This window comes from Streptomyces sp. NPDC003456, assembly GCF_042878735.1.
GTDB lineage: Bacteria > Actinomycetota > Actinomycetes > Streptomycetales > Streptomycetaceae > Streptomyces.
This window is the reverse complement of the sequence record NZ_JBIAOK010000006.1, coordinates 112889-168564: the sequence shown is the minus strand read 5'-3', so window position 1 is coordinate 168564 and position 55676 is coordinate 112889. Positions and strand designations below refer to the sequence as shown.

At 72.3% G+C, this 55676-nt stretch carries 50 protein-coding genes, 1 tRNA gene and 2 pseudogenes (2 of these 53 running past the window's edge); 32 read left to right on the top strand and 21 right to left on the bottom strand.

What is annotated here, in order from left to right; translation table 11 throughout:
* The 3 genes from ACFYWG_RS25055 to ACFYWG_RS25045 all read left to right on the top strand — a co-directional run.
* On the top strand, nt 1–95 hold the final stretch of the coding sequence (locus ACFYWG_RS25055; RefSeq protein ID WP_376328167.1) for a YbaB/EbfC family nucleoid-associated protein. Its footprint begins 247 nt before the window's first position; 95 of the gene's 342 nt are visible here — the last part of the coding sequence; its start codon lies beyond the left edge, outside the window; its stop codon occupies nt 93–95.
* A gap of 94 nt (nt 96–189) precedes the next feature.
* Nucleotides 190–789 carry a recombination mediator RecR gene (gene recR / locus ACFYWG_RS25050; protein ID WP_376328165.1) on the top strand — a complete coding sequence of 200 codons (600 nt, stop codon included), beginning with the start codon at nt 190–192 and terminating at the stop codon, nt 787–789.
* Nucleotides 782–1441 (top strand): DUF5063 domain-containing protein, encoded by a 660-nt coding sequence (locus ACFYWG_RS25045; protein WP_376328163.1) that lies wholly within the window; start codon nt 782–784, stop codon nt 1439–1441. Before recR ends, ACFYWG_RS25045 begins: the two co-directional genes overlap by 8 nt.
* Before the next feature lie 74 nt (nt 1442–1515).
* Here the strand turns inward: ACFYWG_RS25045 and ACFYWG_RS25040 are convergent, their stop codons facing one another.
* The gene (locus tag ACFYWG_RS25040; RefSeq protein ID WP_389203689.1) at nt 1516–2361 is read right to left on the bottom strand and encodes a PhzF family phenazine biosynthesis protein; all 846 of its coding nucleotides are present in this window, start codon (nt 2359–2361) and stop codon (nt 1516–1518) included.
* 266 nt (nt 2362–2627) lie between these two features.
* On the opposite strand from ACFYWG_RS25040, the gene ACFYWG_RS25035 reads away from it, so the two are divergent.
* The 4 genes from ACFYWG_RS25035 (at nt 2628) to ACFYWG_RS25020 (ending at nt 7237) form a co-directional block, all read left to right on the top strand.
* Entirely contained in the window at nt 2628–3905 is a 1278-nt protein-coding gene (locus ACFYWG_RS25035; RefSeq protein ID WP_376328160.1) for an aspartate kinase, read from the top strand.
* On the top strand, nt 3905–4981 hold the full coding sequence (locus ACFYWG_RS25030) for an aspartate-semialdehyde dehydrogenase (RefSeq protein ID WP_385412000.1): 1077 nt from the start codon (nt 3905–3907) through the stop codon (nt 4979–4981). The genes ACFYWG_RS25035 and ACFYWG_RS25030 overlap by 1 nt, the downstream gene beginning before the upstream one ends.
* 523 nt (nt 4982–5504) lie before the next feature.
* Nucleotides 5505–6080 carry a SigE family RNA polymerase sigma factor gene (locus tag ACFYWG_RS25025; RefSeq protein ID WP_376328156.1) on the top strand — a complete coding sequence of 192 codons (576 nt, stop codon included), beginning with the start codon at nt 5505–5507 and terminating at the stop codon, nt 6078–6080.
* A 116-nt stretch (nt 6081–6196) separates the two neighbouring features.
* Nucleotides 6197–7237 carry a hypothetical protein gene (locus tag ACFYWG_RS25020; RefSeq protein WP_376328155.1) on the top strand — a complete coding sequence of 347 codons (1041 nt, stop codon included), beginning with the start codon at nt 6197–6199 and terminating at the stop codon, nt 7235–7237.
* A gap of 198 nt (nt 7238–7435) precedes the next feature.
* On the opposite strand, the gene ACFYWG_RS25015 is transcribed toward ACFYWG_RS25020, so the two are convergent.
* The gene (locus tag ACFYWG_RS25015) at nt 7436–8230 is read right to left on the bottom strand and encodes an SURF1 family protein (RefSeq protein ID WP_389203686.1); all 795 of its coding nucleotides are present in this window, start codon (nt 8228–8230) and stop codon (nt 7436–7438) included.
* A 181-nt stretch (nt 8231–8411) separates the two neighbouring features.
* Between ACFYWG_RS25015 and ACFYWG_RS25010 the strand changes: the two genes are divergently transcribed.
* The gene (locus ACFYWG_RS25010; protein WP_389203684.1) at nt 8412–10280 is read left to right on the top strand and encodes a prolyl oligopeptidase family serine peptidase; all 1869 of its coding nucleotides are present in this window, start codon (nt 8412–8414) and stop codon (nt 10278–10280) included.
* Nucleotides 10281–10368: 88 nt separating this feature from the next.
* On the opposite strand, the gene ACFYWG_RS25005 is transcribed toward ACFYWG_RS25010, so the two are convergent.
* Nucleotides 10369–12273, bottom strand: coding sequence for a potassium channel family protein (locus tag ACFYWG_RS25005; protein WP_385412147.1), 1905 nt, complete (start codon nt 12271–12273; stop codon nt 10369–10371).
* A gap of 361 nt (nt 12274–12634) precedes the next feature.
* Here ACFYWG_RS25005 and ACFYWG_RS25000 point away from each other — a divergent pair, with 361 nt between their 5' ends.
* The 4 genes from ACFYWG_RS25000 (at nt 12635) to ACFYWG_RS24985 (ending at nt 15500) form a co-directional block, all read left to right on the top strand.
* Complete coding sequence (locus ACFYWG_RS25000; protein WP_376328150.1) at nt 12635–13666, top strand: permease; 1032 nt, start codon at nt 12635–12637, stop codon at nt 13664–13666.
* Nucleotides 13663–14367, top strand: a complete 705-nt coding sequence (locus tag ACFYWG_RS24995) for a TIGR03943 family putative permease subunit (RefSeq protein WP_383509841.1) — start codon at nt 13663–13665, stop codon at nt 14365–14367. Before ACFYWG_RS25000 ends, ACFYWG_RS24995 begins: the two co-directional genes overlap by 4 nt.
* Nucleotides 14368–14430: 63 nt before the next feature.
* A complete protein-coding gene (locus tag ACFYWG_RS24990; protein ID WP_385412013.1) occupies nt 14431–14838 on the top strand; it encodes a hypothetical protein in 408 nt (135 codons plus the stop codon).
* A 275-nt stretch (nt 14839–15113) separates the two neighbouring features.
* The gene (locus ACFYWG_RS24985) at nt 15114–15500 is read left to right on the top strand and encodes a TraR/DksA family transcriptional regulator (protein ID WP_389203681.1); all 387 of its coding nucleotides are present in this window, start codon (nt 15114–15116) and stop codon (nt 15498–15500) included.
* A 456-nt stretch (nt 15501–15956) separates the two neighbouring features.
* On the opposite strand, the gene ACFYWG_RS24980 is transcribed toward ACFYWG_RS24985, so the two are convergent.
* Nucleotides 15957–16637 (bottom strand): hypothetical protein, encoded by a 681-nt coding sequence (locus ACFYWG_RS24980; RefSeq protein ID WP_389203679.1) that lies wholly within the window; start codon nt 16635–16637, stop codon nt 15957–15959.
* A 238-nt stretch (nt 16638–16875) separates the two neighbouring features.
* Here ACFYWG_RS24980 and ACFYWG_RS24975 point away from each other — a divergent pair, with 238 nt between their 5' ends.
* Nucleotides 16876–17259: a hypothetical protein gene (locus ACFYWG_RS24975; RefSeq protein WP_389203677.1), complete on the top strand. Its 384-nt coding sequence runs from the start codon at nt 16876–16878 to the stop codon at nt 17257–17259.
* Between the two features lie 813 nt (nt 17260–18072).
* Here ACFYWG_RS24975 and ACFYWG_RS24970 read toward each other — a convergent pair.
* Entirely contained in the window at nt 18073–18735 is a 663-nt protein-coding gene (locus ACFYWG_RS24970) for a hypothetical protein (protein WP_389203675.1), read from the bottom strand.
* A gap of 402 nt (nt 18736–19137) precedes the next feature.
* Nucleotides 19138–19836, bottom strand: a complete 699-nt coding sequence (locus ACFYWG_RS24965) for a hypothetical protein (protein ID WP_389203673.1) — start codon at nt 19834–19836, stop codon at nt 19138–19140.
* Between the two features lie 93 nt (nt 19837–19929).
* Here ACFYWG_RS24965 and ACFYWG_RS24960 point away from each other — a divergent pair.
* Nucleotides 19930–20349: pseudogene (locus ACFYWG_RS24960) on the top strand (tyrosine-type recombinase/integrase); the annotation flags it as partial.
* A 97-nt stretch (nt 20350–20446) separates the two neighbouring features.
* Here the strand turns inward: ACFYWG_RS24960 and ACFYWG_RS24955 are convergent.
* The 3 genes from ACFYWG_RS24955 to ACFYWG_RS24945 all read right to left on the bottom strand — a co-directional run bounded on the left by ACFYWG_RS24955 (nt 20447) and on the right by ACFYWG_RS24945 (nt 22378).
* A tRNA-Pro gene (locus tag ACFYWG_RS24955) sits at nt 20447–20520 on the bottom strand.
* A gap of 47 nt (nt 20521–20567) precedes the next feature.
* Nucleotides 20568–21341 carry a Pr6Pr family membrane protein gene (locus ACFYWG_RS24950; RefSeq protein WP_383509817.1) on the bottom strand — a complete coding sequence of 258 codons (774 nt, stop codon included), beginning with the start codon at nt 21339–21341 and terminating at the stop codon, nt 20568–20570.
* A 98-nt stretch (nt 21342–21439) separates the two neighbouring features.
* Nucleotides 21440–22378, bottom strand: a complete 939-nt coding sequence (locus ACFYWG_RS24945) for a metallophosphoesterase (RefSeq protein ID WP_385412037.1) — start codon at nt 22376–22378, stop codon at nt 21440–21442.
* A gap of 156 nt (nt 22379–22534) precedes the next feature.
* On the opposite strand from ACFYWG_RS24945, the gene ACFYWG_RS24940 reads away from it, so the two are divergent.
* Nucleotides 22535–22999, top strand: coding sequence for a GatB/YqeY domain-containing protein (locus ACFYWG_RS24940; protein ID WP_376328139.1), 465 nt, complete (start codon nt 22535–22537; stop codon nt 22997–22999).
* 298 nt (nt 23000–23297) lie between these two features.
* Here the strand turns inward: ACFYWG_RS24940 and ACFYWG_RS24935 are convergent, their stop codons facing one another.
* Nucleotides 23298–25589, bottom strand: a complete 2292-nt coding sequence (locus ACFYWG_RS24935) for a transglycosylase domain-containing protein (protein ID WP_389203670.1) — start codon at nt 25587–25589, stop codon at nt 23298–23300.
* A 407-nt stretch (nt 25590–25996) separates the two neighbouring features.
* Here ACFYWG_RS24935 and wblA point away from each other — a divergent pair, with 407 nt between their 5' ends.
* On the top strand, nt 25997–26335 hold the full coding sequence (wblA, locus tag ACFYWG_RS24930; RefSeq protein WP_333932195.1) for a transcriptional regulator WblA: 339 nt from the start codon (nt 25997–25999) through the stop codon (nt 26333–26335).
* Nucleotides 26336–26506: 171 nt separating this feature from the next.
* On the opposite strand, the gene ACFYWG_RS24925 is transcribed toward wblA, so the two are convergent.
* Entirely contained in the window at nt 26507–27958 is a 1452-nt protein-coding gene (locus tag ACFYWG_RS24925; RefSeq protein WP_389203667.1) for an ArsA family ATPase, read from the bottom strand.
* Between the two features lie 63 nt (nt 27959–28021).
* The gene (locus ACFYWG_RS24920) at nt 28022–28999 is read right to left on the bottom strand and encodes an ArsA family ATPase (RefSeq protein ID WP_389203665.1); all 978 of its coding nucleotides are present in this window, start codon (nt 28997–28999) and stop codon (nt 28022–28024) included.
* Nucleotides 29000–29116: 117 nt separating this feature from the next.
* Between ACFYWG_RS24920 and ACFYWG_RS24915 the strand changes: the two genes are divergently transcribed.
* The 4 genes from ACFYWG_RS24915 (at nt 29117) to ACFYWG_RS24900 (ending at nt 31536) form a co-directional block, all read left to right on the top strand.
* Entirely contained in the window at nt 29117–29275 is a 159-nt protein-coding gene (locus tag ACFYWG_RS24915) for a DUF4177 domain-containing protein (protein ID WP_003991873.1), read from the top strand.
* The gene (locus tag ACFYWG_RS24910) at nt 29275–29736 is read left to right on the top strand and encodes a RidA family protein (protein ID WP_376328131.1); all 462 of its coding nucleotides are present in this window, start codon (nt 29275–29277) and stop codon (nt 29734–29736) included. Before ACFYWG_RS24915 ends, ACFYWG_RS24910 begins: the two co-directional genes overlap by 1 nt.
* Nucleotides 29737–29818: 82 nt before the next feature.
* Nucleotides 29819–30697 carry an NUDIX hydrolase gene (locus ACFYWG_RS24905; protein ID WP_376328130.1) on the top strand — a complete coding sequence of 293 codons (879 nt, stop codon included), beginning with the start codon at nt 29819–29821 and terminating at the stop codon, nt 30695–30697.
* Entirely contained in the window at nt 30694–31536 is an 843-nt protein-coding gene (locus ACFYWG_RS24900) for an MBL fold metallo-hydrolase (protein WP_383509801.1), read from the top strand. Before ACFYWG_RS24905 ends, ACFYWG_RS24900 begins: the two co-directional genes overlap by 4 nt.
* A 250-nt stretch (nt 31537–31786) precedes the next feature.
* Here ACFYWG_RS24900 and ACFYWG_RS24895 read toward each other — a convergent pair whose 3' ends face one another.
* Nucleotides 31787–32461 carry a Crp/Fnr family transcriptional regulator gene (locus tag ACFYWG_RS24895; protein ID WP_010031945.1) on the bottom strand — a complete coding sequence of 225 codons (675 nt, stop codon included), beginning with the start codon at nt 32459–32461 and terminating at the stop codon, nt 31787–31789.
* A 335-nt stretch (nt 32462–32796) separates the two neighbouring features.
* On the opposite strand from ACFYWG_RS24895, the gene nth reads away from it, so the two are divergent.
* The 3 genes from nth (at nt 32797) to ACFYWG_RS24880 (ending at nt 36008) form a co-directional block, all read left to right on the top strand.
* Complete coding sequence (nth, locus tag ACFYWG_RS24890) at nt 32797–33975, top strand: endonuclease III (RefSeq protein ID WP_389203661.1); 1179 nt, start codon at nt 32797–32799, stop codon at nt 33973–33975.
* 124 nt (nt 33976–34099) lie between these two features.
* A complete protein-coding gene (locus ACFYWG_RS24885; protein ID WP_385412056.1) occupies nt 34100–34795 on the top strand; it encodes an NUDIX hydrolase in 696 nt (231 codons plus the stop codon).
* 13 nt (nt 34796–34808) lie between these two features.
* Nucleotides 34809–36008 (top strand): MarP family serine protease, encoded by a 1200-nt coding sequence (locus ACFYWG_RS24880; RefSeq protein WP_376328123.1) that lies wholly within the window; start codon nt 34809–34811, stop codon nt 36006–36008.
* A 50-nt stretch (nt 36009–36058) separates the two neighbouring features.
* Here ACFYWG_RS24880 and ACFYWG_RS24875 read toward each other — a convergent pair whose 3' ends face one another.
* The 6 genes from ACFYWG_RS24875 to ACFYWG_RS24850 all read right to left on the bottom strand — a co-directional run bounded on the left by ACFYWG_RS24875 (nt 36059) and on the right by ACFYWG_RS24850 (nt 44177).
* Nucleotides 36059–36241, bottom strand: a complete 183-nt coding sequence (locus ACFYWG_RS24875) for a hypothetical protein (RefSeq protein WP_383511229.1) — start codon at nt 36239–36241, stop codon at nt 36059–36061.
* Nucleotides 36242–36370: 129 nt separating this feature from the next.
* Entirely contained in the window at nt 36371–37309 is a 939-nt protein-coding gene (locus ACFYWG_RS24870; protein WP_376328120.1) for an alpha/beta fold hydrolase, read from the bottom strand.
* Nucleotides 37306–37794 (bottom strand): phage holin family protein, encoded by a 489-nt coding sequence (locus tag ACFYWG_RS24865; RefSeq protein WP_376328119.1) that lies wholly within the window; start codon nt 37792–37794, stop codon nt 37306–37308. The genes ACFYWG_RS24870 and ACFYWG_RS24865 overlap by 4 nt, the downstream gene beginning before the upstream one ends.
* Before the next feature lie 120 nt (nt 37795–37914).
* On the bottom strand, nt 37915–39351 hold the full coding sequence (nhaA, locus tag ACFYWG_RS24860) for a Na+/H+ antiporter NhaA (RefSeq protein WP_383511232.1): 1437 nt from the start codon (nt 39349–39351) through the stop codon (nt 37915–37917).
* A 197-nt stretch (nt 39352–39548) separates the two neighbouring features.
* Nucleotides 39549–41504 (bottom strand): acetate--CoA ligase, encoded by a 1956-nt coding sequence (gene acs, locus ACFYWG_RS24855; protein ID WP_376328116.1) that lies wholly within the window; start codon nt 41502–41504, stop codon nt 39549–39551.
* Between the two features lie 288 nt (nt 41505–41792).
* Nucleotides 41793–44177 carry a bifunctional SulP family inorganic anion transporter/carbonic anhydrase gene (locus tag ACFYWG_RS24850; protein WP_389203656.1) on the bottom strand — a complete coding sequence of 795 codons (2385 nt, stop codon included), beginning with the start codon at nt 44175–44177 and terminating at the stop codon, nt 41793–41795.
* Between the two features lie 293 nt (nt 44178–44470).
* Between ACFYWG_RS24850 and ACFYWG_RS24845 the strand changes: the two genes are divergently transcribed.
* Together ACFYWG_RS24845 and ACFYWG_RS24840 are read left to right on the top strand one after the other, a co-directional pair.
* Nucleotides 44471–45736 (top strand): hypothetical protein, encoded by a 1266-nt coding sequence (locus ACFYWG_RS24845; RefSeq protein WP_376328113.1) that lies wholly within the window; start codon nt 44471–44473, stop codon nt 45734–45736.
* A gap of 90 nt (nt 45737–45826) precedes the next feature.
* Nucleotides 45827–46648, top strand: a complete 822-nt coding sequence (locus tag ACFYWG_RS24840) for an oxidoreductase (protein ID WP_383503358.1) — start codon at nt 45827–45829, stop codon at nt 46646–46648.
* A 330-nt stretch (nt 46649–46978) separates the two neighbouring features.
* Here ACFYWG_RS24840 and ACFYWG_RS24835 read toward each other — a convergent pair whose 3' ends face one another.
* Complete coding sequence (locus ACFYWG_RS24835) at nt 46979–47812, bottom strand: HAD family hydrolase (protein ID WP_376328109.1); 834 nt, start codon at nt 47810–47812, stop codon at nt 46979–46981.
* Nucleotides 47813–48385: 573 nt separating this feature from the next.
* Between ACFYWG_RS24835 and ssd the strand changes: the two genes are divergently transcribed.
* The 7 genes and pseudogenes from ssd to ACFYWG_RS24800 all read left to right on the top strand — a co-directional run bounded on the left by ssd (nt 48386) and on the right by ACFYWG_RS24800 (nt 53816).
* Complete coding sequence (gene ssd, locus ACFYWG_RS24830; RefSeq protein WP_389203653.1) at nt 48386–49495, top strand: septum site-determining protein Ssd; 1110 nt, start codon at nt 48386–48388, stop codon at nt 49493–49495.
* Nucleotides 49492–50652, top strand: a pseudogene (locus ACFYWG_RS24825) (TadA family conjugal transfer-associated ATPase); the annotation flags it as partial. The gene ssd and the pseudogene ACFYWG_RS24825, both read left to right, overlap by 4 nt.
* A gap of 358 nt (nt 50653–51010) precedes the next feature.
* Entirely contained in the window at nt 51011–51874 is an 864-nt protein-coding gene (locus tag ACFYWG_RS24820) for a type II secretion system F family protein (RefSeq protein ID WP_389203651.1), read from the top strand.
* Nucleotides 51871–52665, top strand: a complete 795-nt coding sequence (locus ACFYWG_RS24815; protein ID WP_389203649.1) for a type II secretion system F family protein — start codon at nt 51871–51873, stop codon at nt 52663–52665. The genes ACFYWG_RS24820 and ACFYWG_RS24815 overlap by 4 nt, the downstream gene beginning before the upstream one ends.
* A 92-nt stretch (nt 52666–52757) precedes the next feature.
* Entirely contained in the window at nt 52758–52967 is a 210-nt protein-coding gene (locus ACFYWG_RS24810; RefSeq protein WP_383503370.1) for a DUF4244 domain-containing protein, read from the top strand.
* Nucleotides 52954–53313 (top strand): TadE family type IV pilus minor pilin, encoded by a 360-nt coding sequence (locus tag ACFYWG_RS24805; RefSeq protein WP_376328100.1) that lies wholly within the window; start codon nt 52954–52956, stop codon nt 53311–53313. Before ACFYWG_RS24810 ends, ACFYWG_RS24805 begins: the two co-directional genes overlap by 14 nt.
* The gene (locus ACFYWG_RS24800; RefSeq protein ID WP_389203647.1) at nt 53310–53816 is read left to right on the top strand and encodes an Rv3654c family TadE-like protein; all 507 of its coding nucleotides are present in this window, start codon (nt 53310–53312) and stop codon (nt 53814–53816) included. Before ACFYWG_RS24805 ends, ACFYWG_RS24800 begins: the two co-directional genes overlap by 4 nt.
* A 212-nt stretch (nt 53817–54028) precedes the next feature.
* On the opposite strand, the gene ACFYWG_RS24795 is transcribed toward ACFYWG_RS24800, so the two are convergent.
* On the bottom strand, nt 54029–55676 hold the 3' portion of the coding sequence (locus ACFYWG_RS24795; protein WP_389203645.1) for a DEAD/DEAH box helicase. Its footprint extends 875 nt past the window's final position; only the last 1648 of its 2523 coding nucleotides appear in the window; its start codon lies off the right edge, out of view; the stop codon is at nt 54029–54031.

Genomic DNA, 55676 nt, shown 5'->3' with positions numbered 1-55676 from the left:
CGGCCAACGAGAACGCGCAGACCCTCCAGCAGCAGAAGCTCGGCCCCCTCGCCCAGGGCCTCGGCGGCGGCGGGATCCCCGGCCTGCCGTTCTGACCCGGCGCACCGCCTTCCTCGGGAGGGCGGCTGACAACTACGGTACGTACGGGTGGGTGCGTACCGACCCCGAAGACCCAGGAAGGGCAGTCCGTTGTACGAAGGCGTGGTCCAGGACCTGATCGACGAGCTGGGGCGGCTGCCCGGCGTCGGTCCCAAGAGCGCCCAGCGGATCGCCTTCCACATCCTCCAGGCGGAGCCGGCGGACGTGCGGCGGCTCGCGCAGGCCCTGATGGAGGTCAAGGCGAAGGTCCGCTTCTGCGCGACCTGCGGCAACGTCGCGCAGGAGGAGCTGTGCAACATCTGCCGCGACACCCGCCGCGACCCGGCCGTCATCTGCGTGGTCGAGGAGCCCAAGGACGTCGTCGCGATCGAGCGCACCCGTGAGTTCCGCGGCCGCTACCACGTCCTGGGCGGCGCCATCAGCCCGATCGACGGGGTGGGCCCGGACGACCTGCGCATCAGGGAGCTCCTGGCCCGTCTCGCCGACGGCGCGGTCACCGAGCTGATCCTCGCCACCGACCCGAACCTGGAGGGCGAGGCGACAGCGACGTACCTCGCCCGCATGATCAAGCCCATGGGCCTGAAGGTCACCCGCCTGGCCAGCGGCCTCCCGGTGGGTGGCGACCTGGAATACGCGGACGAGGTCACCCTCGGACGCGCCTTCGAGGGGAGACGACTCCTAGATGTCTGACGCCACGCTGCACGCCACCGACCAGAACCCGGACGACTTCGCGGTCCAGATCGCGGACCAGATCGAGAGCTTCCTGGTCGCCGTCACCGAGGTGGCCAAGGGCGACGAGCCGGAGTCGGCCGTCCCCTTCCTCCTCCTGGAGGTCTCCCAGCTCCTGCTCGCCGGAGGCCGCCTCGGCGCGCACGAGGACATCGTGCCCGACGAGCGCTACGAGCCCGACTCGGGCCCCGAGGCGGACGTCGACGAACTGCGCGAGAACCTGGCGCGGATGCTCGACCCCATCGACATCTACTCCGAGGTCTTCGACCCCTACGAGCCCCGCAAGGCCCCCGTCCCGGCCCGGATCTCCGACGACCTGGCCGACGTCATGGCCGACCTGCGCCACGGCATGTCCCACTACCGCGCGGGCCGCACCACCGAGGCCCTGTGGTGGTGGCAGTTCTCCTACTTCTCCAACTGGGGCTCCACCGCGTCGGCCACCCTGCGCGCCCTGCAGTCGGTCCTCGCCCACGTCCGCCTCAATCAGCCCCTGGCCGAACTCGACGGGCTGGACACGGACCAGGGCATGGGCGACGACACGCTGGAGTTCGAGGCGGGCCGCGTGATGGTGGAGGAGATCGCCCGCCCCCTGGGACTGCGGCAGACCAAGTGACGCTCCGTCAGGTCACCGCCCGGCGGTCGCCGCGCCGGTGAGCCGGTGTCCCGCCGGGGGAGCGCCCGGGTCCGTCACACCCCCCGGATCCGGACGGCCGTGCCCGTCACGGCGATTCCCTCCCGCGGGCCGGGCGGCACCGAGACGGTGATGGTGCTGGGCCGTCCCATGTCCTCGCCCTGGCGGATCGTCAGCGTCGCCGGGGGAGCCACGAGTCCGAGTTCCCTCAGGTAGCCGCCGAACGCGGCCGCCGCCGCGCCCGTGGCCGGGTCCTCGACGACACCCCCGGGCGGGAACGGGTTGCGGGCGTGGAACAGCGTGGGCGACTCCCGGTGCACCAGGTCGATCGTCGTCCAGTCCCTGCGGGCCATCAGGCCGGCGAGCGCGGCCATGTCGTAGTCCAGGCGGGCCAGCCGCTCCCGGCGCGCGGCGGCGATCACGGGGTGCCAGGCCCCGGCGTAGGCCACGCGGGGCGGCAGCTGCGGGTCCAGGTCCCCCGCGGACCAGCCGAGGAGCGACAGCAGTGCGTCCAGGTCCGGCTGGGCGAGCGGTGCCGTGCGCGGTGCCACGCTCACCAGCGTCGCCACCAGGCCGCCGTCCGCCGCCCGGTCCGTGGTGACCGGGACCTGCCCGGCCGCCGTGTCCAGCACCAGCCGGCCGGGGCCGTGCCGCTCCGCGTGGGCCACGGCCGTGGCGATCGTCGCGTGCCCGCAGAAGGGCACCTCGGCGAGCGGGCTGAAGTAGCGCACGGCCAGGGAGCCGTCGCGGGCCTCCGTCACGAACGCCGTCTCCGAGTAGCCGACCTCGGCGGCCGCCGCCAGCATCGCCGCCTCGCCGGCCCCCGCGGCGTCCAGCACCACCCCCGCGGGGTTGCCGCCCTCGGGATCCCCGCTGAACGCCACGTAGCGCAGTATCTCCATGCCCGCACGGTAGCGCCCGGCCCCGGCCGTACGGCGTGATCAGGGGTTTCCCGTACGCCCGGTGCGGCACCCGGACCGGTCGGGCGCGTTGTGACACCGGGCACTTTCCGCGTGGCCCGTGCCGAGATGGGCATGAGCCCCTCTGGCGGGCGCCGGGGTCTCACCATGCGATATCGCGGAGGGGATTTTCGGACGCTCGTTAGACTGAGCCGACCGCGGTACGAATGCGTATGAGCGGACAGAGACGGATTGAGCGAGGAGCGCACGTGGGCCTTGTCGTGCAGAAGTACGGAGGCTCCTCCGTAGCCGATGCCGAGGGCATCAAGCGCGTCGCCAAGCGGATCGTGGAAGCGAAGCAGAGCGGCAACCAGGTGGTTGCCGTCGTTTCCGCGATGGGCGACACGACGGACGAGCTGATCGATCTCGCCGAGCAGGTTTCCCCGATGCCTGCCGGGCGCGAGCTCGACATGCTGCTGACCGCCGGAGAGCGGATCTCCATGGCCCTGCTGGCGATGGCGATCAAGAAACTGGGTCACGAGGCCCAGTCGTTCACCGGCAGCCAGGCAGGTGTCATCACCGACTCGGTCCACAACAAAGCCCGGATCATCGACGTCACGCCGGGCCGGATCAAGACCTCGGTGGACGAGGGCAACATCGCGATCGTCGCCGGTTTCCAGGGCGTCAGCCAGGACACCAAGGACATCACCACCCTCGGCCGCGGCGGCTCCGACACCACGGCGGTGGCCCTCGCGGCCGCGCTCGACGCCGACGTCTGCGAGATCTACACCGACGTGGACGGCGTGTTCACCGCCGACCCGCGCGTGGTGAAGAAGGCGAAGAAGATCGAGTGGATCTCCTTCGAGGACATGCTCGAACTGGCGGCGTCCGGATCCAAGGTCCTCCTCCACCGCTGCGTGGAGTACGCCCGCCGGTACAACATCCCGATCCACGTCCGGTCCAGCTTCAGCGGACTGCAGGGCACGTGGGTCAGCAGTGAGCCGATCGATCAAGGGGACAAGCAGGTGGAGCAGGCTCTCATCTCCGGTGTCGCGCACGACACCTCCGAGGCCAAGGTCACGGTCGTCGGCGTGCCGGACAAGCCGGGCGAGGCGGCCTCGATCTTCCGCACGATCGCCGACGCCGAGATCAACATCGACATGGTCGTGCAGAACGTGTCCGCCGCCTCCACGGGCCTGACGGACATCTCCTTCACGCTGCCGAAGACCGAGGGCCGCAAGGCCATCGACGCGCTCGAGAAGAACAAGGCCGGCATCGGCTTCGACTCGCTGCGCTACGACGACCAGATCGGCAAGATCTCCCTCGTCGGCGCCGGCATGAAGACCAACCCGGGCGTCACGGCCGACTTCTTCACGGCCCTGTCCCAGGCGGGCGTGAACATCGAGCTGATCTCGACCTCCGAGATCCGCATCTCGGTCGTCACCCGCGCCGACGACGTCCCCGAGGCCGTCCGCGCCGTGCACACGGCCTTCGGTCTCGACTCCGACAGCGACGAGGCCGTCGTCTACGGAGGCACCGGCCGCTGATGGCCGACCTCCGAGGGACCGGCCGGTCCGGCCGGCCCACCCTCGCCGTGGTGGGAGCGACCGGCGCCGTGGGCACGGTCATGCTGGGGATCCTGTCCCAGCGTGCCGACGTCTGGGGTGAGATACGGCTCGTCGCCTCCCCGCGCTCGGCCGGCCGCAAGCTGGCCGTGCGCGGCGAGGAGACCGAGGTCGTGGCGCTCACCGAGGAGGCCTTCGACGGGGTCGACGTCGCGTTGTTCGACGTGCCCGACGAGGTCGCCGAGGAGTGGGCGCCCGTCGCCGTCGCCAAGGGCGCGGTGGTCGTCGACAACTCCGGCACGTTCCGGATGGACCCGGACGTGCCGCTCGTCGTGCCCGAGGTCAACCCGCACGCCGTGCGCATGCGCCGGCGGGGCATCATCGCCAACCCCAGCTGCACGACCCTCTCCATGATCGTGGCGCTGGGCGCGCTGCACGCCGAGTTCGGGCTGCGCGAGCTGGTCGCCTCCTCGTACCAGGCCGTCAGCGGCGCCGGGCGCGAGGGCGTGGCGACCCTGCGCCGCCAGCTCTCCCTGGTCGCCGGCACCGAGCTGGGCACCAGTCCCGGGGACGTGCGGCGCGCCCTCGGGGACCGCACCGGGCCCTTCCCGGAGCCGGTCGCGCTGAACGTCGTGCCGTGGACCGGCACGGCCTGCGAGGACGGCTGGTCCTCGGACGAGCTGAAGGTGCGGGGCGAGACCCGCAAGATCCTCGGGTTGCCCGAGCTGCCGGTCGCCGTCACCTGCGTGCGCGTCCCGGTGATCACCACCCACTCCCTCACGGTGCACGCCCGCTTCGAGGGCGAGGTCACCGTCGACAAGGCCCGCGAGATCCTCGCCACGGCGCCCGGGGTCGTCCTGTTCGACAACCCGGCCGCGGGGGAGTTCCCGACCCCCGCCGACGTCGTGGGCACCGATCCGACCTGGGTCGGGCGGGTGCGCCGGGCCCTGGACGACCCGACCGCGCTGGAACTCTTCGTGTGCGGGGACAACCTGCGCAAGGGCTCCGCGCTCAACACCGCCCAGATCGCCGAACTGGTGGCCCGGGAGCTCGCCTGAGGGTGCCCGCCCCGCCCCCGTGACCGCCCGCCGGCCCGGAAACTCCCGGGCCGATGTCGGTGCCGGTTTGTAGGATCGGTGCACCTCGCATGTGATCCGGTCGATGATCCGGACCACTTGTGGCCTGGGGCTTTGCCGTCGGAGGATTTATCTCCCCGCTCTCCGCAACCGCGCGGAGGGCGGGGAGCGTCTTTGCCGTCGCCCTTCGGGCCGTGGGAGCGCTTGTCAGGCGTGGGGACGCCTGGAACCGGACGTGGGGACGCCCGGTCACATCGGGACATAGGGGAAGAGCGGGACGCATGAGGGCATGTGATGCACCATCTGTTGTGCTGCCTGACGCGGGTAGACCGTCGGTGGCGGCGGTCGGCGCGAAAGTGACGCCCGGCACGTACAACCCTCACCGGGATGAGCGTGTCCAACAAGCGTGGCAGAGGTACTCGACTTCAGCGCGGCACGCGGCACGGTCCTCAGACCGCCCCGTCCGGCGGCTCTCCGACCCCGCATGCCCGGCACGCCCGGTGGCATGCCGGTGATCGCGCCCGTGCCCGCAGCGCGGCCGGCCCGCATCCCCAGTCAGCGTGACGGCGCCGAGGACTCGGTCGCGGCCGGGACGACCGTCGATCACCTCACCGAGACCTACCGCGCGCACTACCGCTCGCTGCTGGGTCTCGCCGCCCTCCTCCTCGACGACACGGCCTCCTGCGAGGACGTCGTCCAGGAGGCGTTCATCCGTGTCCACTCCGCCCGCAAGCGGGTGCGCGACCCCGAGAAGACCCTGGCGTACCTGCGCCAGACCGTCGTGAACCTCTCGCGTTCGGCGCTGCGCCGCCGCATCCTCGGCCTGAAGCTGCTGTCCAAGCCGATGCCGGACATGGCCAGCGCCGAGGAAGGCGCCTACGACCAGCTGGAGCGGGACTCCCTCATCAAGGCGATGAAGGGCCTGCAGCGCCGCCAGCGCGAGGTGCTGGTGCTGCGCTACTTCGCGGACATGACCGAGGCGCAGGTCGCCGAGACGCTCGGCATATCCCTGGGCTCGGTCAAGGCGTACGGCTCGCGCGGGATCGCGGCGCTCCGGGTCGCCATGGAGGCGCCGGTATGAGCGACGGGGACGGCGCGCCCCGCGGCGGGCGCGACCGGCACGAGCCCTTCGAGTGGCACGAGCCGACACGGCTGCACGGGCAAGATCCGAAGCAATCGCACGCTGGGAACGGAACTGTGAACCACGGCCCCGACGACCAGAGCCCCGACCGGCTCGACTCGGACGAGCTGGACCTGCGCACGATGCTGCACCAGGCGGTGCACGACGTGGCACCGCGCGACGGCACCCTGGACCACCTGCGGAAGGCGGTCCCGCAGCGGCGCGCCCGCAAGCGCCAGGCCCTCGTGGGCATGGCGGCGGCCGCGCTGTTCGTCGGCACCGCCGTCCCCGCCCTGGTGCACGTCTCCAACGCCACCGGCTCCGACGCCAACCCCTCCGCCATCGGCCACGCCTCCGCCACGCCCGGCGAGTCGGGCGGGGGCAAGGACCCGGACGGCGGTGAGCACTCCTCGGACAAGCCCTCCGACAAGGTCGAGGAGAAGGAGAAGGACGGCAAGAAGGACAAGGACAAGGGCAAGGGCTCCGGCGCCTCCAAGGGCACCTCCGCCGGCGGCACCGGCCCCTCCTCCACCACCAGTGCCGGCATCGCCGCCTGCACCGCCGCCCAGCTCGGCCCCGCGTCCGGCAGCAGCGGCGCCCCGGGATCCACCGGCGCGGTCTCCGGCTCCTTCCGCGTCGTCAACGTCTCCGGTGCGGCCTGCACGGTCGCCGGCCCCGGCTCGGTGTACGCCTCGGCGCAGGGCGGGGCCGACCCGGCGAAGGTCACCTCGGCCCGGCACACCGCGGGTGACGCGGCGGCCGGTCTGCTGCCCGACCCGTCCATGGAGGCGGCCGGGCTGGTGCTCCAGCCGGGCGCCGGTTACGACGTGAGGTTCGCCTGGGTCCCCTCGGAGACCTGCGGTACCCCCGGTGGCGGCGTCGGCGGTCCCGACCCGAGCCCCGACCCGACCCCGTCGGACGACCCGGCGGCCACGGCGGGCACCTCCACCGGTGGCGACACGGGCACCGGCACGCAGCTCGTCCGGGAGGACGGCACGGTCGACGGCAGTGTGGCGGTGACGTACACCCCGGCCACGGGCTCGGGCGCGGGCTCGGTGACGGTACCGAACGCGTGCGCGGGGACGGTGTACTGGACGGGAGTGCTGGCGGGGGCGTGACCCCTGCCGGGGCGCTGTCGGCGGGGATGCGATCTCCCTGCCGTGGCTCTGCGGGCGGGGTGTGAGTCCTGCCGAGGCCCTGGGGGTGGGGACGCGAGCCCTGCCGAGGCCCGGGGGGTGGGGACGCGAGCGAGCCCTGCCGGGGTGGTGCGGTGGCGGCGGGGGATCGCGCCGGGGCCCTTCGGCCGCCCGGCGGAGCTACTTGGCGGCGGTCTCCACGGCGACCGGTTCCTCGTCCGGTACCAGCCCCAGCTCCAGGTCGCGCGCGAGTTCGGTCTCGCGGCGCAGCAACCGGAACCACATGAAGATGACGAACCCGACGAAGGCGAACCACTCGGCGGTGTAACCGAGGTTCTGGAACGCCTTCAGGTCGAGCCCGGAGTCCGGCGGCGCGGCGGCCGGAACGGCCGTCATCCCCGCGTCGGCCTCGGCCAGCGTCACCCACGCGTCGTACACGTCGTAGGAGACCAGGTTCACCAGCGACGCCGCGCTGATCGCCGCGGTCTGCCCGGCGGGCAGCCCGCCCCGCGCGCTGACCCCGTTGTCGCCCGGGGTCTCGGACGCCTGGAGCGCCCCGGTGACGGTGACCTCGCCGCGCGGCGGCGCGGGGGCCTTCGCCGCGTCGGCCGTGCCGGGCAGCCAGCCGCGGACCACCGGCAGGACCTTGCCCGAGCCGGTCCGCAGCAGCGTCAGCACGTAGAAGCCCTGCCGGTCGTCGAGCTTGCGGTCCGGGACCAGCAGCTGCTCGCCGTAGCGTCCGGTCGCGGTGACGGGCTTGCCGGACGTCGCCTTGGTCACCGGCAGCATCTCGCCGAGCGGCCGCGGCGCCTCGCGCCCCGCCTCGGAGACCTGTTCGGTCGCGGTGCGGTGGTCCTGCACACGGTCCTCGAACCGGCCCAGCTGCCAGGACCCCATGAAGATGCAGAAGGGGATGGACAGCAGCACGAAGACGTTGATCCCCCACCATCGGGGCGTCAGCAGAAACCGGTACACACCCCCACGGTACGGGGCCTGCGGACGTCCCCGGCCCGCGGGGTGGGCAACGGCGGTCGCCTCGCGGGACCGCTCCGGCGGCCCTCCTCGCCGGCCTGCGGCGGAGGGGGACCGGTGCGGGTTTTCCACAGGCTGGGGACCTCGGCAGCGAACAGTCGGCCCGGGCGTGCACTATGGGGCCATGACTGAGAGCAACGGGTCCGAAGCGCGCGATCAGCGGGACCAGCAGCGAGGGGCGGCACCGGATCAGCAGGAGCGGATGCCGGACTGGGAGAAGCGCTTCCGGGCACCCCGGGTGTCCCTGCCCGACTGGGCGCTGGACGCGCCCGACCGCTCCCTGTTCGTGTCCAACGCGACGGGGACCTACGAGCTGTACGCCTGGGACCGGTCGACCGGTGAGCAGCGCCAGGTGACGGACCGGCCGAACGGCACGACGGACGGCGTGCTGACGCCCGACGGCGCCTTCATCTGGTGGTTCGACGACAAGGACGGCGACGAATTCGGCATCTGGCGCCGCCAGCCCTTCGAGGGCGGCCCCGACGAACCGGCCGCCGACGGCCTGGAGCCCTCCTACCCGGCGGGCCTCGCCCTCGGCCGCGACGGCCGGACGGCGGTCGTCGGCCGCTCGACCGACGAGGACGGGACGACGATCCACCTCGTGCGCACCGGCGAGACGCCGGTGGAGATCTACCGCCACCGTGAGTCCGCCGGCGTCGGCGACCTCTCCCACGACGGCTCCCTCATCGCCGTCGAACACACCGAGCACGGCGACGCGATGCACTCCGCGCTGCGGGTGCTGCGCCCCGACGGCCGGCCGGTCGCCGAGCTCGACGACACCGAGGGCGGCACCCGGGAGCTGGGCCTGGAGGTCCTCGGCTTCGCGCCCGTCGACGGTGACACGCGTCTGCTCATCGGCCACCAGCGCCGCGGCCGCTGGGAACCCCTCGTGTGGGACGTGGCCACCGGCGAGCAGACGGACCTGGCGCTGGAGCTGCCGGGCGACGTCAGCGCCGAGTGGTACCCGGACGGCAGCGGCCTGCTGATCGTCCACAGCTTCGAGGCGCGCAGCGAGCTGTTCCGCTACGACCTCCAGGGCCGCGCCCTCACCGAGATCCCGACCCCGCCCGGCACGGTGTCCGGGGCGACCGCCCGCCCCGACGGCAGCGTCGAGTACCTGTGGTCCTCCGCGGCCGAGCCGCCGGCGGTGCGCTCCACCGGCGGCGGTGTGGTGCTCGACCCGCCCGGCATGAAGTCGCCCGGCTCGGTGCCGGTGCGCGACGTGTGGGTGGAGGGCCCCGGCGGCCGCATCCACGCCCTGGTGCAGAAGCCGGAGGGCGCCACCGGCCCGCTCCCCACCGTCTTCGACATCCACGGCGGCCCCACCTGGCACGACAGCGACTCCTTCGCCGCGGCCCCGGCGGCCTGGGTCGACCACGGGTACGCGGTCGTCCGGGTCAACTACCGCGGCTCCACGGGCTACGGCCGCGCCTGGACGGACGCCCTGAAGCACCGCGTGGGGCTCATCGAGCTGGAGGACATCGCCGCGGTCCGCGACTGGGCCGTCGAGACCGGCCTGTCCGACCCCGACCGCCTCATCCTGACCGGCGGCTCCTGGGGCGGCTACCTCACCCTCCTCGGCCTCGGCGTGCAGCCCGACGCGTGGGCCCTCGGCATCGCCGCGGTCCCCGTCGCCGACTACGTCACGGCGTACCACGACGAGATGGAGGCGCTGAAGGCGATGGACCGCACGCTCCTCGGCGGCACCCCCGAGGAGGTCCCCGACCGCTTCGAGGCGTCCTCGCCCCTGACCTACGTCGACAAGGTCACGGCCCCCGTCTACATCTCGGCCGGCGTCAACGACCCGCGCTGCCCGATCCGCCAGATCGAGAACTACGTCAAGCGCCTGGAGGCGAGGGGCGCGGTCCACGAGGTGTACCGCTACGACGCGGGCCACGGCTCGCTGGTCGTGGACGAGCGGATCAAGCAGGTCCGGCTGGAGCTGGAGTTCGCCGAGCGGCACCTCGGGGTGGGGGTGGCGGGGGCCCGGTAGGCCGACCGGCGGGGGCGGTCCGGCGGCTGCGGGCGGCGGCGGCCGATCGCGCGGGTGCCTCGCGCCCCCCGGGGCGCGAGGCACCCCGTCACGCCCCCGCCCGCTCCCGCCGCCTGCGTCCCAGCAGTTCCGCGAGGCCCCGCCGTGTCGCTGCCAGCACCACCCGGTCCCCGGCCCCCAGCACGTACGAAGGAGGCAGATCCCACACCAGCCCCGACGTCGCCGCGCCGTCGTCCTCGGCGGCCTCCCTGTCGCCCCGCCGGCCCCCGGAGGGCGCCGTGTTGAGCGCCAGCACCCGCCAGGCCCCCGGCCGGAACGCCTCCCCGACCGTGCGCCCCTCCAGTTGCGGGTGCCCGCCCACCTCGATCTCCGCGAACAGCAGCACCCGCCGCTCCACCGGGATCGCCCCGAGGATCTGCCGCCCCATCATCGCCCCGGCGAAGGCGGGTGCGGCCAGATGGGACACGCTGCGGCTGCGCGTCAGGGCGGAGGGGTGCGCGGCGCGCAGCGTCCGGTAGACGGCGGTGGCGAAGTCGTCGTCGTACAGCCGCAGGACGACCCGCAGGTCGGGCCGGAGGGACCGGGCGTACAGGGACGCCTCCAGGTTCGTCGTGTCGGCGCTGGTCAGCGCCAGCAGGGCGTGCGCCCGGTGGATCTTCGCCGCCTCCAGCACGCCCTCCTGCGTGACGTCGCCGAGCACCACCGGCACCCGCAGCCGCCGGGCGGTGGCCAAGCCGCGCGCCTCCGGGTCGGATTCCACGCACACCACGGGGATGTGCAGCTCGCGCAGCCGCGTCAGCACCCGGGTGCCGATCTTCCCGAGCCCGAGCAGCACCACGTGCCCGCTCAGTCCCCGCGGGGGCTTGCGCAGCGCCGACGCGGTGCGGAAGGTGCCCAGCGCCTCCAGGACGGCGGCCAGCAGCACCGGCAGCAGCAGCAAGCCCACCAGCCCGGACAGCAGTTGCAGCACCTGCTGCCCGGTCGGCTGGTGGAACGCGGGGTCGTTGATGCCGAACAGGTCGAGCAGGGTGACGTAGGTGGCGTACAGGGGGTGCTCGCCGGTGACGAGGGTCAGGGCGACCGCGAGGGCCAGCACGCACCCGACCAGCCCGGCCAGCGACCACCGCAGCCGCCGCGAGAACAGCGAACCCAACGGCGGCACACCGCCCCGCCCATGGGGCAGGGACGGGCCGGAGTACGACACCTGCTCCAGGACGACGGTCCCGCGCCCCGTCGCCGACGCCACCGCCGCCTCGTCGGGCAGCAGCCGCGGCCCGTGCTCCCCGCTGCCCTCGGAGCCGTCGGCGCCGGCCGGGTCGTTGCTCGTCGCGGACAGCAGGGCCAGCGTGCACAGCCCCGGGTCGGCCACCTCGCCCGGCCCGGGCGGCTGCCGTTCGACGGCGCGCAGCACGAGCCCTTCGGTCTGCACGACCTTGCTGGTGCCGATCAGGGCGGTCGCGGCCAGCGCGGGTGCGGCCGTGTCGGCGTCCGACAGCACGGTCGTCGACGCGTCGAAGCCCCGGGTGCCGCCTCCATCCGAGCCTGAGGCCAACGCGGCCGTCTGGTCGAGCAGTTCCTCGATGTGCTGCCCGAGTCGGCGGTTGTACAGCCGCAGCACCAGCCGCAGCCGGGGGTTGAGGCGGCGGGCGGTGAGCGCGGCGCGGATGTTGGTCTCGTCGTCGTCGTACACGAGCGCCAGGGCCGCCGCGCGGTCGGCCCCGGCCTCGCCGAGCACGGCCTCGGTGACCTCGGCGGCCTCCACGACCTGCTCGTTGCCGGCCGGTTCGCCGCCGGGGGCGCCCGCACCCGCCCGGTTGACGGCGGCGCTGACCCGGTCGAGCAGCGCCGCCGAGGCGGCGCGGGCCCGTCCGACCACCGGCTGCCGCACGCGGCGCCCGGAGGGCGGCACGACGAGGGTGACCTGTTCGCCGTACACCCCGCGCAGTTCGGCGGCGAGCCGGTGCGCGAGACCGTCGTCCCCGCACACGATCATGTGCGTGGCCGGATCACCTGGCTGCCCTTGGTTCGGAACGCTCCCCACGGGGAGAAGACTGCCCCACCCGGACCGCCGGTTCCAGACGGGCCACCGGGGTGAACTCCCCGGTGACGGCGGCAGGTTCCGGAAGCCGCCGCCCGGGCGAACGCCCGGTCCGGGCCTCCGGTCGCGGAACGGACGGCCGGGGCGAACGCCCGGTCCGGGCCGCGGGTGCCGTAAGGGACCGCCGGTGCGAACGCCCGCTCCCGGCCGCGGGTCCCGGAAGGGACCGCCGGGGGTGAACGCCAGGCCCCGGCGGCACGTACGCACGGGGAGGGAACGGGGAACGCCCCCGCGCACGACCGGAGGTACCGGACCCGTGGCCATCACGAAGACCGCCCCGCGCGACGGCGGCGAGCGCGCGGACACCGCACCGGACGACGACCGCACCCCGCCGGCGACGCGGCGGCTCGACTCCCCGCTCCTGCTGACCCTGCTGCTGCTCACGGCGGTGATGTTCCAGGACCCGGTCCGCGGGGCGCTGGCCGCGCCGGTGATGCAGAGCTGGATGACGGTGTTCGTCGCGGTCATGGTGCAGGCCCTGCCGTTCCTGGTGCTGGGCGTGCTGCTGTCCGCGGCGATCGCGGTGTTCGTGCCGGCGTCCTTCTTCGCCCGCGCCCTGCCCGCGCACCCGCTCCTCGCGGTGCCGGTGGCGGGCGCGGCGGGCGCGGTGCTGCCCGGCTGCGAGTGCGCGTCCGTGCCGGTGGCCGGGGCCCTCGTCCGCCGCGGGGTCACGCCGGCGGCGGCCCTGGCCTTCCTCCTCTCGGCACCCGCCATCAACCCGGTCGTCCTGACGGCGACGGCCGTGGCGTTCCCCGGCAACCCCGAGATGGTCCTGGCGCGTTTCGTCGCCGGGCTGCTCGTGGCCTGCGCCATGGGCTGGCTGTGGCACCGGCTCGGCCGCACGGACTGGCTGCGGCTCCCGGCCCGGGCCTCCTACGAGGGCCAGGGCAAGGGGGCGGCCTTCTGGGGCTCGGTCCGCCACGACGTGACGCACGCGGGCGGCTTCCTCGTCGTCGGCGCGATGGCCGCGGCGACGCTGAAAGCGGTGGTGCCGGCGCACTGGCTGGGCGCGGCGGCCGGTCACCCGGTCCTGTCGGTCCTGGTCCTCGCGGCCCTGGCCGTGGTGCTGTCCCTGTGCTCGGAGGCGGACGCGTTCGTCGCCGCGTCCCTCACCCAGTTCTCCCTGACGGCCCGGCTGACCTTCCTGGTCGTCGGCCCCGTGATCGACCTCAAGCTCTTCGCGATGCAGGCGGGCACCTTCGGCCGTGCCTTCGCCCTGCGCTTCGCCCCCGCGACCTTCGCCCTGGCCGTCCTCGTCGCGGCCCTGACCGGAACGGTCCTGCTGTGAACCGCCTCGCCCAGTCGGCCCTCCTGTTCCTGCTCGGCGCGACCCTCCTGCACGCCGGCACGACCGACCTCTACCTGCGCTACGTCAAGGAGGGCCTGCGCCCCCTGGTGCTGCTGGCGGGCGCGGTGCTGATCGCCACGGCGGCGGCGACCCTCTGGTACGACCGCCGCGGCCCCGCACCGGGCCACGGGCACCACGAACCCCGCGTCTCCTGGCTCCTCGTCCTGCCCGTCTTCGCCCTGATCCTGGTCGCGCCCCCGGCCCTCGGCTCCTACAGCGCGACCCACACCGGCACGGCCCTGACCGAACCGCTCGGCTTCCCGCCCCTGCCCCCCGGCGACCCCCTCCGCCTCGCCGTGGCGGACTACGCCGGCCGGGCCGTGTACGACGACGGCCGCTCCCTGCGCGACCGCGAGGTGAGGATCACCGGCTTCGTCGCCCTCGACCGCGCGGGCACGCCGTACCTGGTCCGCATGGGCCTCAACTGCTGCGCGGCGGACGCCCAGCCGGTCAAGATCGCCCTGACCGGCGACATCCCCCCGGTGCTGCGCCCGGACACCTGGCTGGAGATCACCGGCCACTACACCCCGCGCCGCACGAAGGACCCGGTCAACGACGGCCCGATCCCGTACGTCGAGGTCACGGGCTCCCGCCCGGTACCGGCCCCGCAGGACCCGTACGACGAGACCCTGAACGGCTGAACTGCGGTGTGACGGGCCGCATATGGGGTACTCGGGTCTGCCGCTGTCCAGCGAGGGGGGCTGATGACCACACTCGAGACCCGGCGAGCCGGAGGGCGCACAGGCACGGCCGAACGGACGAGAAGGCACGCGCCGAAGGGAAGAGGAGCGAGGCCGTCGGCGAGCCGGGAGCGGGCGAAGGCCGACGACCGGGCGAACCTGACCCTGGCGACCCTGGGCGCGGTGCTGACCGCCCTCCTCACGGCGATCACCACCGGCGTCCTGACCCCGGCCCAGTACGCCGTGCTCCCCCAACTCCTCCTGTGGACCGGCTGCGCGGCCTGCGCCCCGTCCCTGTTCCTGCTGAGCCTGGCCGCGGGCCCCCGCCCGACCGTCACGGTGAAGCACCGCCGCACACGGCACGCGATGCTCTGGGGCGCGGCCTTCCTCGCCCTCACGGCGGCGGGGACGCTGACCGGCACGCTGACGTAGGGACCGGTGCGCGGACGGCCGCGGGTGGCCGCCTGCACCCCGCCGGGTGGGCGGCGTCCGCCCGGGCCGGCAAGCCGGAACCGCAAAGTCCAGTCGCCGCCTGATCAGGGCACCGGAGCAGGCCGACCAGCTCCTCGCGGGTACCGCTCGGCCGACGCGATCACGCTCGCGCGAGAACCGCTGCGCAACCCGATCCGGCCGCCCATGTCATCGCTGACGCCGTCGTCGCCCGAGCACCGGGGAATGCGGCACAGGACGATGAGGTTTCCTCCCATATGACCGATCAATCCACCAATGCCGGTTTCGCCGCCCCCCAGAGCGGGTCGATGCGGGCGCTGCTCGAGGCCGACCGTGCCGGCACGCTGCAGCAGATATCCGCCCTCAATCGCGAATTCGAAGGGATCGTCGAGGCGAACGCACTGGTGGCCATTGACGACGAGCACGACCCGGAGGGCGCGAGCACGGCCTTCGAGCGGGCGCACGTCGCCGCCCTGCTGTCCCAGGCGCGCGAGCATCTGAACGATCTCGACCGGGCCCTGGAACGGCTGGAGAGAGGCGGCTACGGGCGCTGCGAACAGTGCGGTGAGCCGATCCCGGCGGAGCGCCTCGAAGTCCGCCCGGCGGCGAAGACCTGCGTACGCTGCGCGTCCGCGGCTCGTTGAAGGCGACTGTCGGGGTGGCGGGATTTGAACCCACGACCTCTTCGTCCCGAAGCAACTTGGGCGGAGGATCTGCCTTGGCATGATGTGCCTCTCACCTGCGCTGATGGTCCGCAGACGTTCGCGCTCGTCCGCCAATGTTCGCTGGCGTTGTCACGCAGTTAGACACTCACCGCTCGACGGTCGATCGCCGGCGAGTCGGTTGTCAGTGCTTGCGCCCATGGCCTCAAGCGCGCCGGCGGCTTCCGGGGGTTCCAGCTCTGTAAGGAATGGTTGCATCCCCGGCCTGTCTGGGGGCGGCCCGGAGAATCGTCCGGGACCTAACCGACAGTCGGGCTTTGTCGATGGCCAGCGGATGACCTGCCGGAGCCGACCGTGCACCCCCTTCCGTGTAGGCAGGCGCACGCTTTCTAACCGCGGTGACGGTGCCGGGGGCCGCGGCTGGGGCCGTTAACCTGATCAGCGCAACAGCGGCAGTGGCGGACGCCGTTCCGCGGAGAGCCCCGACCGCTCAGGCTCTGGCCACTCGGGAAGGTCGGCAGAGTCCCCACCGTAGGCGAGCACGGTCTGCGAGGCGAGGTCGCAGCACGCTTGGATGAAGCCTTCAGCGCCCATGAGGCGCATGGAGTGCCCGCCGCTCTTCAGGGGCCACAACGCTCCGGAGCGGTTCGACACCGTGTATGGGTCCCCGCCGTGGCTCAGGATGTCGCGGAGGCTCTTCATGTCGGCGAGGTACGACTGCACCTCTTGGGTGCCGACGTAGGCCTTCCAACGCGATCGGTTGCCGGGGGCGTTGCCCAGAATTCTCGTACGGACTCCCCAGTCGTTGGTGAAGAGCCGGACTGCGTGCTGCTGTCCAATATGGCGGATCTTGTCCGGGTTGAGCGGCAGATGTCGCGTCCGGGACGGTTCGAGGGCAAGGACGTCGTTGAAGAAGGCTTCGACGGCCGCGTAGGACATCGTGAAGATTCCCCATCGCAGAGCGTATTGCTTCGTCGAGCGCCCGAGCGACTTGCCGTCCTTCCCGATCAAGCCGTCGATGTCGCGGTGAAGGCCCACCAGCAGCGAGGGGTTTCGTAGCCCGGCGGATAAGGCGTTGGCGGCGTCGATGACAGTGGGAAGGCGAGAGTGTGGAGGCATACGCGAGATCGTAATTGCTTGCCATCGGCGTCTTCTATCCCAGCGAGGGTTGCCGATCTGGCTCAAGGAACCGCCAAGTAGTGTCCACCATGTGCTGGCGCTCTTCGATGTCGACAACACTCTGATTGACCGACAGGGGGGCGGGGGTCCGCTACACGATCGGGTGACAATTGGTGGACACGCCGATGGCCACCTTCCATAGGATTGACGCTGGTGCGCGGCCAACGAGGAGGCACGGGTGGGCAATCTGGGGGGATACCAGACGATGACGACGCTGGCGAAGAAGGTGGGCGGCCCTGGGACGCTGGCCGTCGTCATTGCCGTGAGCGGGTGGGCCATCGGCCGAGGTGCTGAAGCCGGCAGGAAAGCCGTCAAGGCTGCGGCCAAGAAGCGGAATGCCCCGTGCTCGACGAAGGGCCAGGTCTTCGACGTTGTGTCCGACGGCGAGGACGGCAAGAGCCTCGTGCTCCGGGCCGGTGACCAGTACCGGGTCATGGAGTGCGACGGGGAAGCGATCCTCATCGAGGTGCTCGGTGGTACCAACAATCCCTACTTCACGTCTGCACAGTTCCTGGCGTCGGTGTCGGCCTTCCCCATGGCAGAGAAGCCCAATGCCGAGTAGCTTGACTGCGGGTGTGAGTTCCCGAGTCAGCATCTGACTCCCGCGTTGCTGGCTGTTCGGGCTTGATTAGTGGCAGTCCGGAGATATCCGGCAGTGAACTTCCCTCGCAGGTCGGGGGCGATGCTCGACGTTCGTGGACGAGTACAGAGCACGCCAAACCCCACAGCAACCGAAATTGACCTCAGCCATCGCCTGGATGCCTGGCGGGCCGGTATCTTGACCTGCGAACCGTACGAGAGAGTGCTGCGGGGATGAGGCTGGCCCCATCTGTCACTGTCGGTCGCTGACGAGTGGCGTCGGGGAACCTCGGACGGCCTAGGGATTAACCATCACGGTCCGGCAGGCTGACCGACTGCGGGCGCCTTCGACGTAGGTCTCCTGAACCTCAGCCGACGACAGCCAGCCACGACGCCGGGCGCGCCGACCGACCACGCGCGCGTGTGCCTCGCCGCACCCCCACCGGCCTCAGCCACGCTGCCATGCCGTCGACCAGAGCAAGCAGCGTCGGCTGAGCCGTGACGACGCTGCCTGAGCTATCAGCTCGGGAAGCTGTGGCGCTCTGCGCTTCCTACGGCGTTGAGCTGCGCATACAACTGGCGCGTCCTTCGTCGGGCTCGATCGTTCTCACCGCTACTCCCCGCTGTTCCCGCTCGATCTGGTTGCGCTTGTGGTGCGGTGCTCACACGAATGAGTGCGCAGGAGGCCCCCTAATCGACGCATACCTCACGCTCGCCTCGCCTGTGCTGGCAGGTACTGACAGCACGACAGGGCCCCCGACTCCTGGTTGAGGGGTGGAGGCCCGATGGTGGCTGGTCAGGTCAGGTCGACGAGGGTGGGTGTCACTTCGTTCTCAAGGTCGTACTCGGAGAACTCCCATGTTGTGACCACCGCGTCCTTTGGGACGCGATAGACGAACTGCATCTCGTCGTCAAAGCCGGGTTGCAACTGCGCGTTGCATTCTGGGTTGCCGGCGACGTCGTAAAGATCTTCGATCGTGTCGAAGCGCCGACCCTGGTCGTCGATGAGCGCATTGACGATGGGCAGCGAGCACGTCAGGTCCATGCTGGCCTTTCCCTCGTTGCTGACGACGGTCTTGAGGACGACGTATTTGGCGTCGGCGCCTGCGGATTTGCGGGCTCCGGCGAGCACGATGGTGTCGGCCTCTGCCACCTTGGTGACCTTGACGACGGCTCCGTCGTTCCGAGCCTGCTCGCCGACCTTGGCGTCTGTGCTCTGGTCGGTTGCTGCTGCGGTGTCCTCTTCGACTGCGGCCTCGGGCTCGACGGTTTCCGTCACGGTGACGGTGGGCTGTGGCTTTGCTGTGTCGTCGCTGCGGCCAGAGATGGCGATCCCTGTGGCGACGACGGCGGCGGCAATGATGGCCGCGCCGCCGATGATGTAGGCGTTGGTGTGGCTCTTCTTGCCGGGCTGCGGCGGCTGAGCCGGCATCGGCGGCGGCGTGATGTTGGTACTCATGATCCCCCCTGGGATGGTGCTGTTGTGAGACGCATCATCCTCTGTGAACGGCTGCACTGACAGCAGTTGGGGCCACAGGGGCGGCAAGCTGATGGCGGCCACTTCAGGATGCAGCCGCTTTGGCTGTTGTAGTCGCGCGGCTGGTGGGGTGCGTGGAACTGGCTGACTTCGATGGCTCGGCGGCGGATCTCTCGGCGCCGGTTTCGATGATCGTGACGACGTCGGCCTTGCCGAAGCGCGACACCCGCTTTAGGAGTTCGATCCGGGCCCGCTTTGACTGCGGTGGGCGACTGGTGCGGCGGCCGGACAGAGTCGCTGGGTGTACGTCCCCGTCCGACGTCGTTGATGTCAGCGATGGATGTCAGAAGCCATCTGATCCGTAGCTCTACAGAGATCGGTCGGTCAGGGCCTGAACAGCCAGCGTTCGATCTCGTCGATGCCGATGCGGCGCCCGAGCTGCCTGCTCTCCTCGTGGGCCCAGCGGTCCAAGAGCGCGCAGTACCGGACGTAGGTGCTGGTGGGCCATCCGTCCTCACCGAGTGAGTCCCACTTGCAGATGTCCCTGAGCGTGGCGGCTACCTGGGAGTCGAGGATCACGCACGGGTGGTCGAGAGCGCCACTGCCGGCGAAATACAAGACCTTGGTCGAGAACGCCGGGCCCAGATACGCAATGGCGTTGCGACCTCCCGGGCGCAGAGCTTCGTACGCGTGGGCCGGATCTTCGCGAGCCACCTGCAGAGCCTGGCGCAGAGCCGCCACGACTGAGGACAGGTTATTCGCCACCGCTCGGATGCGCTGGCGGTTGAGGCGGAGCCTCATGCCGCTGCCCCAGGCGAGGACTCGCCACAGAAATCGCAGCAGCTCCTCTTCCCGGCCCGCATCAAGGGTGGCCGCATCCCTGAATAGGTCACCGCGACTGAGCTGCGTGACATCTCGTCCGGTCACGGGCGCACCAGGCAGGTGAGCGGCGGCTATCTCGGCATTCCACCAGTCGGTGGCGATGGGGATGGTGTGACCGTCGATCCGCTCTGATCGCTGCTTGACAAGAGCCTCACGGCACGCGCGCGGCAACTGCAGGCGAGACAGGTCGGTGGGTGCCATGACTCCATCGTGCCCCGTAGGGAGAAGGCGGGAGGCCAACTCCGGTGTTCAGGCTTGCCGATACTGGCGAACAACGACGCTCGGCCAACGATGCGGCACAGTCTTCGACGGCTTCGGCAACCAACATGGCTCCGGAGGCCGCTTGGCGTCTGGAGAAAAGATCAGGGGTGGGATCGGCTGGCGGCCGGCGACAAGTGGGAGGAACACGGGCTCGTCTTCTCCTCGGCCGTGGGTAAGCCGCTCGACGCCGCCAACTTCCGCCGCGCCTTCCGCCAGGCGCTCAAGGGCATCGACGGGATCAACGCGGAGGAGTGGACACCCCGGGAGCTCCGGCACAGCTTCGTGTCCCTGCTGTCCGATCGTGGCGTCCCGCTGGAAGTGATCTCCCGGCTCGTCGGGCACTCCGGAACGGCCGTGACCGAGGAGGTTTACCGGAAGCAGATCCGGCCCGTGATCCAGACCGGCGCCGTGGTCAAGGACGGGATCTTCGGCGCTGATCCGCAGCGGCCGTAGACACGCGGGAACCGGTAGTCACGCAGATAGACACGCACACGAAAACAGGTGAGGTACCTAGGAGCTTTCCTAGGTACCTCACCTGCTGCTTCGGCTGTCGGGGTGGCGGGATTTGAACCCACGACCTCTTCGTCCCGAACGAAGCGCGCTGCCAAGCTGCGCTACACCCCGATGTCGCTGCTGTCGCGGCGACGTCGTTTACTTTAGCCCACCGGTGGCTAGAGACGAAATCCGGTTTTGCCGCGGTGGCGCATGAGGTTCGGGCGGGCGTGGTCCAGCCCCACCAGCAGCAGCGCCAGGGCGTAGAAGGCCAGGCCCAGCAGCAGGGCGTTGCCGAGGACCTTCTTGTAGCCGTCCTGGCCGACGTCCAGGAAGGGGTAGAGGTACTGGTCGGTGGAACCGGGCAGGAGCAGCTCGCCTCTGCCCAGGCTGAAGGCCAGGTAGGCCAGGGGGTAGAGCAGCCACGTGCTGGCCTGGCGCAGGTGCAGCCGGCCGGGGGTCGTGAGCAGGAGCCAGTCCAGTACCGCCGCGACGGGCGTCACGGTGTGCAGGACGGCCTGGGAGAGCGCCCGCCAGCCGGTCGGCTCGGCCGCCGCCTCGCCGGTGAGGGCGAAGGGGCTCGCGTCGTTCGCCAGGAGCAGGTGGTGCACCGCCGCCGCGATCACCACGTAGAGCAGCGTCGCGCCCAGGAGGGCGCCCGGCAGCGGGCGGCTGGCCGTCCAGGCGCGGCGGGCCGACAGGAGCATGACGACTGCGAGCAGGATGTTGCTCTGAACGGCGAAGTAGCCGAGGGCCCGGGACGCGTCGCCGAGGACCAGCTCCAGCGTCACCGCCCCGGCCGCCGCGGCGGCGACCAGCAGGCGGAACACCGTGGCCGCGGGGCGGCGGACCGGGGTGACGACGGCCGTGGCCGGCACGGGCGTCGGCTTCAGCGCGGGCTTGCCCGGAATCGCGGGGAGGTCCGGTATGTCCCTGGGTATCGGGGCTGTCATGCCCCCACGCTGGCAGAACCGGACATAGGGGGCGATGCGGGCGGAGCCGAGTGGGTGATCCAGGCCCCGCTCCACCCGCCCCCGTCACGCCCGGCTCGCTAGCGTCGCCCCTGGTCCCGGTCCACCAGCGTCAGCAGCGTCGCCTCCGGCGGGCACGCGAAGCGGACCGGGGTGTAGCGGTTCGTGCCGCAGCCCGCCGAGACGTGCAGGTAGGAGGTGTGCCCCTCGGCCGTGTGCGTGGACAGGCCCTTCACCCGGTCCGTGTCCAGGTCGCAGTTGGTGACCAGGGCGCCGTAGAAGGGGATGCACAGCTGCCCGCCGTGGGTGTGGCCGGCGAGGATCAGCGGGTACGCGTCGGCCGTGAAGGCGTCCAGGGTGCGCAGGTACGGTGCGTGCACCACGCCCATCGAGAAGTCGGCCGAGTCGGACGGCCCGCCGGCCACCCGCGCGTAGCGGTCCCTCTTGATGTGCGGGTCGTCCAGGCCCGTCAGCTCCACCGTCCCGCCCGTGAGCTTCAGCTCGCCCCGGGTGTTGGTCAGGTTGAGCCAGCCCGCCGCGTCGAACCCGTCCCGCAGGTCCTCCCACGGGTTGTGCACCACGCCCCGGGCGGGCGGGTTGCCGTTCAAGCCGTGGCGGCCCTGGGCCTTCTCCTTCAGGTAGCGGGCCGGGTTGCGCAGCTTGGGGCCGTAGTAGTCGTTGGAGCCGAAGACGTACGCGCCCGGGAACTCCATCAGGGGGCCGAGCGCGTCCAGGACCTCGGGGACGCCCTCGGGGTCGGACAGGTTGTCGCCCGTGTTGATCACGAAGTCGGGGCGCAGGCCGGCCAGGGAGCGCAGCCAGCGCTGCTTCTTGCGCTGCCCGCCGACCATGTGGATGTCGGAGACCTGGAGCACACGCAGGGGGCGCATCCCCGGGGGCAGGACCGGGACGGTGACCCGGCGGAGGCGGAAGGAGCGGGCCTCGAAACCCGCGGCGTAGACCAGACCGGCGGCGCCAGCCGCCGCGATGCCCAGGGGGACTCCGTATCGCGCGCGCATACGACCATCGTGTCAGACCGGCAGGGCTGTCCGGGTACGGCGGTGGGCGAAGTGGCCCGCCGGAAGGGGTTCTTGCCCCGCCGTTCCCGGGCGGGGCGGCGGCGGGACCGCTTAATCCGGGGGCGCCTTCCACCGCGCACCTGCGACAATCACCCCATGACCACGCTCAAGTCGAAGCTGCAGGATGACCTCAACGCCGCGATCAAGGAGCGCGACGAGCTCCGCTCCTCGACGCTCCGGCTGACGCTCGCCGCGATCACCAAGGAGGAGGTCGCGGGCAAGGAGAAGCGCGAGCTCTCCGACGACGAGGTCCAGAAGGTGATCACCCGCGAGGCGAAGAAGCGCCGCGAGGCGGCCGAGGCCTTCGCGCAGGGTGGGCGTCCCGAGCAGGCCGAGCGGGAGAAGGCGGAGGGCGAGGTCCTCGCCGGCTACCTGCCCCAGCAGCTGTCCGACGACGAGCTCCAGCGGATCGTGGCCCAGGCCGTCGAGGAGGCCAAGGCGGCCGGTGCGGAGGGGCCGCGGGCCATGGGCGCGGTCATGAAGATCGTGAACCCGAAGGTGGCCGGGCAGGCCGAGGGCGGCCGCGTCGCCGCCGTGGTGAAGAAGCTCCTGGCCGGCTGAGCCACCGCCCCGAGCGGACGGCCCCGGCTTCTGGTCGGGCTTCGAGTCCGGCTTGCGGTCCTGCTGGTCCGGCTTCCGGGTCCCGCCTACGGTCCGGCTTCCGGGTCCCGCCTCGGGGCCCGGCCTCCGGTCCCGCTTCCGAGTCCGGCCTCCGGTCCGCCTCAGGCCCGGACTCCGGTCCCTTAAGCCGGTCCGCCTCAGGCCCGGCCTCCGCTCGGCTGAAGACGACACGGCCCCCCTCCACCACCCGGTGGAAGGGGGCCGCTCTCGTGTCACTGCCCGGCGGAAGCCGCCCGCGTCAGCGGAAGCCGCCGCCCCCGTTGCCGTTGCCACCGCCGTTGCCCTGGCCGCGGAAGAGGCCCTCCGGGATGGAGAACGAAGGCGTCGGGAAGGGGTTGTCGCCCCCGCCACCGCCGCCGTTGTTGCCCCCGACCAGGCCGCCGATGAAACCGTCGTCGCCGTTGCCGCCGTCGTCACGGTCGCCGTCGTCGTCGCCGCGGTCCCGGTCGCGGTCGATGCCGCTGGGGATGCGGACGTCGTTGAAGTCCTCGACCGGCTTGCCCGCCAGCGCGCCGGACATCATGTCCCGCCAGATCGGGCCCGGCACCTCGCCACCGAAGACCTTGCCGTACGAGCGGCCGCCGATGGTGATGCCGGTCATCTTGCGCTTGTGCGCCGGGTCGCCGACCCACACCGCGCCGGCCATGTTCGGCGTGTAGCCCACGAACCAGGCCGCGTAGCGCTCGTCCGTCGTACCGGTCTTGCCCGCGCTGGGACGGCCGCCGAGGCCCGCCTTCGAACCGGTGCCGTCCTCGACCACGCCCTTGAGCAGCGCGTTGATCGTGTCGGCGGTCTTCTCCGACATCGCACGCGAGCAGGTCGACTTCGGCACCGGCAGCGACTTCGTCTTGTCGCCGATCCGCCGGCTGACCGACTCGATGGCGATCGGCGTGCAGTACATGCCGCGCGAGGCGAAGGTGGCGTACCCGTTCGCCATGGTCAGCGGGGACATCTCCTGGGTGCCGAGGGCGATGGACGGCACCTGCGGCATCTTGTTGCCGTCGGCGCGCTGGACGCCCATTTTCTTCGCCATCGTCGTCACCGGGCAGATGCCGATGTCACTGATCATCTGCACGTAGTAGGTGTTGACCGACTTGGCGGTCGCCTCGCGCATGTCGTACGGGCCGACCTCCGACTCGTTCTCGTTCTCCAGCCGGGCCGGGTTGCCGGGGTCGTTCATCCACTGCTTGCCCTCGCAGGCCGAGACCGGGCTCGGGTACGGCATCTGGTACGGCGAGGAGTAGACCTTGTTCGCCGGCATGCCGTCCTCGAGTGCCGCCGCCGCCACGATCGGCTTGAACGTCGAACCGGGCTGGTAGCCCATGCCGCCGCCCATCGCCTGGTCGACGGAGAGGTTGATCTGCGTCTCGTTCTTCTTGAAGCCGTACGGACGCGACTGGCCCATGGCGAGGATCTTGCCGGTGCCCGGCTGGACCACGGTGGCGGCGGTGGCCACCTCGTCGCTCTTGTAGACGTGGTCCCGGATGGAGTCCTGCGCCGCGTCCTGGGCCTGCGGGTCCAGGGTGGTGCGGATGGTGAGGCCGCCCTGGTTCCAGACCTTCGCGCGCTGCTTCCGCGTCTTGCCGAAGACCGGGTCGGTGAGGAAGACCTCGCGCACGTAGTCGCAGAAGAAGCCCGCGCCCTTCACGGCCGTGATGCAGCCGTTCTTGGGCTTGCTGACCTTCAGGCCGAGCGGTGCCCGGCCGGCCTCGTCGGCCTGGGCCCGGGAGATGTCACCCACCTCGGCCATCCGCTGCAGCACGATGTTGCGCCGCTGGGTGGCCTCCGCCTCGTCGTTGACCGGGTCGTACCGGCTGGGCGACTGGACGATGCCGGCCAGCAGGGCCGACTCCTGGATGTTCAGGTCCTTGGCGGGCTTGGAGAAGTAGCGGCGGGACGCGGCCTCGATGCCGTAGGCCTGCTGGCCGAAGAACGTGATGTTCAGGTAGTTCTCGAGGATCTTCTTCTTGCCCAGCTCCTCCTCGACCTGGATCGCGTACTTGAGCTCGCGGATCTTGCGGCCGATGGTCTGCTGGGTGGCCTGGGCGACCTTGGTCGGGTCGTTGCCCGCCTCCTCGACGAAGACGTTCTTCACGTACTGCTGCGTCAGGGTGGAGGCGCCCTCGGAGACCCCGCCGGTCTGCGCGTTCTTGTTCAGGGCGCGCAGGACGCCCTTCAGGTCGACCGCGCCGTGCTGGTAGAAGCGGGAGTCCTCGATCGCGACGATCGCCTTCTGCATGTACGGCGAGACGTCCTTGAGGGGGACGACCGTGCGGTCGCGCGAGTAGACCGTGGCGATCGGGCCGCCCTCGGCGTCGAGGATGGTGGTGCGCTGACTCAGCGGCGGCGTCTTCATATTGGCCGGGAGCTCGTCGAAGCTTTCGACGGATCCCTTCGCCGCCAGCCCCAGCGCGCCCACCGCGGGCAGGGCGAGGCCGGCCAGCACCGCCCCCGCCAGGACACTGACACCGAGGAACTTGGCGGCCTGCTGCGTGGGAGACAGACCACCGCCCGAGCGCTTGTTTGGCATGAGGGCAGCCTACGTTCTCATTCGCCGGACAGGCGTATATGCCTTGGCCTAAGCTGCTCTCGACTGTCACAGCAGCGCGGTCACGTATCCATACGTCCGGCGACCCCGAATCGTTCCGGATGTTCCCCGACTTTCTGATCGGGACGTGTCCGAATCCGCCTTGTGTGTCATACGGCGTCCGATGTGACGCAACTGAACTGTCCCGTTTTGACGGGAAAGTTGCGTATGTCGCCAGCTCACTCCCCCGGGTGATCTGCCGCTTACCCATAGTCCGTTCGGACCATTCAAGATTGGGCCCGCTGGGGGTGTTGCGCTCTGCCCACCTTCCGTAACGTCCTCAACTGGCGGCGGTGAATATGCCGCTGCCGCCGTGGGGGAGCCTCGATTCGGGAGAGGACGGCGCCGGTATGGGCTGGGTAACCGACTGGAGTGCGCAGGCGGCCTGCCGCACTACCGATCCGGATGAACTGTTCGTTCAGGGAGCAGCGCAGAACAGGGCCAAGGCGGTGTGCACCGGATGCCCGGTGCGCACGGAGTGCCTGGCCGACGCGCTGGACAACCGCGTCGAGTTCGGCGTGTGGGGAGGAATGACGGAACGGGAGCGCCGCGCACTGCTGCGCAGGCGGCCCACCGTGACCTCCTGGCGCCGGCTGCTGGAGACGGCGCGTACGGAGTACGAGCGGGGGTGCGGTGTCCTCCCCCTCGACGACGACGAGGTGTACGAGAACTACGCGGCGGTGAGCTGAGCGGCTCCCGCCGGGAGCCGCCGGAGGCCGAGGGCCCTTCACGGGGCCCGCCGCCGGCGGTCACGCTCACTCGTCACCACCACCGGGTCACGCAGCCGTCCATCTGTGGTCGGGCACGCGGCCCGGCACCGAACGGCACCGGGCCCTGCCCGGCACGCGGCGACGGCGTCCTCAGGCAGTCGCCTCGGATGTGTCGTCCGGCTCCGTCGCGGCCGGTACGGCCGGGTCGGGCAGTTCGCGCTCGCCTGCCGCGAGCCGGTCGCCGATCTCGCGCAGTCCCGCGAGGTCGTGCACGTCACCCGGCAGCGCGGCCACCTCCGTCACGGCCACCTCGGGGTGCAGCGCGGTGAAGCGGTCCCGCGTGCGCTGCTCGCGGGAGAGCAGTTGCATACGGTCCGCGTGCAGCCGCAGCAGGCCCGCGGTGAGCCGGTCGACGGCCCCCTCGTCCTGCGCGGCGGCCTCGGTGTTCTCGCTGTCGTCGCCGCCCTCGGCGTTCTCGCTGTTCTCGGCGGGGGAGCCGGACTCGGGAGCCTGAGCGGCGTCACGTACTGGGGTTCCGGGCGTGGGAGAGTCTGAACTGTCCTGTGCGTCGGGGGAGTTACGAAGTAGTGCTTTCCCGTCCCCCTGATCCACAATGCGGGCTTCTTCAAGATTTTCCGCGGCGGCCAGCGCCCGCTCGGCGGACAGCCCGTCGGCGCCGCTGCCGTGCACCCGGTTGAGCACCAGACCGGCCAGCGGCATGTCCTCCGCGGCCAGCCGTTCCACGAAGTAGGCGGCCTCGCGCAGCGCGTCCCGCTCCGGGGCCGCGACCACGAGGAACGCCGTCCCGGGCGCCTGCAGCAGCTTGTACGTCGCGTCCGCGCGGGTGCGGAAGCCGCCGAACGTCGTGTCCATCGCGGAGACGAACGTCTGGACGTCCTTCAGGAGCTGACCGCCGAGCAGCTTGCCCAGGGTGCCGGTCATCATGGACATCCCGACGTTCAGGAACTTCATGCCGGCCCGGCCGCCCAGCTTCGCCGGAGCCGTCAGCAGCCGGATCAGCCGCCCGTCCAGGAACGACCCCAGCCGCTTGGGAGCGTCCAGGAAGTCCAGCGCCGAGCGCGAGGGCGGGGTGTCGACGACGATCAGGTCCCACTCGTCCCGGGCGCGCAGCTGCCCGAGCTTCTCCATCGCCATGTACTCCTGCGTGCCCGCGAAGCCCGCCGAGAGCGACTGGTAGAAGGGGTTGTTCAGGATGGCGGCCGCCCGCTCGCGGTCCGCGTGCGCCTCGACGATCTCGTCGAAGGTGCGCTTCATGTCCAGCATCATCGCGTGCAGCTCGCCGCCCGCGGCGTCGTCGATGCCCTTCACGCGGCGCGGGGTGTTGTCCAGCGAGTCGATGCCCATGGACTGGGCCAGCCGGCGGGCCGGGTCGATGGTCAGGACGACGACCTTGCGGCCCCGCTCGGCCGCACGCAGCCCCAGCGCCGCCGCGGTCGTGGTCTTCCCGACCCCGCCCGAGCCGCAGCAGACCACGATCCGGGTCCGCCGGTCCTGGAGCAGCGGGTCGACGTCCAGCAGGCGGGCGGGGGTGAGGTGGTGACGGGCCTGGTCGTGCGTGTGGGCCGGGTCCGGACGACTCATTTCATCCCCTGCTTCCGCTCGTGACCGACCTCGACCGTGTGCCCCCCGACCGCGCGCCGCCGCTCATGACACGCCCTGCCCGCGCAGCTCGCGCGCCAGCGCGTACAGCCCCGCCAGGTCCATGCCCTCGGCGAACAGCGGCAGTTCGTGCAGCGGCAGGCCCAGCTCGGCGAGGACCCCGCGCTGCTCCTGCTCCAGCGTGTACCGCTCGGCGTACTCCCCGGCCTGCGTGAGCAGCGGGTCCACCAGCCGCTCGGCGTGCCCCCCGCGTCGCGCGCCGCCCAGCCCCGCCGACGACAGCGACCGCGCGACAGTGGAACGCGCCACCGACCCCGCGAGTTCCAGGTCGGCCGCGTCCAGCAGCTCCGGGCGCACCATGTTCACGATGACCCTGCCCACCGGCAGCCGGGCCGAACGCAGCTCGGCGATCCCGTCCGCCGTCTCCTGGACGGGCATCTCCTCCAGCAGCGTCACCAGGTGCACCGCCGTCTCCGGCGACTTCAGCACCCGCATCACCGCCTGCGCCTGATTGTGTATCGGGCCGATCTTGGCGAGCCCCGCGACCTCGTCGTTGACGTTCAAAAAGCGGGTGATGCGGCCGGTCGGCGGCGCGTCCATGACCACGAAGTCGTACGTGAAGCGGCCGCTGCGCTCCTTGCGGCGCACGGCCTCGCACGCCTTGCCGGTCAGCAGGACGTCCCGCAGGCCGGGCGCGATCGTGGTGGCGAAGTCGATCGCCCCGAGCTTCTTCAGGGCCCGTCCCGCGCTGCCCAGCTTGTAGAACATCTGGAGGTAGTCCAGAAGGGCCTGTTCGGGGTCGATGGCGAGGGCGTACACCTCCCCGCCCCCGGGAGCGACGGCGATCTTCCGCTCCTCATAAGGCAGCGCTTCGGTCTCGAAGAGCTGCGCGATGCCCTGGCGGCCCTCGACCTCGACGAGAAGCGTCCGCTTCCCCTCCGTGGCGAGGGCCAGCGCTAGGGCGGCGGCCACCGTGGTCTTGCCGGTACCACCCTTGCCACTGACGACCTGGAGCCTGCTCACGTATTCGAGCCTAACCAGTCCGCGCCCGAGCTACGCGGCAGGCTGTGGACAACGGGTGCCGGGGTCGGCCCGGGACCGCGGCCCTGGCCCGCCCGGACACGGGCTAAAGTCGGCCGCATGACCAAGTGGGAATACGCAACCGTGCCGCTGCTCGTCCACGCCACGAAGCAGATCCTGGACACCTGGGGCGAGGACGGCTGGGAGCTCGTCCAGGTCGTGCCCGGGCCGAACAACCCCGAGCAGCTCGTGGCCTACCTGAAGCGGGAGAAGCAGTAGTGGGCGCCGTCGAGGCGAAACTCGCCGAGCTGGGCCTGAGCCTGCCCGACGTGGTCCCGCCGCTGGCCGCGTACCAGCCGGCCGTGCAGTCCGGCCCGTACGTCTACACCGCGGGCCAGCTGCCCATGGTGGACGGCAAGCTCCCGGTCACGGGCAAGGTCGGCGCCGAGGTCACCGCGGAGGAGGCCAAGGAGCTGGCACGCACGTGTGCGCTGAACGCCCTGGCCGCCGTGAAGTCCGTCGCCGGTGACCTGGACCGCATCGCGCGCGTGGTGAAGGTCGTCGGCTTCGTGGCCTCGGCCTCGGACTTCACCGGCCAGCCCGGAGTGCTCAACGGCGCGAGCGAGCTGCTCGGCGAGGTCCTCGGCGACAAGGGCGTGCACGCGCGCAGCGCCGTCGGCGTGGCCGTGCTGCCCCTGGACGCCCCGGTCGAGGTCGAGATCCAGGTGGAGCTCGCGTAGCACCCCGGCACCCGCCCGAGCTGCGTGATCCGTACCCGGGGGCCACTCGAACATCCGCCCGTCACGGGATAGCCTCGCGCCCATGGCGAACGGTCAGTGGTACCCCGCGGAGTGGCCGGACCGCATCCGCGCGCTCGCGGCGGGGACCCTCACTCCGGTGACCCCCAGGCGCGCGGCCACCGTCATGCTCCTGAAGGACACGGGCAGCGGCCCGGCCGTCCACATGCTGCGCCGACGCGCCTCGATGGCCTTCGCCGGGGGCGCGTACGCCTATCCGGGCGGCGGTGTCGATCCGCGCGACGACGACCACCAGGTGCGCTGGGCGGGCCCCACGCGCGCGTGGTGGGCCCGGCGGCTCGGCGTCGGCGAGGCGGAGGCCCAGGCGATCGTCTGCGCGGCCGTCCGGGAGACGTACGAGGAGGCGGGCGTGCTGCTCGCCGGTCCGGCGCCCGACTCGGTCGTCGGCGACACCACCGGTGCCGGCTGGGAGGCCGACCGGGCCGCCCTGGTCGCCCGGGAGCTGTCCTTCGCGGAGTTCCTCGACCGCCGCGGTCTCGTGCTGCGCTCCGACCTGCTCGGCGCGTGGACCCGCTGGATCACCCCCGAGTTCGAGTCGCGGCGCTACGACACCTGGTTCTTCGTGGCCGCGCTCCCCGAGGGGCAGCGCACGCGCAACGCCTCCACGGAGGCCGACCGCACGGTGTGGATCACCCCGGGCGACGCGGCGGCCCGCTACGACGAGGGCGAGCTGCTGATGATGCCGCCGACGATCGCCACCCTGCGCCAGCTGACGGCGTACGGGACGGCCGCGCAGGCCCTCGCGGCGGCGCCCGAGCGCGATCTCACGCCCGTGCTGGCCACCGCGCGCCTGGTGGACGGGGAGATCGTGCTGTCGTGGCCGGGCCACGACGAGTTCACCAAGCACGTACCGGCGGCCCCGACCGGCGGAGGCGGCGCATGACCGACGCCGCAGCCCTTCCGGGCCAGCCGCGGGGCGGGGTCCTGTCCGGGCCCGCCACCGCGCGGGCCGTCAACGTGCTGGCGCCCAACGCGTCGGCGATGACCCTGGACGGCACCAACACCTGGATCCTCGCGGAGCCCGACTCGGACCTCGCCGTCGTGGTCGATCCGGGGCCGCTGGACGACGGGCACCTGCGCCGGGTCGTCGCCACGGCCGAGCAGGCGGGCAGGCGCGTCGCCCTCACCCTGCTGACGCACGGCCACCCGGACCACGCGGAGGGCGCGGCCCGCTTCGCGGAACTGACCGGCACGCGCGTGCGTGCCCTCGACCCGGCCCTGCGGCTCGGCGACGAGGGACTCTCCGCCGGGGACGTGATCACCACCGGCGGGCTCGAACTGCGGGTCGTGCCGACCCCCGGCCACACCGCCGACTCGCTGTCCTTCCACCTCCCGGCGGACCGGGCCGTCCTCACCGGCGACACGATCCTCGGGCGCGGCACGACGGTCGTCGCCCACCCCGACGGCCGCCTCGGCGACTACCTGGACTCCCTGCGCCGCCTGAGGTCCCTCACCGTCGACGACGGCGTCCACACGGTGCTGCCGGGCCACGGCCCCGTGCTGGAGGACGCCCAGGGCGCCGTCGAGTACTACCTCGCCCACCGCGCCACGCGCCTCGCCCAGGTGGAGACGGCCGTGGAGGACGGCCGCACCACCCCGGCCGAGGTGGTCGCCCGCGTCTACGCGGACGTGGACCGCTCCCTGTGGCCGGCCGCGGAACTGTCCGTCCGGGCGCAGATGGACTACCTGGAGGAGCACGGCCTCATCCAGGGCCTCGGCTAGGAGGCCCCGGGAGCGGCCTTCGCACCGTGCGGTGCGGGGAGGTGCCCCGCACCCGTCCGCCGGCCGCGTCCCGGCCGCGGTGACGACCGGACGGACCTCTCCGGCACGCGCGCGTGGGAGCCCTGCGGGCGAGCACCCCCGGGCCGGGCGCCTGGAGGCCGCCGACGACGCCGGCAGCCCCTGCCGTGACACGGCGTCGGGCCCTGTCCCGTGGAGGACAGGGCCCGAGACGTACGGCGGGGCGGGCGCGTCAGCGCGAGCGCTTGGCGAGGCGTTCGACGTCCAGGAGGATCACCGCGCGGGCCTCCAGGCGCAGCCAGCCGCGCTGGGCGAAGTCCGCCAGGGCCTTGTTGACCGTCTCGCGGGACGCGCCGACCAGCTGGGCCAGCTCCTCCTGCGTGAGGTCGTGGACGACGTGGATGCCCTCCTCGGACTGCACGCCGAACCGGCGCGACAGGTCCAGCAGCGCGCGGGCGACACGGCCCGGGACGTCCGAGAAGACGAGGTCGGACATCGCGTCGTTGGTCTTGCGCAGCCGGCGCGCGACGGCGCGCAGCAGCGCCGTGGCCACCTCGGGGCGGGCGTTCAGCCAGGGCTGGAGGTCGCCGTGGCCCAGGCCGAGCAGCTTGACCTCGGTCAGCGCCGTGGCGGTCGCCGTGCGCGGGCCCGGGTCGAACAGCGACAGCTCGCCGATCAGCTCGCCGGGGCCGACCACGGCCAGCATGTTCTCCCGGCCGTCGGGCGACGTGCGGTGCAGCTTGACCTTGCCCTCCGTCACCACGTAGAGGCGGTCACCGGGGTCGCCCTCGTGGAACAGCGAGTCCCCGCGGGCGAGGGTCACCTCACTCATGGAGGCGCGGAGCTCCGCGGCCTGCTCGTCATCGAGCGCCGCGAAGAGCGGATTGCGCCGCAGAACGTCGTCCACGAGTTCTCTCCCTTTCGACCTGCTCAGGGGATCTTGCTCCCCTGCGTTCCAGGGGACCGTGGTGCCCATTTTGCCGGACGGTCCAAACAGTGTGATCTGTCACAAGGATGCCGCACACGTGTCCCGGGGTACGCGGCAGGGGTCCAATTGGGCGCCGATCTTCAGGGGCCGGGGCGGATGAGGGTGCCACGGCTTAGGCTGGCCGGGTGTCCAAATCGCCGGTGAGAGCACAGGCCGAGGGGGCTGCGCGGGTGGTTGTACGTCGCGATTCCGCTGTGGGCGAACAGGGCCCCGATGGCGGTAGGAAAACGGCGAAAGCGACAGAGGAGGCGGCGATGAGGAAGACGGCGGCCTCGGCGGAGACGACGCCCGCGGCGAAGAGAGCGGCGCCCGCGAAGAAGGCGACGAAGGCGGCGCCCGCGAAGAAGACGACGAAGGCGGCGAAGAAGACGCCGGCGGTCAAACAGGCGACGGCGGCTCAGGAAGCGTCGGCCGCCGGGAAGAAGACGACGGCCGCCGCGAAGAAGGCACCGGCCGCGAAGAAGACGACCGCCGCTGCGAGGAAGGCATCGACCGCGAAGAAGACGACCGCCGCCGCGAAGCAAGCACCGGCCGCGAAGAAGAGCACCGCCGCGGTGAAGAAGGCACCGGCAGCGAAGAAGGTGGCCGTCGCGCCCAAGAAGGCCACCGCCCGCGTCAAGGCCGCCGCCCCCGCCAGGACGGTCGTGCACCCGCCCGGCGACGAGTCGCGCACGGCCCTGGTCCGCCGCGCACGCCGCATCGACCGTGAGCTGGCCGAGGTCTACCCGTACGCCCACCCCGAGCTGGACTTCGACAACCCCTTCCAACTCGTCGTCGCCACGGTGCTGTCGGCGCAGACCACGGACCTGCGCGTCAACCAGACGACGCCCGCCCTGTTCGCCAAGTACCCCACCCCGGAGGACCTGGCCGCCGCCAACCCCGAGGAGGTCGAGGAGATCCTGCGCCCGACCGGTTTCTTCCGGGCCAAGACCAAGTCGGTCATAGGGCTGTCGAAGGCGCTGGTGGAGGAGTTCGGCGGGGAGGTGCCCGGCCGGTTGGAGGACCTCGTGAAGCTGCCCGGGGTCGGTCGCAAGACGGCGTTCGTCGTGCTCGGCAACGCCTTCGGACGGCCCGGCATCACCGTCGACACGCACTTCCAGCGGCTGGTGCGCCGCTGGCGGTGGACCGCCGAGACGGACCCGGACAAGATCGAGGCCGACGTCGGCGCGCTGTTCCCGAAGAGCGACTGGACGGACCTGTCGCACCACGTGATCTGGCACGGCCGCCGCATCTGCCACGCCCGCAAGCCCGCGTGCGGCGCCTGCCCGATCGCCCCGCTGTGCCCGGCGTACGGGGAGGGCGAGACCGACCCGGAGAAGGCGAAGAAGCTGCTGAAGTACGAGAAGGGCGGCTTCCCGGGCCAGCGGCTGCGGCCCCCGCAGGCGTACCTGGACGCGGGCGGCAGGCCGGCGCCGCCGCTGGGGGCCGGATGACCCGCCCCCACCGCCGGCGCGCCCGCCTCGCCGATCGCCGTTCCTCCTCCGGCGGAAGGGGGCCGTGCGTGGAACGATCCGCCGGGCGCCGGGCGTTGGAAGCGGCAGGACGACGGGGGTGGCGATGACGCGGGCGAGTGAGACGCAGGGCGGGCCGGTGACCTTGAGCAAGGAGGGCCTGCCCGGCTGGCTGGACCCGGTGGTGCACGCGGTCGAGACGGTCCGGCCGCAGCAGCTGAGCCGCTTCCTGCCGCCCGAGGACGGCGCGGGACGCCAGTCCGCCGTGCTGATCCTGTTCGGCGAGGGCGAGCGCGGCCCCGAACTGCTGCTGATGGAGCGGGCCAGCTCCCTGCGCTCGCACGCGGGGCAGCCGTCCTTCCCGGGCGGGGCGCTCGACCCCGAGGACGGGGACCCGGCCGGTGACGGCCCCCTGCGGGCCGCCCTGCGCGAGGCCGAGGAGGAGACCGGGCTCGACCCTTCCGGCGTCCAGCTGTTCGGTGTCCTGCCCCGGCTGTACATCCCGGTCAGCGGCTTCGTCGTCACGCCCGTGCTGGGCTGGTGGCGGGTGCCGAGCCCGGTCGGGGTGGTCGACCCGAACGAGACCGCCCGGGTCTTCACCGTCCCCGTGGTGGATCTCACGGACCCGGCGAACCGGGCCACCGCTGTCCACCCCAGCGGTCACCGAGGTCCGGCATTCATGGTCGAATCGGCCCTCGTCTGGGGCTTCACGGCCGGGATCATCGACCGGCTGATGCACTTCGCGGGCTGGGAGCGGCCGTGGGACCGGGAGAAGCAGGTCCCGCTCGACTGGCGCGCATGACAGGGTGGCCTTCGTGAACGTGCTGGACATCTTGTTGCTGGTCGCCGCCGTGTGGTTCGCGGTCGTGGGATACCGCCAGGGGTTCGTCGTCGGCATCCTGTCGGTGATCGGCTTCCTGGGCGGGGGCCTCGTCGCGGTGTACGTGCTGCCTGTCATCTGGGACGCCGTCACGGACAACGCGGAGGTGAGCACGACCGCCGCCGTGGTCGCGGTCGTCGTGGTCATCGTCTGCGCCTCCGTCGGGCAGGCCCTGACCACCCACCTGGGCAACAAGCTGCGCCGGCACATCACCTGGTCCCCGGCCCGGGCGCTGGACGCCACGGGCGGCGCCCTGGTCAACGTCGTGGCGATGCTCCTGGTCGCCTGGCTGATCGGATCGGCCCTCGCGGGCACCACCCTGCCCACGCTCGGCAAGGAGGTCCGCAGTTCCAAGGTGCTGCTGGGCGTCTCGCGGGCGCTGCCCGACCAGGCCGCCACCTGGTTCGCGGACTTCTCCTCCGTCCTCGCGCAGAACGGCTTCCCGCAGGTCTTCAGCCCGTTCTCGAACGAGCCGATCACCGACGTCCGGCCGCCCGACCCGGCGCTGGCCGACAGCCCGGTCGCCACCCGCGCCCAGCGCTCCATCGTCAAGGTGATGGGCACGGCCCCCAGCTGCGGCAAGGTCCTGGAGGGCACCGGCTTCGTCTTCGCCGACCGCCGGGTCATGACCAACGCGCACGTGGTGGGCGGCGTCGACGAACCGACCGTGCAGATAGGCGGCGAGGGCCGGAAGTACGACGCCGAGGTCGTGCTCTACGACTGGCGGCGCGACATCGCCGTCCTCGACGTGCCCGACCTCGACGCGCCCGTGCTGCGGTTCACCGAGAAGGACGCGACCAGCGGCGACAGCGCCATCGTCGCGGGCTTCCCGGAGAACGGGGCGTACGACGTGCGGGCCGCGCGCGTGCGAGGTCGCATCACGGCCAACGGCCCGGACATCTACCACCGCGGCACGGTCCGGCGCGACGTCTACTCCCTGTACGCGACCGTCCGCCAGGGCAACTCCGGCGGCCCGCTGCTCACCCCCGACGGCAAGGTCTACGGCGTGGTCTTCGCCAAGAGCCTCGACGACGCCGAGACGGGGTACGCGCTCACCGTGGACGAGATCCGCGAGGACATCACCAAGGGGCGCTCCGCCAACCAGCAGGTGGACAGCGACAGCTGCGCGCTCTAGGGGGAGCCCGGGGGAGGCACGGCCGGGTTGTCACTCACACGAGTGGCACCTCAGTCGCGCGGGTGACGCAGACGCACGGAGACCCAGCGGGCCCGGCGGCGGAGGATGCGCGGGATCCCCACCCTGGGGTCGGCGGTCGCCATCTGCGGTGCGCCGCTTCGCCGGTAGGGATTCGTGCCGCTCGCCGAGCGGCGATTGCGGGTTGCGTCACTGTAGTCGTGCGTCCAGCCCATACCCGGACGTCTGCCCCCGGCCCATGGTCCATAACCGCTTCGGTGGCGGCCAATTGGCCTATGCGCCGGGCACATGGCCGTGCGTCGGACAGGTGTTCAGATCGGGCGCGGCGGACGCGGGTCCCGCGCTCAGCGGTCGGGTTCGGGATCCCGCAGCCAGTTGATGAGTTCCGCGGAGAAGGCGACCGGGTCCTCCTCGTGCGGGAAGTGACCGAGGCCGTCGAACAGCCGCCAGCGGTACGGGGCTTCGACGTACTCGCCGGAGCCGGCCGCGCTGCGGGTGCGCATCACCGGGTCGAGCGAGCCGTGCAGGTGCAGCGTCGGCACCCGCACGGGCCGCTTCATCCGGCGGTTGAACTGGATGCCGTCCGGCCGCGCCAGGGACCGCACCATCCAGCGGTACGGCTCGACCGCGCAGTGCGCCGCTGAGGGGATGCACATGGCGCGGCGGTAGTTCTCCAGCTCCTCGTCCTCGGGCGGACGCGGCCCGGACCAGTCGCGGATCAGCTCCGCCACGAGCGCCCCGTCGTCGGCGGTGAGCTGCCGCTCGGGGATCCAGGGGCGCTGGAACCCCCAGATGTGTGCACCCGCACGGGTCTGCTTGACATCACGCAGCATGGCCGCGCGCCAGCGCCGCGGATGCGGCATCGACGCGACCGCCAGCCGCCGCACCAGCTTGGGACGCATCGCGGCGGCCGTCCAGGCGAGGTATCCGCCCAGGTCGTGGCCGACCAGCGCGGCGTCCGGCTCGCCGAGGGAGCGGATGACGCCGGTGACGTCGAGCGCGAGGTTGGCGGGGTCGTAGCCGCGCGGTGTGCGGTCGCTGCCCCCGACGCCCCGCAGGTCCATGGCCACGGCCCGGAACCCCGCGTCGGCGAGCGCCACCAGCTGGTGCCGCCAGGTCCACCAGAACTGCGGGAAGCCGTGCAGCAGCAGCACCAGCGGCCCGTCACCCAGCTCGGCGATGTGGAAGCGGGCGCCGTTGGCGGCGACGTCGCGGTGGATCCAGGGTCCGTCGAGGAGGACGGCCGAGGCCGGGGGAGCCGGGGGCGGGGCGGGGTCCGTCATGACGACGAGCGTGCCACAGCCTCGATGGCCTCGGGGACGCGGTCCCGCGCGAGCTCGGGGCGCGGGTGCGGCTTGGCGTTCTGCAGGACGACCGCGCTCTCCTTCATCGACGCGGCGACCTTCTGCGGGCCCTTGCTCTTCTTGGCCTTCTTCGCGAAGACCACGCCGATCAGCGCCAGCCCGCCCGCGACCAGCACGTTCGCGGCGAAGGACAGCAGGAAGCAGACGGCCAGGTTCCAGTCCGACCAGGTCCGGATGCCGTACGCCAGCGCGAAGTTCAGCATCGGCAGGGAGAACACCAGGACGGCACCCGCCAGCGAGAAGGCACCTCCGCTGGTCGCGCCGCGCTTGACGTCCTGCTTGAGCTGCGCCTTGGCCAGCGCGATCTCGTCGTGCACCAGCGCCGACATTTCCGCCGTCGCCGAGGCGAACAGCTGGCCGATGCTGCGTTCGGCGCCGACCGGGCTGCCGTCGGGTGCGCTCATCGCGGTCTCCCTCTTTCGCGTACGGTCCGATTTTCCGCTGCCTGTGCCGGTCCGCACACGGTCGTCCCGTGCGTCCGGCCCGACTGCGTACGGTCCCGTCTTTTGTACCGTCTCGTCAGATCATGCCGGACGGTGGTGGTCCTCGCCTGCCCCGCCCGGCACTTCGGCAAGCCCGTGGCGCGCCGCCGCCTTCTCCTGGGCGATCCTGCGGTGCTCGGCGGCCTTGCGCTCGTAGAGGTCCGCGAGGCGCAGGTGGTACGCCGGGTCGTCCTCCTCGTAGACGTCCGGGATGCCGTCGGCGTCCTCGTCCCGCTCCTCGTTCTCCCACAGGCGGCGGTACTTGGCGTTGCGCAGCTTCAGCAGCACGGTCGCGAGTGTCGCGGCGACGAGCGAGCCGATCAGGACCGCCGCCTTGACCTCGGCGGTCATCGCCTCGTCGCCCTCGAAGGCGAGTTCACCGATGAGCAGGGACACGGTGAAGCCGATCCCGGCGAGGCTCGACACCGCGAACACGTCCGCCCAGGCGAGGTCGTCGCTGAGCGAGGCCCGGGTGAACCGGGCCGTCAGCCAGGTCCCGCCGAAGATGCCGAGCGTCTTGCCGACCACCAGGCCGAGGACGACCCCGAGCGTCTCCGGCTGGGTGAACACCCGCCCCAGCGCCCCGCCCGAGACGGAGACGCCCGCGCTGAACAACGCGAACAGCGGAACGGCCAGCCCCGCCGACAGGGGCCGCACGAGGTGCTCGATGCGCTCGCCGGGGGAGACCTTCTCGCCCTCGCGGCGGTGGCAGCGCAGCATCAGGCCCATGGCGACACCGGCGATGGTGGCGTGGACGCCGCTGTTGTACATCAGCGCCCAGATCACCAGTGCGAGCGGCACGTACACGTACCAGCCGCGCACCCCCGTGCGCAGGAGCAGCCAGAACACGGCCAGGCCGGCGACGGCCCCGCCCAGCGCGGCGAAGTTCAGGCTGCCGGTGAAGAACACCGCGATGATCAGGATCGCGAAGAGGTCGTCGACCACGGCCAGCGTGAGCAGGAAGGCCCGCAGGGCGCTCGGCAGGGACGTGCCGATGACCGCCAGCACGGCGAGGGCGAAGGCGATGTCCGTGGCGGTCGGCACCGCCCAGCCCGCGAGCGAACCGCCACCGCCGATGGTGGTCAGGGTGTACACGAGCGCGGGTACGGCCATGCCGCACAGCGCGGCGACGACCGGGAGGGCGGCCGCTCTGGGGTCGCGCAGGTCGCCGGCGACGAGTTCGCGTTTGAGCTCGATGCCGGCGACGAAGAAGAAGACCGCGAGCAGCCCGTCGGCGGCCCAGTGCGCGACCGAGAGGTCGAGTCCGAGGGCGGCGGGGCCGAAGTGGAAGTCGGAGACGCTCTCGTAGCTGTCGTGGAGGCCGGGGATGTTCGCCCACAGCAGCGCGGCCACCGCCGCGACGAGCAGCAGCACGCCGCCCAGGGTCTCGGTGCGCAGCGCGTCCGCCACGTAGGTCCGCTCCGGCAGCGACAGCCGGCCGAGGACCTTGCGGGTGGTGGTGGGGCGGGGCGCAGTCACGAGCAGGACCTCCGGGAGGTGGGCAGGGCGGAGCACATGCCGACCAGACTTCCCGGCGCACCTTGGAGCACTTGTTTTTCTTAGTTTAGCTAAGGGAGTGATGTCGCGCATCCCTGAGCTGCGGTGCAGGCGCGCTGAGGGCACCCGGTGTGCCGATCACCGGGTGCCCTCAGCGGCTCGTGCCATGCCCCGGGCGGTCAGTCCTCGCTGGGCGCGGCCGGCAGCTTGGCCTGGATGAGGTCCATGACCGCGGAGTCCGTCAGCGTGGTGACGTCACCCAGCTGGCGGTTCTCGGCGACGTCCCGCAGCAGCCGGCGCATGATCTTGCCGGAGCGGGTCTTGGGCAGTTCGGCCACCGGCAGGATCCGCTTGGGCTTGGCGATCGGGCCGAGGGTGTTGCCGACGTGCGTGCGCAGCTCGGCGACCAGGTCCTCGGTCTCGGAGGCCGTGCCGCGCAGGATCACGAACGCGACGATCGCCTGCCCGGTCGTCTCGTCCGCCGCGCCGACCACGGCCGCCTCGGCGACCGAGGGATGCGACACCAGCGCGGACTCGACCTCGGTGGTGGAGATGTTGTGCCCGGATACGAGCATGACGTCGTCGACCCGGCCCAGCAGCCAGATGTCGCCGTCGTCGTCCTTCTTGGCGCCGTCACCGGCGAAGTACCTGCCCTCGAAGCGCGACCAGTAGGTGTCGATGAACCGCTGGTCGTCGCCCCAGATGGTGCGCAGCATCGACGGCCACGGCTCGGTGAGCACCAGGTAGCCGCCTCCGCCGTCGGGCACCTCGTTCGCCTCGTCGTCGACGACCGTCGCGGAGATGCCGGGCAGCGGCGTCTGCGCGGAGCCGGGCTTGGTGGCGGTCACGCCCGGCAGCGGGGTGATCATCATCGAGCCGGTCTCGGTCTGCCACCAGGTGTCGACGACCGGGGTGCGGTCGCCGCCGATGTGCTTGCGGTACCAGATCCACGCCTCGGGGTTGATCGGCTCGCCCACCGAGCCCAGCACGCGCAGGCTGGACAGGTCGAACTTGGCGGGGATGTCGTCGCCCCACTTCATGAACGTGCGGATCGCGGTCGGCGCGGTGTAGAGGATCGTCACGCCGTACTTCTGCACGATCTCCCAGAAGCGGCCCTGGTGCGGGGTGTCGGGCGTGCCCTCGTACATGACCTGCGTGGCGCCGTTGGCCAGCGGGCCGTAGACGATGTACGAGTGGCCGGTGACCCAGCCGACGTCGGCGGTGCACCAGTAGACGTCGGTCTCCGGCTTGAGGTCGAAGACGGCATGGTGGGTGTAGGCGGCCTGGGTGAGGTAGCCGCCGGAGGTGTGCAGGATGCCCTTCGGCTTCCCCGTGGTGCCCGAGGTGTACAGGATGAACAGCGGGTGCTCGGCGTTGAACGCCTGCGGGGTGTGCTCGGCGCTCTGCCGGTCCACCAGGTCGTGCCACCACACGTCGCGGCCCTCGGTGAAGGCGACCTCCTGGCCCGTGCGGCGCACGACCAGGACGTGCTCGACGTTGCCCGCCTTCTCGACGGCCTCGTCCACGGCCGGCTTGAGCGCGGACGGCTTGCCGCGCCGGTAGCCGCCGTCGGAGGTGATGACCACGCGCGCGTCGGCGTCCTGGATGCGGGTGGCGAGCGCGTCGGAGGAGAAGCCGCCGAACACGACCGAGTGGGCGGCACCGATACGGGCGCACGCCAGCATGGCGATGGCTGTCTCGGGGATCATCGGCATGTAGACCGCGACCCGGTCCCCGGCCTGAACGCCCAGCTCCAGCAGCGCGTTGGCCGCCTTGGAGACCTCGTCCTTGAGCTCGGCGTAGGTGAGGGCGCGGCTGTCGCCGGGCTCGCCCTCGAAGTGGATGGCGACCCGGTCGCCGTGCCCGGCCTCGACGTGCCGGTCGACGCAGTTGTAGGCGACGTTGAGCTCGCCGTCCTTGAACCACTTGGCGAACGGCGGGTTCGACCAGTCGAGGGTCTCGGTGAACTCCTTGGCCCAGGTCAGCCGGCGGGCCTGCTCGGCCCAGAAGCCGAGCCTGTCAGCCTTGGCCTGTTCGTACGCCTCCGCGGTGACGTTGGCGTTCGCGGCCAGGTCGGCGGGGGGCGAGAAGCGTCGCTCCTCCTTCAGGAGGTTGGCCAGGCTTTCATTGCTCACGGCATCTGCCTTTCCCAGGGTGTCCGTTGTGTCCCGAGCCACAGCTCATCAGACCCGGGGGTGCGCTGACAAGGGCCGACCGCCGATTGGTTTAGACCTGTGGGCGGTGCGGTGAGCGATGCTGCCGGGGACCGGGTTCACCCGTACCCACGGACGCCGACCAGGGAAAGTTCACGGGGTGGCGGGGGTGAGGGCGGCGCCGGTGGCGGGTGCCGGCCGGACGGCGCGCGGGGTGCGGCCGCGTACGCCACGCGGCCGCACCCCTGCCCGCTCGGTCCGCCCTCCGGCTCACACCGGCACGTCCGCCTCCCGTACGCGGTCGAAGACGCCACCGGCCTCCGTCTCGGTCAGCAGGTACGCCTCCGCCTCGCCCACGTGGAAGTACATGCCCTGCAGCTCCAGCGCCCCCTTCTCCAGGGCCCGGGCCACCGACTCGTGGGCGCGCAGGTGCTCCAGCTGCTGCACGACGTTGGTCAGGCAGAGCTGCTCGACCGCGTCCTCGGGCATCCGCCCGGCCAGCCTGCTCCAGGGCCGGCTGCCGTCGCCCATCCGTTCCAGGCTCGGCATGCCGTGCCGCAGCCACCGCTGCAGCGGGGTCCGCCCACCGCCGGGCTCGGCGTCGAGCAGGGCCTGCATGGCACCGCAGCCGGAATGCCCGCACACGGTGATGGACCGCACGCCCAGGACGTCCACGGCGTACTCGATCGCCGCGGCCACGGAGTCGTCACCGCTCTCCTCACCCGGGCGGGGGACGAGGTTGCCCACGTTGCGGACCACGAACAGGTCACCGGGACCACTGGAGGTGATCATCGAGGTGACCAGCCGGGAGTCGGCGCAGGTCAGGAAGAGCTGCGAAGGCCGCTGCCCCTCGCGGGCCAGCCGGGCCAGCTCACTGCGCACCAGGGGCGCGGTGTTGCGCTGGAACGCGCTGATGCCGCGAGCCAGTTCGTGCCCGCTGCTCCCCTCGGTGCCGCACGTGCCCGGCGGGTTCCGGTCGGAGCCGCCCGTCTCTCCCGCCGCGGCCCGGTCGTGCTCGGAGCGGGTCGGCCGGGGCCGCTCGCACTGGTGGTTGCGCCAGGGCGTCCAGGGCCGGCAGCGGCAGCCGCTGAAGTCCTGGGGCTCCGAGATGCGGATGCCGGGATGGCGTCCGGTGATCTCCACGGTGCCGCCCTGCGAGGTGTGCGTCTTCTGCCAGTCCTGCAGGGTCTCGTACGCCGCGTGGTCCATGAACGACCCGTCCAGTTCGACGACGGCGTCGGCGGCGTGCGGCACGAGGTGCAGGGCACGGCTGAGCCGCGGCACCGCAAGGAACGTCAACTGCCCTCTGACGTGGACGTGATGGACTCCTTCCCTCTCCTCGTGCGTGATGCGGGTGCGGGTGAGGCGGTGCAGGGCGACGCCGACGGCCATGGCGATCCCCAGGGCCACACCCTGGAGGACGCCGAGGCACACCACGCCCAGGGTCGTCACGGCGTAGACCCACACCTCTCGGTGGCGTGTCACCGTGCGGATGTGGTTCAGGGACACCATCTGGATGCCGACGGCCATCACCAGGGCGGCGAGCGAGGCGAGGGGGATGAACTCCAGGATCGGGACCAACAGCAGCGCGGCGAACACTACGAGAACGCCGTGCAGCATCGTCGAGTTCCGGCTGACCGCTCCGGCGTGCACATTGGCCGTACTGCGCACCGCGACACCGGCGATGGGCAGTCCGCCGAGGGAGCCGGAGACGATGTTGGCGGCTCCCTGCCCGAGCAGTTCGCGGTCGAGGTCGGATCGCCCGGCCCGGGCGGGCAGGTCCGGGCGGCCGGCGGCCAGCTTGTCGACGGCGACAGCGCCGAGCAGCGATTGCACGCTGCACACCAGCGTCGTCGTGAGCACGGCGGCGGCGAGGCCCAGCACGGGGCCCTCGGGGAGCCCGGCCAGCGCGTGGTTGCTCCAGGACGGCAGGTCGACCTTGGGCAGGCGCAGGCCGGCGAGCGCGGCGACCGCGGTGGCTCCGGCGACCGCGACCAGCGCGGCCGGGACCTTGCGCAGCACCTGCCCGGCCCGGCCGGGCAGTCGCGGCCAGAGCAGCAGCAGGGTCAGGGTGAGCACGCTCACCGACACCGACGCCGGACGCATGTCCGCCAACTGTGCGGGCAGCGCACGCAGGTTGTCCGGCACGGAGCTCTGCGGCGTACCGCCGAGCACGATGTGCAGCTGGGCGACGGCGATGGTGACGCCGATGCCGGCGAGCATGCCGTGCACGATGGCGGGGCTGACGGCCAGCGCGCCCCGGGCCACGCGCAGGCAGCCGAGGCCCAGTTGGGCCAGTCCGGCGAGGACGGTGATGGCGCAGGTCGTCCGCCAGCCGTAGCGCTGGATGAGGTCGGCGGTGACGACGGTGAGGCCGGCGGCCGGTCCGCTCACCTGGAGCGCGGACCCGCCGAGCCGTCCGGCGACCAGCCCGCCCACGGCGGCGGCGACGAGACCGGCCTGCAGGGGTGCGCCGGTGGCGAGGGCGATGCCCAGGGACAGGGGCAGGGCGATCAGGAAGACCGCGATCGAGGCCGACACGTCGGCTCCCGCGATCCGGAAGCGGCGGGGGCCGGTGGGCGGCGGGCTGTGGGGTGGATGGGTGTGCTCGGTGTGGCCGGGGTCGGCGGTACGTGTGGGGACGCAGGCTGACATGGGGTTCCCGTCTCCTCCGGGGCTGCGCGGTCGCATGACTGTGGTCCCCGCTCCGGCGGGGTCGGTCGCGGCCGTGGGTCACGGCGTAAATCGGCGGGATGAATCAACGCTCGGTAAATGGATCGTAATGCAGAGTAAAGGAGGGGCATAGACTTTCCGGGCAAATGGGTGAATGCACCATCCAGACGAGTGAAGCGGATATGTGATCGGCTTGTCGTACTAATTCCTTCTCCGGGTCATGTGAATGTGGCGGCGCTGTCGGCACCCGAGAGAAGGAAGAAGGTGGGCGGAACATGGCCGCCACCCACAGGATCGCCGCGTGCTCCGTGATCGCCGCGGTCTGCGCCGTATCGCTCGCCGGTTGCGGGACCGGCACTCCCCGGCAAGGCAACCCCGAACCCTCCAAGGCGAAGCCCGCCCAGGCCCCGAAGAGCATGGTCCGCCTGATCGGGGACGGCTCCACCGCCTACACCGGCGCCCAGCCCCACCTGCCCACCCCCGAGCGGCTGCGCCCGGGCCACAAGCCCCCGCAGTTCGTCGTCTTCTCCTGGGACGGCGCCGGTGAGGACAGCCAGAAGCTGTTCTCGCACTTCCGCAAGGTCGCCAAGGAGAACAAGGCGACCATGACGTACTTCCTGAGCGGCGTGTACATGCTGCCGGAGGAGAAGCGCGACCGGTACCGGCCGCCCCAGCACTCCCCGGGCCGCTCCGACATCGGCTTCAACGACCGCAGCGGCGTCGCCGCCACCGCCGAGCAGCTGCGCCTGGCGTGGCTGGAGGGCAACGAGATCGGCACCCACTTCAACGGGCACTTCTGCGGCAGCGGCGGGGGCGTCGGCGAGTGGTCGGTGGAGGAATGGAAGGACGAGATCTCCCAGGCCAAGCAGTTCGTGAAGACCTGGAAGACCAACACCGGCATGAAGGACGCCGCCCCGCTGCCCTTCGACTACGACAAGGAGCTGATCGGCGCCCGCACCCCCTGCCTGGAGGGCCAGCGCAACTTCATGGAGGCCGCCCGCGACCTGGGCTTCCGCTACGACACCAGCGGCGTCAACGACCAGGTCTGGCCCAAGCAGAAGCAGGGCCTGTGGGACCTGTCCATGCAGCTCGTGCCGTTCCCCGGCCACTCCTTCGAGCAGCTCACCATGGACTACAACTTCATGGTCAACCAGTCGGGCACCAAGACCCAGGGCAACCCCGCCATGCACGACTTCTGGGGCGACCAGATGCGTGACGGCCTCCTCGCCGGCTTCCAGCGGGCGTACGACGGCAACCGCGCGCCCCTGATCATCGGCAACCACTTCGAGTCGTGGAACGGCGGCACCTACATGCGGGCCGTCGAGGAGGTCATCGAGACCGTGTGCACCAAGGAGGAGGTGCGCTGCGTCTCGTTCCGCCAGCTCGCGGACTGGCTGGACGCGCAGGATCCCAAGACGCTGGAGAAGCTGCGCACCCTGAAGGTGGGCGAGGCGCCCAAGGGCGGCTGGGAGGCCTTCCTGTCCGGCCGTCCGGCCCCCGCGCCGAAGGGCGTGCCGGGCGCCCCGGCGGCCAAGGGCTAGCCCTCCCGGAGGCCTTCCCCCGCTCCACGCGCGCGTGAAGAAGGCCACTCCACCGCAGGGCGGGGCCGCGGGATGCGTAGGGTCGTACTCATGAGTACAGCAGGTGCGACCGATCCGCTCGCGGCCCTGGGCGCGTTGCCCGGCGTGGCCGATTCCGTGGAGTCCGTCCGCAAGGCCGTGGACCGGGTCTACGGGCACCGGATCATGCGGCGGCGCAGCAACGAGATCACCTCCGAGGCGGCCCTGCGCGGTGCCCGCGGCTCGGCCGCGCTGTCGGGCGCGGACTGGGCCCTGGAGGAGGTGCGCCGCCGCACGGACTTCAGCGCGGACGCCGAGGCGCGCACCGTCGGCGCCGCGCTGCGGCTCACCGCGGAGGCGGGCCAGCTGCTCTCGATCTGGCGGCAGTCACCGCTGCGGGTCCTGGCCCGGCTGCACCTCGTGGCGGCCGCCGACCAGGCCGAGCAGGTGGGACGCCCCCGCCAGGAGGGCGAGCCGGTCGACGAACCCCTCGTCGGGCTCCCCCTGCCCGGCGCCGCCGAGACACACGGCCGCCTGGAGGGACTCGCCGAGCTGATCGTCGCCGGCGGCTCCGCACCCGCCCTGGTCACGGCCGCCGTCGTGCACGGCGAACTCCTCGCCCTGCGCCCCTTCACCTCGCACAACGGCCTGGTCGCGCGCACCGCCGAGCGGATCGTCCTGGTCGGCAGCGGCCTGGACCCCAAGTCGGTCTGCCCGGCCGAGGTCGGTCACGCCGAACTGGGCCGCGCGGCCTACCTGAAGGCGCTCGACGGTTACGTCTCCGGCACCCCGGAGGGCATGGCCGCGTGGATCGCCCACTGCGGCAGGGCGGTCGAGCTGGGCGCCAGGGAGTCGACGGCGGTGTGCGAGGCACTGCAGCGCGGAGCCGCGTGACACACCGGCACAGAAATGCGGCGGTGCGATGAGTCGCACCGCCGCTGGCATGACCACCGGGTTACCAAGCGTCCTCGATATGTGCCCATCAGGCCGGGGACTTTGCCCGTCACCTGGTGCGGCTGGCCCGTAATCGACGGGTCGACGTCGCGTGGGTGCCCGGTGTTCATGCGCGGTCCGTGGGGCCAAATGCGTATTAAAGGTGATCCTTTCGGATGTCCTTGGTCTCGCGGGCCGTTGTGTCCTTTGTACTCCTGACCCGTTGGTAGCGGAAGTCCGGGCCGCAGTTCTTTACTTTTAGGTTCAAACAGGACGCGCGTGCGGCGCGGCTCAGGCGACCGACGCCCGGCGCCGGCTCGCGTACCAGACGAGTCCCGCGGTGGCCGCCGCCGCGCCTATCGCGGCGATCGCCACCAGCGCCGGACGCGGGGGCACCGAGAACGCCGGCATGCGCTGCTTGAGCCGGACCGGACGGTGGAAGTCCAGGACGGGCCAGCCCCGCGCGAGTGCCTCGCGGCGCAGCGCCCGGTCCGGATTCACGGCGTAGGGGTGGCCGACGGACTCCAGCATCGGCACATCGGTGGCCGAGTCGCTGTAGGCGTAGCACCTGCTGAGGTCGTAGCCCTCGGACTCGGCGAGTTCCCTGACGGCCTCGGCCTTCGTGGGGCCGTAGGCGTAGTACTCCACCTCCCCGGTGAAGCAGCCGTCCTCGCCGACGACCATGCGGGTGGCCACCACCCGGTCAGCGCCGAGGAGTTCACCGATCGGCTCGACCACCTCCGCACCCGACGTGGACACGATCACCACGTCGCGGCCGGCGGTGTGATGCTCCTCGATGAGGGAGGCGGCCTCGTCGTAGATGATCGGGTCGATCAGGTCGTGCAGTGTCTCGGCGACGATCTCCCTGACCTGCTGGACGTTCCAGCCGCGGCACAGTGCGGACAGGTAGGTGCGCATGCGCTCCATCTGCTCGTGGTCGGCGCCGCCGGCCAAGAAGACGAACTGGGAGTACGCGGTCCGCAAGACGGCCCTGCGGTTGATCAGACCGCCTTGGTAGAACGACTTGCTGAAGGTGAGCGTGCTCGACTTCGCAATGACCGTCTTGTCCAGGTCAAAGAAGGCCGCTGTGCGGGGCAAGGAGTGGTTTTCCACGCCCTTGAGCATAGGGGCAGCCCATTCGGCGTAAGGTGTGGCGCGTGGGTTTGCCTGAGAGGGCTCTCGGGTACACCATGGAAGTCACGGATCGTTCGCGACCGTGCTAACCCGGCCCGACTCCTCCCCCCCCCGAGTCGGCCGTGGGGACGACCCCCGCTCTCCCCCCCGGCGGGGGTCGTCGCATGTCCGGATGGGTTTTCTCCTCCTTCTCGCGGCCTTGACGCCGCCTCGCAGCGGCTGCGGCCGCTCCTTCGGCATGTCCCGGCTTCGTCACGCAGGGTAGTCGTCGGACTGCTCTGTGGATGTCGCAGGGAGGGCCCGGCGGGCTCACCGGTTTGGGTGACCGCGATATTCACAACCCCCGGGGCTTCCACAGTTTTCCACCAAGATCCACACGATTTCCGGGATCGCAGCACCGTGATTCCAGCGCGTCCCGCTCGCGGCGACTTCCGTGGCCGTTCGGCGATTGCGGGGAGGCGTTTGGCCGGTTTTCGTCGGCCGTTCCGAGGGAGGCCGCCTTGCCGGTTCTCCCCACGTTTGGGAATCGCGGGGCCGCAGGGGCCGCGCGCGCAGCGAAGGGGGATGGACACCGTGGCCGGAACCGTCACACACGAACCGCCGCCCGCCGCAGGGCGGCAGGGCGGACCGCTGATCGTCACCGAGGACACCGAACTCCTCGACGACCTGCTGCGCCTGTGCGCCGCGGCCGGCGCCACACCCGAGGTGCACCACGGGGTGCCCGAGCGCAGAGGCCGATGGGAGGCCGCACCGCTCGTCCTGGTCGGTGACGACGCCGCGCGGCGGGTGCGTGGCGCCGCCCGCAGGAAGGGCGTCGTCCTGGTCGGACGGGACCAGGACGACTCGGGGGTGTGGCGGCGGGCCGTCGAGATCGGCGCCGAGCACGTCCTGATGCTCCCCGACGGCGAGCAGTGGCTGGTCGACCGGATCGCCGACGTCGCCGAGGGCGTCGGCCGGCCCGCCCTCACCGTGGGGGTCGTCGGCGGCCGGGGAGGAGCCGGAGCGTCCACGCTCGCCTGCGCCCTCGCGGTCACCTCCGCGCGGGAAGGACTGCGCACCCTGCTGGTGGACGCCGATCCGCTGGGTGGCGGACTCGACGTCCTGCTCGGCGGGGAGACGGCCGAGGGACTGCGCTGGCCGGCGTTCGCCTCCTCACGGGGGCGTGTCGGCGGAGGCGCGCTGGAGGAGTCACTGCCCGAGCTGCACTCGCTGCGGGTGCTCAGCTGGGACCGGGGCGACCGCATCGCCGTCCCGCCCCAGGCGGTGCGCGCGGTGCTGGCGGCCGCCCGCCGCCGGGGCGGCACGGTGGTGGTCGACCTGCCGCGCCGGATCGACGACGGTGTCGCCGAGGTGCTCGGCCAGCTCGACGTGGGCGTGCTCGTGGTGCCCGCCGAGCTGCGGGCCGTGGCCGCCGCCGGCCGGATGGCGTCGGCTGTCGGCATGGTCCTGCGAGACGTGCGGGTGGCCGTCCGCGGCCCGTACGCGCCCGGGCTCGACGACCGGGAGGTGGCCCGGCTGCTCGGACTGCCCCTGGCCGGCGAGGTGCCGGTGGAGCCCGGACTGCTGCGGCCTGACGGAGGCGCGGCGCCACCGGGGGCGGCCCCGCGCGGACCCCTCGCCCGGTTCTGCCGGGAGTTCTGGGAGCGGGCGCTCGTCCAGGCGGGTGCGGCATGAGCACCCTGGCCGGACTCGAAGGCGCGGACCTGCTCGACGGCGTGCGGCGGTGGCTGGCCGACAGCGGCGCCGAACCGACCCCGGCACGCGTGGCGCAGGCCCTGCGGGAACAGGGCCGGGTGCTCGGCGACGCGGAGGTCCTCGGTGCGGCGGCCCGGCTGCGGTCCGAGCTGGTGGGCAGCGGGCCGCTGGAGCCGCTGCTCGCCGATCCGGCGGTGACCGACGTGCTGGTCTCGGGCCCGGACCGGGTCTGGGTGGACCGGGGCGGCGGGCTGGAGCTGACGCCGGTGCGGTTCGCGGACGCCGCGGCCGTGCGCAGGCTGGCCCAGCGTCTGGCGGCCGTGGCGGGCCGCCGACTGGACGACGCCCGCCCGTGGGCCGACGCCCGGCTGCCCGACGGCACCCGGCTGCACGCCGTGCTGCCCCCCGTGGCCGTGGACTGCGCCTGCCTGTCGCTGCGGGTGGTCCGGCCGCGGGCCTTCACCCTCGGGGAACTGGTCGCGGCGGGCACGGTGCCGCCCGGCGGGGACCGGGTGCTGCGCGCGCTGCTCGACGCGAGGCTGTCGTTCCTGGTCAGCGGCGGCACCGGCAGCGGGAAGACGACACTGCTGAGCGCCCTGCTCGGCCTGGTCGGGCCGGACGAGCGGATCGTCCTCGCCGAGGACTCGGCGGAACTGAGGCCGGACCACCCGCATGTGGTGCGGCTGGAGACCCGCCCGGCCAACCAGGAGGGCGCCGGCCTGGTCACCCTCGAGGACCTGGTGCGCCAGGCGCTGAGGATGCGCCCCGACCGGCTGGTGGTGGGTGAGGTGCGCGGACCCGAGGTGGTGCATCTGCTCGCCGCGCTGAACACGGGACACGAGGGTGGTTGCGGGACCGTCCATGCGAACGCCGCCGCCGACGTCCCCGCCCGCCTGGAGGCCCTCGGCACGGCCGCCGGGCTGGACCGGGCCGCCCTGCACAGCCAGGTGGCGGCCGCCCTCTCGGTCGTCCTGCATCTCGCACGCGACCGGGCCGGTCGGCGGCGCATCGCCGAGGTGCACGTCCTGGAGCGCGAGCCGTCCGGGCTGGTGCGGACCGTGCCGGCGCTCCGGTGGGGAGCGGACGCGTTCGTGCGGGAGCGCGGCTGGGCACGGCTGCGTGGCTTGCTGCGGGGTGACAGGCCCGCGGACGGACCCGGCGAGTCCGGCTGGGGCGTGGACGAAGGAGCGGGGGGTGGCGGGGGTTCGGGTGACCGGGGCGCGGTGGCTGGTGAGGGGCGGGGCGTCCCGGTGTCGGCGGACCGGGCGGGCCGGGAGGCCGCGGGCCGGGCGGTCCCGGTGTCAGTGGGCCGGGCGGTCGCGGAGTCGGCGGACTGGGCGGTCCCGGTGTCGGCGGGCCGGGCGGTCGCGGAGTTCGGCGGGCCGGGCGGGTTCGCGGCCTCGGATGCCGAGCGGATACGGGGCTGCGAAGAGCGGCCGGTGAAGGGGCCGGAACGGAGTCAGGGCTTGTGAACGGGGTGACGGAGTGCTGGGGATGACGGGGATTTCCATGGGAGCGGCTGCGGCCTGCGTGGGCGCGGTGGTGTGGCTGCTGGTCGAGCGGGACACGGCAGCACGGCGTGCCCGGCTGCTGCTCGCGGGCGGAGGAACTGTCGGCGGGGATCCCCCCGGGTGGCGCGTGAAGTCCGGTGCCCTGAGGCAGGTGCGTGGCCGGTGGCGGACGGAGTGGTGGGCGCCGGCGGCCGGGTTGGTGGTCGCGGTGCTCGGGGCGTCGGTGCTGCCGGTCGTCCTCGGCGCGGCCGGGGTGCCGCTGTTGCGGAGGGCCCGTTTGGCCGGCCACGAGCGCCGGGCCCGGGAGCGCCGTGCCGACGAGGTGATCGCCTTGACCTCGGCGCTCGCGGGGGAGGTGCGGGCCGGACGCCAGCCGGGAGAGGCGCTGCTGCGGGGCGCCCGGGAGTGCGGCGGACTCGCCGAGGCGCAGGCGACGGTGCTGGCGGCGGCACGGTTCGGCGGTGACGTGCCGGAGGCACTCGCGACGGCGGCACGGCAACCGGGCGCCGAAGGGCTGCGGGGACTCGCCGCGTGCTGGCGGGTGGCGGTGGACCAGGGCGCGGGACTCGCGGCCGGGCTCGACCGGCTGGCAGCGGCCCTGAGAGCCGAACGGGACCAACGGTCGGATCTGAGCGCCCAGTTGGCGGGCGCCCGGGCGACGGCGGTGATGCTCGCCGGGCTTCCCGCCCTGGGACTGCTCATCGGCACGGCACTCGGTGCGGACCCCCTTCACGTCCTGCTGCACACCCCGGCGGGCCTGGGCTGCCTGGCGGTCGGCGGGGCCCTGGAAGGCCTCGGCCTGTGGTGGGTGTCGCGCATCGTGCGGGGTGCGGAGGCGGTGGCATGAGCGCGGAAGTCGTCCACAGGCTGGGGGTGGTGTTGGGGACGGCGCTCGCCCTCGGCTGGTGGGGCCGGTGGCTGGTGGAGACACGGCGCCGCCGGACGACACGGCGGCGGCTGGCACGGCTGCGGGTCCGGGAAGAGACCGCCTCTTCCCCACGTCTCGACCTGCGCGCGGTGGCGCGCGTCTGGTCGGCTCCCGTGGGCGTGGCGTGTGCCGGCTGGGCGCTGGTCGGTGGTCCGGCCGGAGTGGCGGTGGGACTCGCGGCTGCGGTGGGTGTGTGGCGGTGGCGGCTGCACCAGGAGGCCAAGGCCGGGACCGACCGGAACGCCCCTTTCTCGGCCGAGGTGAAGCGGCAACTGCCCTTGGCCGCCGACCTGCTGGCCGCCTGCATCGCGGCGGGCGCCGGCCCGGTCGTCGCCGCCCAGGCCGTCGGGCAGGCGCTGGGCGGTCCGGTGGGCGACGCCCTGGCCCGGGGCGCGGCGGAGGTTCGGCTGGGCGGTGAACCCGCCGCCGCATGGCGGAGGTTGGCTGCTCTGCCCGGTGCCGCCGGACTGGCCCGGCTGCTGGAGCGGGCCGGTGTGTCGGGCCTGCCCGCCGCCGCGCCGGTCGCGCGGCTCGCCGCCGAGGCCCGCGCCGACTGGGGCCGGGCGGCGACGGCCCGGGCCCGCCGGGCGGGCGTGATGGTCAGCGCACCGGTCGGCCTGTGCTTCCTGCCCGCCTTCATCGCGGTCGGGGTGCTGCCCGTGGTGATCGGGCTGGCGGGCGGAGTGCTCGGAGGAGGAGGTGGTGACTGAGGCGGACACGTGTCGGAGCAAGGAGCGCAGTGAGCGAAGCAGGCGAAGCAAGCGACGAGCAGTGGAAGTTCGGACTCTCTACGGGGGTTGAGATGTGTCAGGCGGTACGGGCGCGGTTGCGTGCCCTGGTGTGTGGGATGCGGGCGGCGCGCAGGGACGCGGGGATGGTCACCTCCGAGTACGCGATGGGCATCGTGGCCGCGGTGGCCTTCGCGGTGGTGCTCTACAAGGTCGTCACGAGCGGCACGGTCAGCGCGGAGCTGCAGGCCATCGTGAAGGGCGCCCTCGATGCGCGGATGTGAGCGGGGCGGTGACCGCGGGTTCGTGACGGCGGAGTCGGCCGTGGTGCTGCCCGTGCTGGTCATGTTCGCGATGGCTCTGGTGTGGGGCCTGCTGGTGGTGGCCGCGCAGATCCAGTGCGTGGACGCGGCCCGTACCGGTGCCCGTGCGGCGGCCCGCCAGGACCCGCCCGAGCGGGTCGTGCGACTGGCCCGCGACGCGGCGCCGCCCGGCGCGAGGGTCACTGTCAGCCGGGGGCCGGAGCAGGTCCGGGTGGTCGTGGTGGCCGAGCCGCCGGTCCTGCGCGGTCTGTCCTTCGCCGTGCGCGAGGAGGCCGTGGCGTCGGTGGAGGAGACGGTGGGGACATGAAGGGCGGGGGTCACCGTCTCCTGCGGCGAGCGTGCCCCGGTCCCCGAGGTGGCGCCTCGCGGGAAGGGCTCGCCTCGGACCGGGGGTCCGCCACCGTCTGGAGCGTCGGGGCGATCGCCGTGCTGTGTGTCGTCTTCGGTGTGGTCCTCGCGCTGGGACAGGCGGTGGTGATCCGGCACCGTGCGGCGGGCGGCGCGGATCTCGCCGCCCTCGCGGCGGCGGACCACTGGGCCGAGGGCGCTACGGAGGCCTGCGCCCTGGCCGGCCGGGTGGCCCGGGCGCAGGGCGTACGGCTCGTGCGGTGCGAGGTCGCCGGGGAGGTCTCGGACGTGACGGCGGCGTCGGGACGGGGACCGTTCACAGCGCGGGTCAGGGCCCGGGCCGGGCCGCCCAGGGCGACGGACGGGGCGGTGCCGCGGTCGCCGACGGCGACGCACACCGCGGTACCGGAGGAGGGCGCGGGGTGGAAGGAGGGTGGCGCAGTTCCTCGGCGGGGCCGGTAGCCGGGTGTCATGGCCGGGGGAGGGGGGATCAGATCGGCCCGGGCACCTCAGGCGGCGCGTCCTCGGCGGCGTGTCCCCCGGCTACCCCTCCGGCTCCAGCCTCGCGCTCCCCGGGCTCCGCAGCAGCCACCTTGCCGGGCTCCCGTCAGCCGCGCTCAACCCCGGGCTGCCCACCTGGTTCCTTCCCGTTTCGCCTGGGGCTGCCCACCTGGCTACTTCTCACTCGCCCTGGGCTGCCCACCTGGTTCCTTCTCGTGATCCTGGGGCTCCCCGCCCGGTTGCTTCTCCTCCGGTGCTCCCTCCAGGAGCACGGTGAGGAGGCGTACCGCGCCCCTCTTGTGCAGGGGGTCGTTGCCGTTGCCGCACTTGGGGGACTGGATGCAGGAGGGGCAGCCGGCCTCGCACTCACAGGAGGCGATGGCCTGGCGGGTGGCGGTCAGCCAGGTGCGGGCGGTGTGGAAGGCGCGCTCCGCGAAGCCCGCGCCCCCGGGGTGGCCGTCGTAGACGAAGACGGTGGGCAGGAGAGTGTCGGGGTGGAGGGGGATCGACACACCGCCGATGTCCCAGCGGTCGCACGTCGCGAAGAGGGGCAGCAGGCCGATCGAGGCGTGCTCGGCGGCGTGCAGGGAGCCGCCGAGGATCTCGGGGCTGATCCGGGCCCGGTCGAGCTGGTCCTCGGTGACGGTCCACCACACCGCCCGGGTGCGCAGCGTGCGGGGTGGGAGGTCGAGCTTGGTCTCGCCCAGCACTTCACCGGTGATGAGCCGGCGGCGCAGGAAGGAGACCACCTGGTTGGTGACCTCGACGGAGCCGTAGCACAGGCGGCCGTCGCCCCAGGGGATCTCGACGTCGGTCTCCAGCACGGAGATGGCCGTCGTGTCGCGGGCGACCGTCGAGTAGGGCGGGGAGGCCGACTCGACGAGGGCGACGGAGTCCTCCAGGTCGAGGGAGCGCACGAGGTACGTGCGGCCCTGGTGGAGGTGGACCGCCCCCTCGTGGACGGTCGAGTGCGCCGCGCCCGCGTCGACCGTGCCGAGGAGCCGGCCGGTGTCGGCCTCCACGACCTGGACCGGGCGTCCGCCCTCGCCGCGGATGTCGGTGAGGTCGGCGGCGCGTTCGCGGCGGGTCCAGTGCCAGGCGCGGGTGCGGCGGCGCAGCAGCTTCGCGGCCTCCAGCTGCGGCAGCAGGCCCTCGCTGGCGGGGCCGAACAGGTGGAGGTCCTCGTCCGTCAGGGGGAGTTCCGCGGCGGCCGCGCACAGGTGGGGAGCGAGGACGTAGGGGTTGTCCGGGTCCAGGACCGTCGACTCGACCGGCTGGTCGAACAGGGCCTCCGGGTGGTGGACGAGGAAGGTGTCCAGCGGGTCGTCCCGGGCGACGAGGACGGCCAGCGCCCCCTGGCCGGACCGTCCGGCCCGGCCCGCCTGCTGCCACAGGGAGGCGCGGGTGCCCGGGTAGCCGGCGATGACGACGGCGTCGAGGCCGGAGATGTCGATGCCGAGTTCGAGGGCGTTCGTCGCGGCGAGGCCCAGGAGTTCACCCGAATGGATGGCTCGCTCCAGTGCGCGGCGCTCCTCCGGGAGGTAGCCGCCCCGGTAGGCCGCGACACGCCCGGGCAGGGAGCGATCGACTTCGGCCAGTCGCTCCTGGGAGATGACGGCGATCAGCTCGGCGCCGCGCCGGGAGCGGACGAAGGCGACCGAGCGGACGCCCTGGACGGTGAGGTCGGTCAGCAGGTCGGCGGCCTCGGCGGTGGCCGTGCGGCGGACGGGGGCGCCCTTCTCGCCCTGCAGCTCGGTCAGCGGCGGCTCCCAGAGGGCGAACACCAGTTCACCGCGGGGCGAGGCGTCGTCCGCGACCTCG

Excerpts from the sequence above, each read along its gene's own strand:
- ACFYWG_RS25045 (WP_376328163.1), top strand. The coding sequence starts at position 782 with ATGTCTGACGCCACGCTGCACGCCACCGACCAGAACCCGGACGACTTC.
- ACFYWG_RS25040 (WP_389203689.1), bottom strand. The coding sequence starts at position 2,361 with ATGGAGATACTGCGCTACGTGGCGTTCAGCGGGGATCCCGAGGGCGGC.
- ACFYWG_RS25030 (WP_385412000.1), top strand. The coding sequence starts at position 3,905 with ATGGCCGACCTCCGAGGGACCGGCCGGTCCGGCCGGCCCACCCTCGCC.
- ACFYWG_RS25025 (WP_376328156.1), top strand. The coding sequence starts at position 5,505 with ATGCCGGTGATCGCGCCCGTGCCCGCAGCGCGGCCGGCCCGCATCCCC.
- ACFYWG_RS25010 (WP_389203684.1), top strand. The coding sequence starts at position 8,412 with ATGACTGAGAGCAACGGGTCCGAAGCGCGCGATCAGCGGGACCAGCAG.
- ACFYWG_RS25005 (WP_385412147.1), bottom strand. The coding sequence starts at position 12,273 with ATGATCGTGTGCGGGGACGACGGTCTCGCGCACCGGCTCGCCGCCGAA.
- ACFYWG_RS24990 (WP_385412013.1), top strand. The coding sequence starts at position 14,431 with ATGACCACACTCGAGACCCGGCGAGCCGGAGGGCGCACAGGCACGGCC.
- ACFYWG_RS24985 (WP_389203681.1), top strand. The coding sequence starts at position 15,114 with ATGACCGATCAATCCACCAATGCCGGTTTCGCCGCCCCCCAGAGCGGG.
- ACFYWG_RS24980 (WP_389203679.1), bottom strand. The coding sequence starts at position 16,637 with ATGCCTCCACACTCTCGCCTTCCCACTGTCATCGACGCCGCCAACGCC.
- ACFYWG_RS24970 (WP_389203675.1), bottom strand. The coding sequence starts at position 18,735 with ATGAGTACCAACATCACGCCGCCGCCGATGCCGGCTCAGCCGCCGCAG.
- ACFYWG_RS24965 (WP_389203673.1), bottom strand. The coding sequence starts at position 19,836 with ATGGCACCCACCGACCTGTCTCGCCTGCAGTTGCCGCGCGCGTGCCGT.
- ACFYWG_RS24950 (WP_383509817.1), bottom strand. The coding sequence starts at position 21,341 with ATGACAGCCCCGATACCCAGGGACATACCGGACCTCCCCGCGATTCCG.
- ACFYWG_RS24945 (WP_385412037.1), bottom strand. The coding sequence starts at position 22,378 with ATGCGCGCGCGATACGGAGTCCCCCTGGGCATCGCGGCGGCTGGCGCC.
- ACFYWG_RS24940 (WP_376328139.1), top strand. The coding sequence starts at position 22,535 with ATGACCACGCTCAAGTCGAAGCTGCAGGATGACCTCAACGCCGCGATC.
- ACFYWG_RS24935 (WP_389203670.1), bottom strand. The coding sequence starts at position 25,589 with ATGCCAAACAAGCGCTCGGGCGGTGGTCTGTCTCCCACGCAGCAGGCC.
- wblA (WP_333932195.1), top strand. The coding sequence starts at position 25,997 with ATGGGCTGGGTAACCGACTGGAGTGCGCAGGCGGCCTGCCGCACTACC.
- ACFYWG_RS24925 (WP_389203667.1), bottom strand. The coding sequence starts at position 27,958 with ATGAGTCGTCCGGACCCGGCCCACACGCACGACCAGGCCCGTCACCAC.
- ACFYWG_RS24915 (WP_003991873.1), top strand. The coding sequence starts at position 29,117 with ATGACCAAGTGGGAATACGCAACCGTGCCGCTGCTCGTCCACGCCACG.
- ACFYWG_RS24905 (WP_376328130.1), top strand. The coding sequence starts at position 29,819 with ATGGCGAACGGTCAGTGGTACCCCGCGGAGTGGCCGGACCGCATCCGC.
- ACFYWG_RS24900 (WP_383509801.1), top strand. The coding sequence starts at position 30,694 with ATGACCGACGCCGCAGCCCTTCCGGGCCAGCCGCGGGGCGGGGTCCTG.
- nth (WP_389203661.1), top strand. The coding sequence starts at position 32,797 with ATGAGGAAGACGGCGGCCTCGGCGGAGACGACGCCCGCGGCGAAGAGA.
- ACFYWG_RS24885 (WP_385412056.1), top strand. The coding sequence starts at position 34,100 with ATGACGCGGGCGAGTGAGACGCAGGGCGGGCCGGTGACCTTGAGCAAG.
- ACFYWG_RS24875 (WP_383511229.1), bottom strand. The coding sequence starts at position 36,241 with ATGGGCTGGACGCACGACTACAGTGACGCAACCCGCAATCGCCGCTCG.
- ACFYWG_RS24870 (WP_376328120.1), bottom strand. The coding sequence starts at position 37,309 with ATGACGGACCCCGCCCCGCCCCCGGCTCCCCCGGCCTCGGCCGTCCTC.
- ACFYWG_RS24865 (WP_376328119.1), bottom strand. The coding sequence starts at position 37,794 with ATGAGCGCACCCGACGGCAGCCCGGTCGGCGCCGAACGCAGCATCGGC.
- ACFYWG_RS24850 (WP_389203656.1), bottom strand. The coding sequence starts at position 44,177 with ATGTCAGCCTGCGTCCCCACACGTACCGCCGACCCCGGCCACACCGAG.
- ACFYWG_RS24845 (WP_376328113.1), top strand. The coding sequence starts at position 44,471 with ATGGCCGCCACCCACAGGATCGCCGCGTGCTCCGTGATCGCCGCGGTC.
- ACFYWG_RS24840 (WP_383503358.1), top strand. The coding sequence starts at position 45,827 with ATGAGTACAGCAGGTGCGACCGATCCGCTCGCGGCCCTGGGCGCGTTG.
- ACFYWG_RS24835 (WP_376328109.1), bottom strand. The coding sequence starts at position 47,812 with ATGCTCAAGGGCGTGGAAAACCACTCCTTGCCCCGCACAGCGGCCTTC.
- ssd (WP_389203653.1), top strand. The coding sequence starts at position 48,386 with ATGGACACCGTGGCCGGAACCGTCACACACGAACCGCCGCCCGCCGCA.
- ACFYWG_RS24820 (WP_389203651.1), top strand. The coding sequence starts at position 51,011 with ATGACGGGGATTTCCATGGGAGCGGCTGCGGCCTGCGTGGGCGCGGTG.
- ACFYWG_RS24815 (WP_389203649.1), top strand. The coding sequence starts at position 51,871 with ATGAGCGCGGAAGTCGTCCACAGGCTGGGGGTGGTGTTGGGGACGGCG.
- ACFYWG_RS24810 (WP_383503370.1), top strand. The coding sequence starts at position 52,758 with ATGTGTCAGGCGGTACGGGCGCGGTTGCGTGCCCTGGTGTGTGGGATG.
- ACFYWG_RS24805 (WP_376328100.1), top strand. The coding sequence starts at position 52,954 with ATGCGCGGATGTGAGCGGGGCGGTGACCGCGGGTTCGTGACGGCGGAG.
- ACFYWG_RS24800 (WP_389203647.1), top strand. The coding sequence starts at position 53,310 with ATGAAGGGCGGGGGTCACCGTCTCCTGCGGCGAGCGTGCCCCGGTCCC.